A 45,560-nucleotide genomic window follows, 5' to 3' on the forward strand; every position below is an offset into this window, starting at 1 on the left:
GGCCGCCTGGAACACCTACGCGGCATCGCTCAAGGCTTCCGCAACCTCGACCACTACATCTTGCGATCACTACTGCACTCCGGCCAACTCGCCGCACGCATCAACGCACTCTAAGAGCTGAAGAGCCCCGAAACCCTCATAGGCACACCTGTACATGATGCGAGGCCGGGAACACAATCCGCGCGGCGCTAAAAGTAGCCTCGCCAGCACTGCACAGGGAACCATCTGTGACACTGCCGACCGACACCATCACAACGGGCGAACGGCTGCGATGCCACTTGCCCGTCGCCGCATCCACACGACGATGCTGCCGGCCCCGCCGGCGAGCAGCAGACCATTCTCCACTGCGGTAAACGACGTTTCCCACGACCCGGCGCCACGCCGGAAAAGATCTGCCGCCACCGCTAACGCCAGCACCAGCATCAGGACTGGACGGTGTCGTGACGCCCACCCGAGTGCGCCGCCAACAATTCCGGCCGCGATCGCGATGAGGTACCAGCTCGGATCGGCGAACACATCCGCCACGCCCACGGTCCCGTCGTGGCCGGGCGGTGCGCCGCGCAATGCTCCGAACGTGAAGTACGACATCAACGCTGCGGCCATGAACACGGCCCCGGCGCACGGGGCGGCCAGCCGGGACGGGGCGGCCCGGCGGCCGAGTAAAAACGGTGCCGCGAACCAGACGGTGACTGAGTTGACCACTCCGGTGACAACCAGGCGGACAAATTCGCCACCAGAGACAGCCGCTCCGCGCATGGGAGCCGAGTCCGTCAATGATGAGGCGAAGCCAGCCCCGCACCCCAACAGCACCGCGAGTACGAGCACTCCCACCCACATCGCCCATCGAGACGAGACGCCGGCAACGGTGTCCCGCTGGCGGGAAGAGGTACTGACCACAACCGCAAACTATAGGGCCCGCCCCCGCTAGCCTCGATCTTTCTTCCGACAGGTGGCCTGGCCTGATCCGGTTCGGATAGCGGGTTTTCGCGCCGATCGACGCCCGAGGGTATGCGGTATCGCCCGCATGCCTGCGGTGGGGCCGGGTTCCACGGGCACCCGGTGATGGTTCGCTCCTTCCTGATCGTGCGGACAACGACCGGGCCGTCAAAGCGGGGCGAGGGTCGCTAAGCGCGCCAAGCCGGCGGTCAACAGCCCGGTCCACTGGGGGTTGCCGCCGATGTGCAGCCGTATGAACCGTCCTGGGTCTGGTGGAGACCGTGAACGCACCAGGAGAATGCGATCATGGGAGCACCACGCAAGTTCGATCAGGAGACCCGTGAGCGGGCCGTCCGGATGTATCACGACCGGCTGAAGGAGAACGACGGCGAGTCCAAGCTCGGCGCCCGCCGGCACGTCGGCGCTCTCCGGGGCATCAACCCCGCCACACTCCGCAACTGGATCGACGCCGACGAAGCGACCGGCTCGTCGACCGGTGCAGAACCTGGCTCGTCGGTGTCGGCTGAACTGAAGGCCCTCCGAAGGGAGAATGCTGAATTGCGAAGGGCCAACGAGATTTTGAAGACTGCGTCAGCGTTTTTCGCAGCGGCGGAGGTCGACCGCCGACTGCGGTGATCGTCGATTACATCGATGCTCACCGGCACTTGTTCGGGGTCGACCCGATCTGCCGCGTGCTCTCCGAGCACGGCATGGCGATCGCCCCGTCCACGTACTACGCACGCAAGAAGGCCGGCGCGGTCTCCGAGGCCGTCCTGGTCGAGGCGTACGCCGCCAACGCTGTTTTCGACGTCTACGACCGCAATCGCCGCGTCTACGGGGTCCGGAAGCTCTGGCGCGCGATGTGGCACGCCGGCCACGCGATGGGCCGCGATCAAGTGGCCCGGTTGATGACGGTTTGTGGGATCTCCGGGGCCGTCCGCGGCGCGCATCGCACCGTCACCACCCGACGTGATGATCGGGCACCGAGGTTCCCCGATCATGTTGAGCGGCAATGGGGCCGACCCACTACACCCGATCAGCTGTGGGTGGCCGATTTCACCTACGTGTGGACGCTCGCCGGCTTCGTCTACGTTGCGTTCCTGGTCGACGTCTTTTCTCGCCGGATCCTGGGATGGCGGGTCATGTCGAGCAAGCACACCCCGTTGGTGACCAGCGTCGTAGAGCAAGCCCTGTTCACACGTCGGCGAAGCGGATTCACCTTTACCCCAACAGTTTTGGTGCATCACGGCGATGCCGGTAGCCAGTACACGTCGATCACGTTCTCCAGGGAGCTCCGCGAGGCCGGGATCACCGGGTCGATCGGTTCAGTCGGGGATGCTCTCGACAACGCATTGATGGAGTCGACTATCGGCCTGTACAAGACCGAGCTGATCGACGTCGAACGGTCACGGTCGTGGACCGGTCGAGCTGAAGTTGAGCGCGAGACCGCGGCCTGGGTGCACTGGTACAACACCGAGCGTCTGCACTCGGCGATCGGTTACACCCCGCCAATCCAGCACGAGGAGCGCTACCGTCAGAACGTCCCCTCGACACCCGAGGTGGCCTAAATCCAGGTCTCCGACCGGACCAGGACGGTTCACGGCGGGGCCAGACCCATGGGACCGGCTACTGGTCGCGGCTCGACAACAGCTCAGTCGGGAGCGTGGATGCGGCGCAGGTAGGCGCCGCGCTGGGCTGGGTCGACCTTCCGCAGGGGTGCGTCGTCACCGATGATGCGACGGAACGGCCGGGCCAGCGACTCGGGCATGACCGCGCTGCTCCGGGCCAGTGCCCCGAGGTAGCCGGGGACGCCGATCTCTGCCTTGCGGGTCCGGACCGTCCCCACGACCGCGTCGGCGATCCGCTCGGGGGCGACCTGCGGCAGCCATCCGAAGTCGATGCCCGAGGCGAGTTCGGTTCTCACAGCGCTGGGCAAGAGGGCGCTGACACTGACGCCGGTGCCGGCCAGTTCCATGCGCACGGACTCGCTTAGCGCAAGGGCCGCCGCCTTGCTGGCGTTATAGCCGGCCAGACCTTGTAGAGGAAAGCGGCCCACCAGCGAGCAGACGTTGACCACGTGCCCGACACCACGCTCGACCATGCCGGGCAGCACGACGCGCATGCCGGTCGCCATCCCGAAATAGTTGATCTCCATCGTGGTGCGGTCGACGTTGCTGTCCTGGTCAAGGAACGCGGCGTTGGGCATGATGCCGGCATTGTTGACCAACACGGCCAGCGACCTCGCATGTACCGCCTCGGCCTGCTCGATGAACGACACGAACGATGCGTGGTCGGTGACATCCAACGCGTGACCAGATACTCGGGCTCCCAAGGCGGTGGCAGACTCGCCAGCGAGGTCGGCGTCCAGATCGCCGATCGCGACGTGCGCGCCGGCGGCGTGGAAGGCGCGGGCGGTCGCGAGACCGATGCCCCGCGCGCCGCCGGTGACGGCCACCAGGGTTCTGTCAAGCTCGATCGGGGGATAGCGCTTCATGAGACTCTCCTTCTGCGGGTCCGTATAGGTTTCGAGCTGCGGCCTGTCGACCAGGGTCAGGCGCGGACGGCGTGGGCCAGCACTGCGGCCAGACGCGCCGGCGTGGGCCGGGTGGCGTACCGGGTGAAAGCTCGGGCCGTCTGCCGGGCGGTGCGCGCGGTGGCGAACCAGGGCGGGACGGGCAGCAAACTCAGCTCGCCACCGACCAGGGAACGAGGGAACGGCCGGAAGGGCCCGGTGGCCACCACGCGTTCGACATCGGGCACGAAGCCGCTGTTGTGGACCCGGCCGATCCCCGATCCGACGTCCTTCAGCGTGCCCCCCGGGAAGGCGCCCCAGGATAGGCGCGGGTCGAGAAAAGCGATGCCGCTCCAGATGTTGATGCCGATAGCGCCGTATCGCAGGTCTTCGACCGCCTCGTCAAAGGAGGAACCCAGGCGACGTCGCTGCTGTGGGGCGACGATGATCGTGGCGCCGAGAGTCCCGGCCAGGCGCGTGTTGGCGAACGCGACCGCGCTGCGCAGGTAGTCTGCCGGCTTCCCTGGCAAGGAGGTGAGGCCGAGGACACGACCGAAGTACTCGGTGGTCAGCAGGTCTTGGGAGGTCTCCGGGGTGACCTCGGCGAGAAATGTCGCGCCCGCGGTGGTCCCGTCGGGGTACGCGGTGCGAGCCCGGTCCTCCGAGGCGGAGGACCCGGGGTACCAGTTATCCCGGGGCGGGATTCGCTCGAACGCTGCGTGCAGCTCCGCAACGAAGTCGTCGCGCTGGTCCCAGTCGGCCGGCATGATGACGATCTGGGCGGCGACGCAGTTGTGGCCGGCGTTGTGGACCTTGAGGCTCGCGACGTGTTCGGCCTGGAAGCGCAGGTCGCGAGCGCTCCATCGCCCCGGGACGATGATGATCGGTGAAACGCCGCCGAGCTCGCTGGTGACAGGTTTGTCGAGACGGGGCCGTGCCGGTGTGTCCGGCTTGCCGGGCTTGCTTCTCCGGCCCGTATCGTCTGAGGTGCGCGGTTCGGGTCCCCACACGATCGCGTCGTGTGTGGCGGCCGACCCGGTAACGTGCACGTGACTGATGCCGGGATGGGCGACCAGGTCCGCGCCGACCTCGGCGCCACCGTTGACGACGGCCACAAGGTCCGCGGCGATGAGCGGCGCGAGCGCGGCGGCATACGCCTCGAGAAGGCCGCTGAAGGTCGGGTTCAGCTTCAGAATCGCCGGGCGCCCATGTACGACCAGCGAATCGAGGACGTCCATCGGGCCGATCGCCGTCACATTGCCCGCGCCGAGGACCACACCGACACCGGCCGGCGATGCGCCCGGCTCGCAAGCAGGGCGTGCCCTCCGCTCCGCGTCATCGCGGCGCACGCCCGGCCTCAGCCACAGGTCGGCGGTAATGCCGCTGTAGAGCAGGCGGTCCGTCGCAGTTCGCGGCAGCATCCGCACGGCGGCCCGACCCCCCGGAGCCGATCGAGGCGCGACGCCGCGCAACGGGGACTCTCCCCGGGCCAGAGCGAGGAGCGAAGCGGAGTACTGGTCTACCGCGTTGATGGTCGGAAACGGGCCGGACAGCCACTCCTCCGCCTCGGCTGTGGCGCTCGAGATCCCCTTGGCGGTTAGAGCCGCTTGAACCCACGCCTCGCTCGCAGCAGCGACCGACTCGCGGGTCCTCCCGATAAGTGCTGCCCGGTCGCTGTACGACATCCCCGCCCAGGAGACGGCGCCCGCCGTCAGCCGATCAACGAGGCCGTCCATCTGCGCGCTGACCGTCGTAGGCATCCCCTGCTCCTCTATCTCGGACTAATAGTCCGAGATAGTATGCATGTACAGGTCCGTCGAGTCCATAGAGCGGACGTACTTCGCATGGATCGGGACGGTAGGTTTGTTGCTCATGAAGACGCGTCGGGACGGTCGCAGCGCGCGATGGGACCAGCACCGAGCCGAACGACGAGCCGAGGTCATCACCACGGCCGTCCGACTCATCGCGGAGGGGCGGGACGGCGCCAACGTCGCCATGCTCAGCGCCGCCACGCCGATCCCTCGCTCGACCATCTACCGGCTGTTCAACAGCACTGCCGAACTCGAGGAGGCGATCCGGCAGGGCATCGTCGCACGTCTGCTCGACGACATCGACCTGCACGTAGACCATGACGACTCCATCGCCACCTTCGCGCGACGCAGCGTCGGGGCTTACACATCCTGGGTGGCGACCAACCCCCGGTTGCAGATCTATATGACCGGCCGGACCGGCAGCCCCAGCCCCGGGTCACCGGCAGTTTCAAACGGCCGCCGGCAGTTCGTCGCCGTCGTTGCCGACGCCTTGCGCGAACTGCTTCGCAGGAGTGCACCTGACTCGACGATCGACTGGATCGCCGCCCGGAGCGCCTCGGGCATAGTCGCCCTCGTCGAATCCGTCGTCGTGGACGCGTACGTGGAACGGAGCGAGATCGCCGATGGCGCACCCCACCTCGTCGAGTTCCTCAGTGGCGCGCTGCGCGGCGTGGTGATCGCGGCCGGCCGGGCCCGAGGCGTAGACCTCGACGTCGACGCGTCGCGCGGCGTGCCGGCCGGTTGACCAGTGTGCACGTAGCTCTCGGTTTCGAGGCTCCGCCGATAGTTTCGGTCAGGTTGGGCTCAGCGACAGGTGGAGGGACTTGGGGGAGCGCGCCAGGGCGGGACCGTAAACGGGTTCGGCGGTCAAGCCTGCGAGCAGGAGTGAATTTAAGCAAGGCTGGCCCAATGTCGACAATCTCAGACTGACCATCTTGTTATGTCTCAAACGTTGCGAAGCCCCTGGTGTCTGTCTCAATATTCGGCGACGACGGACGGGCGCGCCGGGTCCGGACGCCGGTGACCTGATCGTGATCGTCAGGCCGCGGCCCGCGACGGCTCGCTGCGGTACCGGGAGGGACGCCCGTCGGTTCCGGTCCGCCTCCACCACCACAGGGTGAACCGGGTGCGCATGCCGTTGGCGTCGGCGAGGGCCCGGACGTCCGCGCAGGCGTCGGAGAGGAGACGCCGGAAATCAGGGTTGCGCATGGAATAGGTTTCGCGCAGAACGTCGCGGGGAATGCCCATCGCCTTCGCGTCCTGCCTGCTCGGCACGACGATGCCCCAGAACCCGATACGCATGATCAACGGGGTCGTGACGCCGAGCGCGAACCGGTTGACGCGGCTCATGCGTGGAGCGTGACGGCGCAGCCACGCGTGGGCGAACCCGATGTGCCGAGCCTCCTCGGCCAGGTGGATCTCCATGATGCGGTCGGTGAGCGGGTGGATGCCGCCGCCGCGCATGATGCTCTTCTGGATGTGGTCGATCGGCTCCTCGCCGGCGAGGATGATCTGGAAGAACAAGCTGGGCCACAGCGAGCCCAGCATGCCGACGAGCGGGAACGACTTGATGAACAACGTCGGCCCGCCGTGCACCTCGGGAGCCACCCTGTTGGTGAACTCCTGGAACATCTGGATGTGGTGGGTCTCTTCGGTGAGTTCGTGCATGAAGTAGCGGAACTCGGGGTTCTCGTTGGCCAGGCCCATGAGGAACTGGGTGCCGCCGAGCAGCAGCAGTTGCTCGAATTGGCTGCCGGTCTTCGTGATCGACGCGATCCGGAGGCGGGCGACGCGCCGTTGCTCGGTGGCCGGCAGGCACCGGAACCAGTCGGTGCGGCTCAAGGGGTCGACGTCGGGCAGCGTCCAGCGTGGGTCGTCCGCGGGGGCGGCGAACGCGGGTGAATCCCACGCGATGTCCTTGAACGCCTCGAAGTGAGGACCCGTGGAAGACGCCTCGGACAGCGTGCGCAGGGTGTCTACGTACTCGCGACCTGCACTATCGGCGTTGCGCAGCGTGGTCACGCGGCCGGCAGCGGCACGGCGCCGTGAGCGACGGATTGCGGGGGCCTGCATCTCGGACTCCTTACGGCCGACTATCCGGGACAATGTGTCCACAGTAGATCTATGTGTGACGCAATGTCCATAGTTAATGGAATCGTCGCTGATGATCGCTGGCGCGGCGGACGCGCCGGTGCATTCACAGCCAGGGTGACGGCGTGCCCCGGCCGCCGAGGCGACGCGGCTGGACCCCGCCGATCTGCCGGGATACGCGGGGCGGGTGCACGACTACTTCGTCGCCAACCCCGACAACCGCAGGCTGATGCAGTGGGGCGCGCTCGAGGGGCCGGCCGACGACGACACCGTCGTGGAGACGGCGCGGCGTAAGACCGCGATACTGCGCCGCGCCCAGGAGGACGGGCTGCTCGACCCGTCGTGGGATCCGCTCGACATCCTCGTCTTCGTCAACCAGTTGGCGACTGCCTGGGCCGACGGGCCGCGCTCGGTGGCGTTGGATGACGCTGCGAGGGAGGCGTTCCTGGTGGACCGGCGTGCGGCCATCGTCGCCGCCGTGGGGCGGCTCTTCCCGGCGGGCGGGTAGTGGACGGGCCGCGGTCATCGGATCAGCACAGCGTGCTGGAGTGGGATGCGCCGACGATGTCGGTACTCCGGGTGCAGCATCCGAAATGCGCGGAGGCGGCCGGTGGGAGAAGCCGGTGACAAGGCAGCCCATGCGACCCCAGACTGATCACATGGGCGATGACGATGCGGTGCGGCGAAATGAGCGACCCGACTTCACGGTGATCGCCGAGGACCTGCGATTCCCGGAATGCCCGCGCTGGCATGACGGTGCGCTGTGGTTCTCCGACGTGTACGACGGTCGGGTGCTCCGGCTGGACCCGGCCAGGTGGTTCGAGCCGGAGGTGATGGCAGAGCTCGACACCGCCCCGGCGGGCCTGGGGTTCCTGCCCGACGGCCGGCTGCTCGTCGCGTCCGGTACGGACCGCATCGTCTACAGGCGCGAGCCTGACGGGCGCCTCGCGGTGCACGCGGACCTTTCGGACCTCGCGGCGTGGCAGCTCAACGACATGTGTGTCGACGCGATCGGGCGCGCGTACGTGGGCGACTACGGCGACGGTTCGGCCCCGCCCGACCCGCCCTGCCCGGCCGACCTGATCCGTGTGGACCCCGATGGCGCGGCGTCGGCCGCGGCCGACGGATTGATGTTCGCCAACGGGATCGTCACCACCGCCGACGGCGCCACGCTGATCGTCGCGGAGACACGCTCGGCGCCGGGACGGCTGACGGCGTTCTCGATCGGCGACGACGGGACGCTGGCGGACCGTCGCACGCTGTGCGCCTTCGACGGCGACGTGATGCCGGACGGCATCGCGATCGACGGTGCCGACGACGTCTGGGTGGCATCGCCGTTCACCCAGGAGATCCTGCGCGTCGACGCGGGCGGCGCCATGGACCGTCGGCTCGCCGTCCCCCACCCGTACGCAGTGGCGCTGCGCCGCCCGGAACACGGCGGAGCGGGCGGCGGTGAGCTGTTCGTGTGCTCGTCGCCGGATTGGCGCCCCGAGGTGACCGCGACGGAACGCGGGGGGCGGATACTGCGCATCACCCTGGGCTGACAGCGTCGGCCGCATCGGGATAATCACTTCCATGCGGCGGGGTGCGGAGTGGGCGGAGCGGCACCAGGTGCTCCTGTACCTCGCGGCGCTCGCCGTGGGGGCGGCGGTCGGTCTCGCGGCCCCGGCCGTCGCGGGCCCCGCCGATTCCGCGATCATGCCGGTGCTGGGCCTCTTGCTCTACGCGACGTTCCTCGGCGTGCCGTTCACTCAGATCGGTGCGGCGCTGCGCGACCGGCGGTTCCTGCCGGCGGTGCTCGCGGTGAACTTCCTCGCGGTCCCGGTGGTGGTCTGGGGCGTGTCGCGGATCGTCGCGCACGACGACGCGCTTCTGGTGGGGGTCCTGTTCGTACTGCTCACGCCGTGCGTGGACTACGTCATCGTCTTCACAGGGATCGCCGGCGGATCCGCAGGCAGGTTGTTGGCGGCGGCCCCGCTGCTGATGCTCGCGCAGATGGTGCTGCTGCCCGTGTACCTGCGGCTGTTCCTGGGCGTCGGATTCGTCGACGAGGTGGACGTCGGCCCGTTCGTGGAGTCGTTCCTCCTGCTCATCGTCGTGCCGCTGACAGCGGCGGGAGTCACGCAGGTGGCGGCGCGCCGGAGCCGCGCGGGCGCCGCGGTGCAGGCGGCCCTGTCGGCTGCGATGGTGCCGTTGATGGTGCTCACCCTGGCGTTGGTCGTCGCATCGCAGATCGACGGGGTGCGTGAACGTCTTGGCTCGCTGCTGCTCGCGGTCCCGGTGTACCTCCTGTTCGCCGCGGTGATGGTGACCGTCGGGCTGGCCGCGGCCCGGGTGGCGCGGCTCGACGTCCCGGCCTCCCGCGCGGTGGTGTTCAGCGGAGTCACCCGTAACTCGCTCGTCGTCCTTCCGCTGGTGCTCGCCCTGCCCACGGCCTACGGCCTGGTCCCGCTCGTCGTGGTGACGCAGACTCTGGTAGAGCTCATCGTCATGGTGGTGCTGGTCAAGCTGGTGCCGCGGCTGTTGCCGGCGCGAGCCGACCCGGTCGATCCTGTCGGAGGCCGCGCCTAGTCTGGCGCCATGACTGATCGCGCAGTGACCCTGGCCTCGGTATCCATCGACTGTCCCGACCCGGACGTGCTCGCCCGGTTCTACTTGCGCCTGCTCGGGCTCGAGGAGGCTTTTGCGACGGAGGATCGAGGGGTGGTCGGCCTGTCCGGGGCCGGGCCGATGCTGACGCTCATGCGGGTGGACGAGTACACCCCGCCGTCGTGGCCGGGAGGGGCGCAGCACCAGCAGATGCACCTGGATCTGGCCTCGCAGGACCTGGATGCCGATGTGGCGGCCGCCGTCGCGCTCGGCGCCCGCGAGGCCGATGTGCAACCGTCCCCCCACCGGTGGCGGGTGCTGCTGGACCCTGCCGGGCATCCCTTCTGCCTGAGTACAGTGCTGCCGGACTGAGGCCGGTCCCGGTGCGATGCGCCCCCGGTCGCATACCTCACCGCGGTTCCGGGTACGCGGCCGGGACCGGGTGCCACGAGCGCGCCGAAGTCTACGGTGGTGGTGGAACGGCGCATGGTCGCTCTGTCGTGGCGGGAATGGAGGAATCCGATGGGTCAGATCCGCTTGGTCCGCGTCTACGAGGCCACCGAGGGGCATTCGCGCCACGACGAGGTCGCGGCCATCGCCTCGGGTTCCGACAGTCCCAGCGTGTTCCTCGTGGACAGGGTGTGGCCGCGGGGGGTGTCGAAGGGGTCGCTGCCGTTCGACGAGTGGGTGAAGGACGTCGCTCCCACCACCGACTTGCGCAAATGGTTCGGCCACGACCCTGACAAGTTCGGCGAGTTCTCCGAGCGCTACCGGGCGGAGCTGGACGACGACGGCAGCGAGGCGGCGCACAGCATCGTCGCGGCCGCGAAGGACCGGGACATCGTGCTGCTCTACTCGGCCAAGGACGAGGAGCACAACCAGGCCGTCGTCCTGCGCCAGTGGGTCAACGGCAAGCGCTGACCAGAGCCGTGCACGGACCAGAGTTGTGCACTGACCCGGGAGAGGACTCCCCGATGGCCCGTCCGGCGCAACGAACTGCTGCACAGTTCACCCCCGCCCGGGACCGGTTGATGCCGGAGTTCGGCCTGCGCGAGGAGATCGTGCTGCTGAGGCGCACACACGCGATTGGTGGAGGTGAGCGCGATCACCTGGGCGGAGTTGATGCCGCGGACGTGCTGCGCATCGACCTCGATGGCACCCCGCTCGGCTGGCAGGAATGACGATGGACTCCGCTCGACCCGAATCCGGGCGCTCCCGGCCGGGGGCAAAATCGATCGAAGTTTCGTTTCGACCGTTTGGATGACATTTATTCAAAGGGATGATGTCGATCCGCTAGGGTGTATCGACTCTTTCGGGTAGCGTCGGTATAGAACGCGCAGGAAGGGTTTCCATCTTTGCTCGCTGGGGTCGAACGCGGCGATTTTCGAGCGGAAGCGTTTTCAGGAGTGCAGTTCTATCTTTGGTAAGCCCTCGAATTCCCCGGGAGTGTGGATTATGCACGTCAAAGCACCTATACGCGTATCGATCAGCGCAGCAGTCGCGGCATTCGCCGCCACTGCCCTGGCACTTCCGGCCGCAGCTGCGAGTTTCGAACTCGCGCCAGAGCCCGCGCCGTACGACGACAGCTATGTGTGCGACGCCGGCTACTTCTCGAGCACCCAGAAGTGGGAAGTCTCGTGGGGGAATCAGTATGATTATGCAGGCTCGCCCGAGTACAGCAGCACCGATTTCGGCGGTCTCACCTACATTGACCCGCAGTACACGGGGAAGACGGCGAGCGACGAACTGCAGAAAATCGAGAATTATAACTCTGATAAAACTTCGAGGAATGCAGCCTATCATTGGTGGTATCCGTCGCGGGAAATGGTGAAGGATGGGTCGAAACTGGTTCTAGGGTTCGAAGACGGCACGGTGATATCCGGCGAAGCGACGGTCGGAAATGGTCACTGCCCGTCGATTCGTTGGATTCAGTACAACGCCGACGGCACTGTCGCAGCAGAGCGCACGCCGAGTACATACCCGGTGGCTCCACTTCCGCCGAAGCCGGAGATTCCGACGGATTCGGGCGGCGAGCCTCCTTCGCTGCCGTTCGGGTCCCTGGGGTCTCTGGGCTCGCTTTTCCCGCAGTGAACAGTCTTTAGTTGAAGAACGACGTCCACTGACACGAGGCAGGCCAGGCTGCAGGAGAAGCACTCTGAAGCCCGGCCCGCCCACGTGTGCTTGCGGCGTATACCCGGCCACGTCGGTCCCGATTTCTAGGCTTGGTCCTCAGGGCGCAACCTTCATTTGCGCCGACTGATGGACTGCGTCGCGCATTCAGAGCGGCGGCGCGCCGGTCGCGTCGGCCGGCCCGCCCCGGCGCCGCACCTCGGCTCGCGCGCGGTCGATTCCGCCGTGTTCCAAGGCGGCAAGGAGTGTCTCGCCACGCCAGTGCACCCGCCCGCGGCGGCGCACCTCCACCGTCAGCCGCCCCGCAAGGTGCTCGATGGCCCCGGGCACGTTACGGCGTTCGGATGGCATAGGGACGGGCAGCACATGGGCGGCGTCCAGTGGCGACTCCGCTTCCACGCCGACGTTCCATTGCCTGTTCCTGCCGTGCAGCGACCAGGTCTCGTCCGTCACGGCGGCGCGCACCGGCGACGTCACGGGGTTGCCGAGCCGGATCACGGGGCCGCCGGGGAGCGCCACCACCAGGGCCGTGACCTCGGTGCGCAACGGCCCCGCCGTCACCACTCCCCCGGCGAAGGCCACGCACGCATCCGGGTCGTCGAACCCGTGCGCTTGCCCCCACCACCACGAGTCGGGGAAACCGCCGCGCCCCCAGTTCTTCTCGGCGTACGCGTACGCGCCGGTGAGGTCGATCTCCTCGTCGCCCAGCACCGCCGTTCCGTGGACACGGCCGCCGAGCAGCCACGGGTGCCAGTACTGGTTGAGCGCGGGGACGCACTGGAACGCGCTCGAACCCCCGAATCGCCGGCGCGGCCAGCGGGCGTGACTCGAGACAGTGACGTCGAGCCGGGCGCGATCGCCGAGGTTCACGCACACGCGGCCGTCGTCGCCGAAGAAGCTCCCGGCCCGGGAGGTGCTGTCCGCCCCGCCCGCGCATGCCCCGAGACGGTCCGGTGCCGCCGACCCACCCGGCACCGCGGCGGTGCGCAGGAATCCGCCCGGATGCCCAGCCAGCCCCACAGTCGCCCACCGGTCGCCGGTTCCGCTCTCATTCACCCCGCACAGGGCGATCACCACGTCGCCCGTGTCCGGCCGGGTGAACCGCCAGAAATAGCCCTCCATCGCGACGCCGTGCGCCCGGAGCGGGTCGCCGAAGGGCAGGTCGGCGCCGGTGCGGCGGTACGCGTCGTACAGCTGTCCCATCGGTTCACGCTACCCCCATCCGCTGCCTGTTTGAGGGCTGTGCGGTCACCGATCTGTGTACCGTCGACGCATGAGCTCGCCGTATCCCCGCCCGTTGGCGGTGGCATTCAACGCCGCGAATCGCCTCGTCGTCCCGCTGCTGCGTTCGCCGGTGCACAGGGTGGTCAGCGGGCGGCTGATGGTCGTGTCGTATACGGGCGCCAAGTCCGGGCGGAGCTTCGCGATCCCCGTCGCGTATTACGCGTTCAGCCCGGACGAGGTCTGGGCGTTCGGCGCGCGCACCGGGTGGATGAGCAACTTCCGGCTGTCCCGGCCGGTGTCGCTGCGGCTGCGCGGGCGCGATTACCGTGCGGAGGGCCTGCTCGTGGACAACCGGACCGAGGTGTCGGACCTGGTGATCGAGCTCGTGGAGCGTGGCGTCACCAGCGCCTCGCAGGACCCGTTCCTGGGGCTGCCGAAGGGGCGGATCCCGACGCGGGCGGAGGCGGACGCCGCCGCGGACCGCGCCCGCATCGTGCGCTTCGCCTTGGACGAGCAGCTGTAGTCCCCCGCCGGGCCTCCCGCTGGCTGAGAGGGACCCGTTGGTCTGCTGTGACTCGGATTACGTTCGCGGGAAAGCGCGAAGGGAGTGGGGATGGCAGCGGGAGAGGCAGCAGGCGGATACGACGTGGTGGTCGTCGGAGGGGGCGCTGCCGGTGCGGCCGCCGCGCTGAGTGCGCACCGGGCGGGCGCCCGCGTGCTGGTGCTGGAGAAGGGCGACGCCGCCACTGCGGGCGGGAACACGCGGGTGTCCGGCGGCGGCTGGTTCACCCACGACGACCCCGAGCGTGCCGCAGTGTTCCTCCGCGCCCTTTGCGGGCCGTACGCGCTTGACGAGGAGGTCGTCCGCGCGTGGGCCGCGGAGACCGCTGTGAACTCGCAGTGGATGCGGTTGCTCGGCGCGCCGGTCGCGCGCAGCGGCGAGTACCACACAAGTCCGGAGTATCTCGGCGTGGACGGTGCCGACTGCTACACGGGCATGGACACGGTGGACGGCCGGATGGGCAACGGCGCACTGCACGACTTCTTCCGGGGTGCCCTGGCGGAGAACGGCATCGAGGTGCGGGAGGGCGCAGCTGCTCGAGAACTGCTCCGCGACGCGACCGGCCGGATCGCGGGCGTCACGCTTGAGGGCGGGACGACGATCGGGGCCCGGGGCGTGGTGCTGGCGACCGGCGGATTCGCGGCGGACCCGCAGATGGTGCGGGACTACCTGCGCGTGCCGGACCACGTGCTGTGGGGGTCGCCCTACTCGACCGGCGACGGCCACCGGATGGCGCAGCAGGCGGGCGCCGACCTGTGGCACATGGACAACATGATGACGATCACCGGGGTGGAGACGGGCCGGCGGACGGGGATGTACCTGGCGCTGTGGGGTTCGCCGCACCACCTGTTCGTCTCGGCGGCCGGGCGTCGATTCGCCGACGAGACCGCTGAGGCGCGGCACGGGCACGTCGAACACGACGGCCGGTACGAGCACTTCCCCACCCACCGGTTCCACGTGGTGTTCGACGGACGCCTGCTTTCGGCCGGGCCGCTGAGCCCCGACCGCGGCGTGCTGCCGGTCGGGTGGGAGCTGCTGGAGAACGGCACGCGGTGGAGCGCGGACAACTCCGCGGAACTCGCCGACGGCCGGATCGCCTCGGCCGACACGCCGCAGGCCCTCGCCGAGGCGATCGGGGTGGAACCGGAGGCGCTGGAGACGACGCTGCGGCACTACAACGCCGCGTGCGCTGCGGGCCGTGACGACTGGTTCGGGCGCGATCCGGCGACGCTGGGTGCGGTGGACAGGCCGCCGTATTACGCGCTCGAGGTGGTGCCGATGATCGGCTGGAGCAGCGGCGGGCCCCGGCGCGACGGGCGTTCCCGGGTGCTTGACGTGCGCGGCGAGCCGATTCCGGGGCTCTTCGCCGCCGGAGAGGTGAGTTCCACCTACAGCTGGCGCAAGGACGGCGGATTCCACATCGCCGATGCGCTCGCATTCGGGCGCATCGCGGGGCGGGAGGCGGCGGCACTCGCATAGGCGGCTCGCCGTGCGGGCGATTAGTGCGAAGGACCGACCGCGTTCGGTCGCCTCTCGGCGAAAGGCGCAACGCGGCTCCAGCCGGACGGTATTCCGCGAAGGCGATGGTGTGAGCCCGGGGGACACGAACGCGGCCGATCCACCCTGTGCAACCGGACCGGCCGGGAACCTATTCCCATGCCGCCGCGGTGCTGCGGGAATCGGTCGCAGGGCAGGTCAGGGCACCATCACGATGTGGTATCCCGCGTTCCAGCCGGCCGGCGCGAGGCTGTCCACGTTGACCATGGCGAAGCCGTAGCCGATGTCGAAGGTCGTGCTGGTGGGGCCGCCGTCGACGCGTACGAGCCGGTTCTGCGGTCCGGCGCCGCTGATGGTGGAGACCTCCACGTCCGCAGGGCAGCCGGGGGTGCCCCACGTTCCGGCCGGCGTGAGCGTGACGGTGAGGTTGCCGCTGTGCGGGGTCTGGTCGAGTCCGACGAGGATGTTTCCCCAGCATGCGCCGTCCGGAGCGAGGGTGAGTTGTGTCCCGGCCAGCGCGAGCCCGGGCGGCGGTGCAGCGGTGGCGGTGCCTGCCGCGGCGGCCAGGACTATCGCGGTTATGGTGGCCGTCGCTACGGCGGTCAGCGCGTGGATGGCATGGCGGGCGCGGGGCATTGGGGTCCTTTCGGCTGCAAGTTGCTGAGGGCGATCCCACGGTAGAGGGCGCGCGGTGACGCGTGACGCTCGGCCGCTGAGACGGCTCTGGCCGATGCTGTGTCGCACTGTGGGATCCGCCGGTGTCGGCAGCTCGCTGGGCGCGTGGTTGTGCCCCCGCGCCGTGGTTGGTGGCGCGGGGGTGGCGGTCGGGGGTGTTCAGTGTGGTGGTGGGAGGTCTCCCGGCCCCGTGGCGGACGGCCCGGACGCGGGCCCGGTGGCCGGTCCGGTGGTGGCGGGAGTGCCGCCGGCCAGGCCGTGGGTATCGACCCACCGCCGGTACGGATCGATATCGGCCGGCGGCCGGAACACCGGAACACGACGCTCCGACATAGCGATGTCCCAACCGTCGTTGTGCACGGCCGGGTGATGCGCCGCTCACAACGACACCAGGTTGTTCAGATCGGTCCGGCCACCCGCGGACCACTCGACGATGTGATGGGCCTCGGTCCGCGTGGTCGGCCGCGTACACGCCGGAAACGCGCACCCCTGATCATGCACCGCCAACGCCCGCCGCTGTCCCACGGTGGCCCGGCGCCCCGTGCGCCCGAGCACCAAAGGCACCCCGCATCATCGGCGACCACCGGGATGACCGTGGCATCACAGGCGATACGGCGGACCTCCCCGACGCCCAGGGCACCGGTGTAGTCGCCGCGGCCCGCGCCGGGCGCGGTGAACATCTCACTGATCCGGGCTGCCTCGAGCAGCGCCCGCTCGCACACGGCGACCGTCTGCCCCCGGCCCGGCGCATCGGGCACAGTGTCGACGAGCATGATGATCTTGCCGGCCTGCCCACGCGACACCGCCCCGTCGGCGACGCCGTCGAGCGTGTCGGGCAGCCCGTCGAGGCCCACGGCGAACCCGGCCCGGGCCCGGGCCTGATCTGTCGACAGCGACGCGGCCAGTGCCAACGCATCTCCGACCCGGTTGACCGCCGCATGCACGGCCATGCCGGAGGCCGCGGTGCGGCGGCGCACCTGCTCGGCGAGCACCCGCGCCTCGGCGACCTCCAGGCAGCGGCGCCGGCCGCCGATCGCGGAGACGACCCCGTCGAGCATCCCGTCGGCGCACTGCCACAGCCCCTCGGACATCGGCGCCATCAACAGATCCGCCATCACCGCCACACTGTCGTCACCACGGGCGGCATCCGGCCCGATCGTGCCCGCCCCGGCCACGACCCGGTCGCCTTGAACCCCGTGGCCCGTGCTCCATCACCGGCCGCGCCCCCGGCCGCAACGTCCCCCATGACATGCCCCGATCCCCTCGCATATCACCGTAGGGGCACACGCATTCGGCCGTAAGCATGTTCTGTCGACCGTGTCGCACCGGACAAGCGACCCGACGGAGAGAATCAGCGCTCGGGGCGGCTCGTAACCTCCTCGGTCGTCGACTCGGGCGGTGCCGATTCCGCCGGCGCCGAGCCCGCAGAGGTCGTCACGTCGCCGTCGGGGCGATCCATCCCGATCGTGAGTCGCAGCGGCGTCTCCCGCACCGCGATCACCGCGAGCACGGTGACCACCGCGATGGCGGCGGCGATCATGAACAGAGGCCCGAACCCGTCGGCGTACGCGTCGTGGAACACCCCGCGGACCTCCGGCGGCAGCCCGCCGACGTCGAGCTGCGTGTCGCCGGACGAGCCGAGTCGATCCGCGGGGATCCCCATCTGGCCGAGGCCCTCCCGGACGTTGCCCGCCACAAGGTTGGTCAGCACCGCGCCCAGGACGGCAACGCCCACCGCGCCGCCGAGGGAACGGAAGAAGGCGATCGCTGCGGATGCTGCGCCGACCTCGGCGACGTCCACGGTGTTCTGCACGGCGAGCACGATGTTCTGCACCAGCGTCCCCACACCGAGCCCCAGCAGCACCATGTACAGCGCGACGAGCGGGTAGGACGTGGTGTGCGAGATCGTGCCCAGGCCCACCAGGCCTGCGAGCATCGTGATACTGCCGACCACCATGATGGGCTTCCACCTGCCGGTGCGGCTGACGATCTGGCCGCCGATGGTTGCCGAGAGCATCTGGGAGATGATCATGGGGATCGTCATCATCCCGGCCTTGGTGGGCGTGTACCCGGCGCCGAGCTGGAAGTACTGGGTGAGGAAAACGCCGGCGCCGAACATGGCCACGCCCACCGCCAGACTGGCGACGATCATGAGCACCGCGGTGGAGTTGTGGAGCACCCGCAGCGGCAGCATCGGCTCGGGCGCGCGGAGCTCGACCAGAACGGTGAGGGCCGCTGTCACTGCGAATCCGGCCAGGAACGCGCCCGACTGCCAGGAGATCCAGGCGTAGTCGCTGCCGGCGAACGTCACCCACAGCATCGGCAGGGCCGCGGCGATGGACAGCAGGATGCCACCGAGGTAGTCGATGCGCACGCGGCCGTCGCGGGGATGGGCGGGAAGGTCCAGCTTCCACTGGATGATGGCGAGTGCGACTACCGCGAGCGGTACGCACACGAAGAATGTCCAGCGCCAGCCGATCCCGTCGGTGATGACCCCGCCCAGCAGCGGCCCGGACACAGTGGCCACCGTCATCACGGCGCCCATGTAGCCGGCGTACCGGCCGCGGTCGCGGGGCGAGACTATCGACCCCATCACCGACTGCACCAGTGCGATCAGCCCGCCCATCGCCATGCCCTGCACGGCGCGCGCCACCATCATCAGCGCGATGGAGTGCGAGAAACCGGCCGCCAGCGACCCCGCGACGAACAGCAGAATCGCCAGCTGGGTGAGCAGTTTCTTGCTGAACAGGTCCGAGAGTTTGCCCCAGATCGGCGTGCTGATGGTCATCATCAGCAGGCTGGCGGTGATCACCCACGTGTACTGACGCTGGGTGCCGTGCAGGTCGGCCATGATCGTGGGCAGCGCGGTGGCGACGACGGTGGTGGAGAGCATCGCCGTGAAAAGTGCCGCGAGCAGGCCGGCCATGACGCCGAGGACCTCGGCGTGCGAGTACTCGCGCGGAGTTCGGCCCGCGGTGTCGGTCGTGCTCATGCGCGTGCCCCTGCCTCGTCGACGGCATGTGCGCCGGAGCCGTCCAGGTCGTCGAACGCGCGGGCGAGCCTGTCCCGCAGTGTTCGCAGGGTCTCGATGGTGCGGGCGGCCTCGGAGGGCGACCAGTCACCCAGGTGGGCTGCGAATGCGCTGACGGCAGCATTCTCCCGCGCGGTGAGGTACGCCAGGCCGGCGTCGGTGATGGAGACCCGGACGGCGCGTGCGTCATCAGGGTCAGGATTGCGTTCGACCAGGCTCTCCGACTCCAGTGTCTGGACCGCGCGCGATGTGACGGAGGTGGATAGCTCCAGTCGTACAGCAAGGTCCGTGAGTCTGGTGCTCGAGGCGCGCAATTGCTGGAGCACGCTGAACTTGGTGCCGGTGAGGCCCCGTTCCCTGCTCCGCCGGCCGGCTGCGCGGAATGTGCGGTCGATCTCCACCATCTCGCCGAGGATGACCCCCGCCTGAGCTTCCTCGATCACGTGCACTCCTTGTTGCTTACTGAAAGCAACAATGTAACAGGGTGGGCCGGGCACCGTGGGGCCGGTAGCGAGGCGTCCCTCCGTGACACGGGGCCGCCGGCAGCGAGACCGCAGTTGGCGCCCTCAGCCGCAGTAGCGCTCCTGATGCACTGCGTCCTCCAGCGGACGCCGGCCCCGCCAGCCGAACCGCTCCAGGTCCGGCACCTGCTGGAAACCGGTCACCGGGCCGACGCACAGCCAGGCGATTGGCCGCACCGGGGCCGGTATCCCCGCCAGGCGGGTGAGGAAGTCCTCGTCGTAGAAGGACACCCAGCCCACGCCGATCCCCTCGGACACTGCCGCGAGCCACAGGTTCTGGATGGCCAGCACCGCCGAGAACAGTCCGGTGTCCTCGATGGTGTGCCGGCCCAGGATGTTCGGGCCCCCACGCGATCCGTCGTAGGTGACGACGATGCCGGTGCGGCTCTCGCGGATGCCCTCGATCTTGATCGGGTTGAACGTCTCCGTGCGCTCCGGCGGCAGCGATTCGGCGAACGCACGTCGCTTGTCGGCGACGTGCCCGGCGAACTCGTCCAGCGTGTCCGGGTCGCGGATCACGACGAAATCCCAGGGCTGGGTGTTGCCGACGGACGGCGCCCGGTGCGCCGAGCCGAGGATGCGCATGAGCGTGGCGTCGTCGATGGGGGCGCCGCTGAACTCGGCACGCACGTCGCGGCGCAGGGCGATGGCCTCGTGGACGCTCATCGGCTCGGCAGGGGCGGAGGGGCGGTCGGGACGGGAGCGGTCGGGCTGGGTCACGGCCACCACGGTATCCGGGGCCCGGCTACCCGAAGAACGGCGGCACGAACCCTACGGGCACGGGCGTCTGGTCGATGTCGTCGAGGGCGTTGAGCACGATGGTGGCGGCGCGCCGCGATCCGCAGATGCCCAGGTGGTCGCTGTGGTCGGCGGGGCAACCTTCCTGGACGACGATATTGGTGACGTCCATGTCGGGGCCGCCGGGGACTTGCCCGCTCGTGTAGGGCACTACGAATTCGTCGTGCCGGGTGGAGATGTTGGTGTACTCGATCCCCGCCACGTACGGGGTGCCGCCGGACCACAATTCGGTGAGGAAGTCGGATCCGGTGATCATCTGCGGTATGGACAGGCTGGCGGCCACATCGAGGCCGGCGACGCCGAACCGCATGCCGACTGTGGCGAGGGTGCCGCGCAGGGCGGCGAACGCCCGGGTGCCCTGCCACAGCGGCGCCAGCGAGACGTACCGGCGGATGCGGTCGGCCCCGCCGAGGTGCTTGGCCCAGTAGCCGGGCACCAGGGTGCCCTGGGAATGGCCGACGACGTCCACCCGCGGCGCCCCGGTGGCGTCCAGCACGCGTTCGACGAACGCGCCGAACTCGGCCGCGCTGTCCTCGATGCGCCGCATCCCGCCCATCGCCGACACCGGCCAAGCCGAGCCGGGGATGGCGCCGTAGGTCAGCGTGAACACCGAAAAGCCGTGGTTGGTGAGTAGCGGGACGTAAGGGCCCCAGTTGGTCTGTCCGCCGCCCGCCGTGCCGTGGACGAGGACGACGGGCACGGGGCGCTCGGCGCTGGGGGGCGAATCCCACAGGTTGGCCCCGCGCAGGGTGCCGCCCGGGTTGCGGATCTCGGGGGCGATGCCGGAGAAGAAGTCGTAGTCCACCCGGCGGTGCTTGTGCGGGACGAGTTCGGGCGCGGAGTAGGAGACGATGCGGTCGGCCGCGCCGGCCGAGCTGGCCGAGCTGGCCCCGTCGGACTCGTCGGCGGGGCCGTGCGGTCCCGTCCGCACGTGCACCGCCGGCGCGTCGGGGCCGGCCGGTTCTGCGTCGGGGCCTGGCAGAGTGACGGCCACAGTGGTGCTGGCGTCGTCGGGGGTTTCAGCGCGGGAGGGGGCAGCGCTTGCACCCGCCGCGACGGCGGCCGAGCGTTCGGTGGCGGCCAGCGTGAGAGTCGCGGCATCGCGGACGGCGTCGCCGGTCACCTCATCGAGCGCGGCGATCGACCGCTGCAGCACCGTGGCCAGGCGGATGGGGGCGGCGATCGCGTCGCCGAGAGCGTGGGCCAGGGGGGAATTCGGCACATGTGGAATGTACCCGGGGGCGCCCGAGGCCAGGGGGTGATCGGGCGGATCGGATCCGGATGCTGCGCTGATCCCGGCTCCGTCTCCCGGCACGCCTCTGGGCTACCCCGACCCGTCCATACTTCGACGGGCGGCTTGGAACAATCCCGTGCACGCTCGCGACAGGACTGCGGGATCGATGCGCCGGCCTTCCATGAGCCAGTCGACGAGCAGGTGGTTGACCCCGCCGACCAGCGCGGTCGCTGCGAGGCGGGTCCCCTCGGGTGGCGCCGTGGCGCCGTGGGTCCACACCGACATCGTCAGATCCGCGAACTCACGTAGGACGCGGTGACGTCGGCGTTCCATGGCCTCGGAGACGCCGACCACCTCGATGAGCACCACGCGGGCGCGCCGCGGGTCGCCGGTGAGGTTGCGGACGAACGCTTCGATGCCGGCGGCCGCTGCGGTATCCGCCGGTGTCGAAGCGCCGCTCTCGGCCGTGTTGTCCTCGACCCGGCCGTCCCCGGCCAGACTGCCCTCCACCGCCGCGGCGGTGGCGTCGCGCAGTTCTGCGATGAGTTCGTCGTAGAGGGCGCCGAGGCAGTCCTCGCGGTCGGCGAACGACTCGTAGAAGTAGCGTTCGGTGAGTTTCGCGGTGCGGCAGACCTGCTTGACGGAACCGGCACGGTAGCCCTCGGTGCCGAACCGGTCGAGCGCGGCGGCGAGGATCGCGGCGCGGCGGCGTGCGGTGCGTTCCTGTGCGGTGAGCCCGCCGTATCGTCGCCCGGAACTGTCTGACATGACGCCATTCCCCTTTGCTCGATCGCGTGGCATACTCCTGAACAGGATATGTGACATGACGACGTGTCACAGATTGGCCCGGCGGCGCGCGCCGGGAAAAGCGACTCCGCGGCAGTAGAACCAGCTCCGTGGAAGGGAAGGTGGAACGGCATGGCCGTACGCAAAGCGGGTGGGTTCGCCACGGGCAAGGTAGTGGGCGTCACGGGCGGCGCGCAGGGCATCGGGCGTGAGATCGCGCGTGTGCTGGTCGATTCCGGCGCCCAGGTGGTCATCGGAGATCGGGACGTCGAGGCTGCGCGGGCTACGGCGGCCGAGCTCGGCCGCCGCACCCTCGCGCTGGAGCTGGACGTGACGTCCACCGCATCGTTCCGCGGGTTCCTCGCGGCCGCAGAGGAGGCGGTGGGGCCTCTGGATGTGCTGGTCAACAACGCCGGCGTCATGTGGGTGGGCCCGTTCGACGCGGAACCGGACTCCGCGACCGACGCGATGCTCGCGGTCAACCTGCGCGGGGTGATCCGCGGGGTGCGGCTCGCGGCTCCGGCGATGCGCGAGCGCGGCGGCGGGCACATCGTCACCGTCGCATCGGCCGCCGCCCGGCTGGCGCCGCCCGGGGAGGCCACGTATGCGGCCACCAAGCACGGGGTGCTGGGGTATCTCACCGCGGTGCGGGAGGAGTTGCGGGGCAGCGGCGTCGCGGTCACGGCGGTCATGCCGGTGGTGGTGGACACGAGGCTCGCCGAGGGCACGGATGCCGGCGGGGCGGCGCTGCTGCAGCCGGTGGACGTGGCCGAGGCAGTCGCGTCGGCGATCCGCCGGCCCCGGTTCGAGGTGACGGTGCCCGGCTATGTGGGCCCGCTGGCGCGCGCCGTCGCCTTGCTGCCGCAGCGCGTGCGGGACGCGGTGCACCGGCGGCTCGTACCCGATCAGGTCGAGGCCGTGCGCGGGTCGAGCGCGCGCGCCGATTACGAATCGCGGGCGCTCGGCGGCGCCGCGGGTGAGGAGCGCAATGGGCACTGAAAGAAGCGGCACTGAAAGAAGCGACCCTGAAGGAAGCGGCACTGAAAGAGGCGGCACTGAAAGAGGCGACACTGAAAGAGGCGGCACTGAAAGCACCGCCACAGACAGCACTTCCGGCATGGCGGCTCCGCGTCCGATCCTGGAGTTCGACGGCGTGCATGCGATCTGGCCGCGAGGGGACCGGCTCGCCGCGGTGCGCGCCGCGTCGCAGCGGTTCCACGAAAGGTTCGCGGCGCAGGGCCAGGTGCGGGCGGTGAAGACGGTCGAGATCGCCGAGGCGCCCTATCCGTCGCGTTTCGCGTTCCAGGGGTACTCGCTGCACGCCAACCCGTTCATCTCGATCATCAACCGCATGATGGTCATCCAGTTCACCGGGTTCGACGGCGACCTGAAGACCCTGGTGTGGGAGCCGACGGTGGCGCAGGGTTCGGCCGAGGCGCCGTTCTACAACGCCATCCAGCGCCTGGGCAACAAGCTGCACGTGGAGCGCTTCTTCGCGCAGTACCTCAACGACCCCGACGCCGTGTTGCCCTCGATGGGGCTGCGCAACGAGGACGTCGACTACGTCAGCTTCGATCACCTGCACGTGCAGGACGTGCGCATGATCATGGGTTCCACGGAGCCGATCGAGGGAGAGCCTGCCCCGCGGGCACCGCTGTTCCCGGGCGCGAAGCTGCTGGTGCACCGCAAGGAACTGGGCACGTTCGAGTCGATGCACCCGATGCAGTGGGCCTGGTACGTCGAGCGCGGCATGAAGGGCGTTCCGGAGGACCGTCTGGAGGTGTTCGACGGTGACGTGGAACTGGGCGAGGGCGTGGCGCTGCTGTGGACGCCGGGGCACACCGACGGCAACCATTCGCTGTGCATCAACACCCCGGACGGCGTGTGGGTGCAGTCGGAGAACGGTATGGCGCCGGACAACTGGCATCCGGAACACTCGGCGATCCCGGGCGTGAAGCAGCAGGCGGCGTTCTACGGGCGCGAGGTGGTGCTCAACGCCAACACGCTCGAGGACACGCTGGACCAGTACGACTCGATGGTCAAGGAGAAGACGGTGGCCTCGCGCTCGTCGGTGGATCCGCGGTTCTCGCAGGTGATCCCGTCGTCGGAGTGCTCCACGCGCAAGCGCCAGTGGCCGCTGCGCCCCACTCTCCGGCACCGGCCGCTGGACTATGGGACGATCACCGTCCCCGGTCGCGGCTGATCGGGGCCGGTCTCCCCACTCTCACCCGGAATCGCCAGGCGCCGCATGGTCCCCGTACCCGGCGGGGGCCTCGAGATGCTCCGTGCCGCCGAGGTCCTCGGGTGCGCCCTGACAGGACCCGCCGCCGGACCATCGCCATACGACGGAAGGCCGGCCGGTGGCTTGGATGCGCATGCGCTCGTCGGTGCGCTCGAGCCCGGGCAGCATCTTGAGCGTGCGGTTGAGGTTGCCGGCGTCGGGGCGCGAGCCCATCAGCTCGGCGGTGATCTCCACGGCGAACGTGGCCGGGAACTTGGGCCCGGTGATGGCACGGGTGAACCTGTCGTGCCGCCACAGGATGCCGCCGAGCATGCGCCGGCCGTGGTAGACGATGCGGTCGTGGTCGAATGCCAGCGCGGTCGCCTCGTCGAACCCGAGCCAGTGCACGTCGATGTCGTCGGTGGGGGCGTAGTCGTCGGCGCCCACCACCGCCCACATCGCCACCGACAGTGTGGGGCCGCGGGGGTCTCGGCTGGGCTCGTCGAACACGGCGAGCTGGCCGACGTCGACGATCGCGTCCGCGGGTATCCCCAGCTTCACCTGCGCGGCACGCCGGGCGCCGTCCTGCAGCCGCTCGCCCGAGCGCAGCAGCACGCCGGGCAGCGCCAGGCGGCCGGTGTAGGGCTCGCGACGCCGCGGGGATACGGCCAGGCGCAGGCTGCCCGGATAGGGGTTGCCGAAGCGCAGGACCACCACGTCGACCGACACCGAGGACTGTTCCATGACGCGATCATGCTAAAGCACGGGTGGCGTCAGCCCGGCAACATCCGTCCCAGAACAGCGCCGTCGCCCCCGCGGTGCGCCGCGGCGGCCCAATGGAAGAGCCCGGGGTTGAGCATCCGTGCGGGATCCAGCGCCCCGCGGACGGCGTCCATGACCGCCAGGTCCACCGGTTCCCGGCCCAGTGCGATCCACGGCAGTTTCGCCCGCCCCACCCCGTGCTCGGCGCTGATGCTGCCGCCGTGTCGTGCGACGAGGCGCAGGACATGATCCGTGATGGCCTCCTGCTGTGCGGGCTCGACGTCCATGAGGTTGACGTGGATGTTGCCGTCCGCGAAGTGGCCGAAGCATACCGGCCGCACGCCGGGGAAGTGCTCGGACAGTCCCGGGCCCAACTCTCCGAGGAAGGCTTCGATCCGGCTGAGCGGCGTCGAGACGTCCAGCTTGACCGGCGGCGTCGACGACGCCACGCCTACGGACTCGGTGTGCGCCTCGCGGTACTGCCACAGGCGTCGTGCCGGGCCGTGTTCGACGGCCGCGTCCAGCACCGCGTCGGCCCGCCCCGCCAGGACCGACAGCAGTGCGTCCTGCTGGACGGCGGGCCCCGATACTTCGACGAGGACCGCGTACGGCGCATCCACGTCGAGCGGAGCCCGCAGCCGCAGGTGGTCCCCCACCAGGCGCATCCCGTCTCGGGTCATCAGTTCTGCGGCCTCGATGATCAGGCCGGCGTGTTCCAGCGCGCGCACGAGCGCGAGGCCCTCGCCGACGTCCGGAATGCCGGCGAGGGCGACGGCGGTCTCGCCGGCCGGCTCGGAGAGTTTCATCAGCACCCGCGTGACGACGCCGAGGGTGCCCTCGGCCCCGGCGAGCAGGCCGGGAAGGTCGTAGCCGACGTTGTCCTTGGTGAGAGCCTTCCATCGGGTGAGCACGCGCCCGTCGGCGAGCACGGCCTCGACGCCGAGCAGCCGCGAGCGGGTGTCGCCGTAGCGGATCATGCGCAGGCCGCCGGCGTTGGTCGACACGATCCCGCCGAGCGTCGCCGAGTCCCGTGACGCCAGGTCGATGCCGAGGGTCAGGCCGTGCCGCCGCGCCTTTTCCTCCGCCGCGGCGACGGTGACGCCCGCGCCGGCGGACAGCGTGCGCCCCACCGGATCCACATTGTCGATCGCGGTGAGCCGTGACGTGCTCACCACCACCTCGCCGTGCAGGGGGACCGAGCCGCCGACCAGACCGGTGTTCCCGCCCTGGGGTACCACGGCCGCGCCGGCGTCGTGGCAGCAGGCGAGCACGGCGGACACTTCGGCCGTGTCCGCGGGGCGCACGACGGCCGCGGTCGTTCCGCGCCACCGCCCGGTCCGATCGGCGACGTACCCCTCGAGCATCGCCGGGTCGGTGATCACGTGCGCCGGGCCGACGATCCGTTGCAGCGCGTCGGTGAGCGCCGGATCACCTGCCGCGGATCGTGCCGGTGCGGCCTGGTCGGGCATTGCCTGGTGGATCATGATGCGGGTTCCCTTTCGATGAGGACGCCGCCGCGTGCACCGGTGACGGTGCCGCCGGCGAGGGCGTGGACGCCGCCGACGAACACGTCGGACACGCCGCGGGCCAGGGCCCACGGCGAGGCGTAGGTGGACAGGTCGAGCACGGAGGCCGGGTCGAACACGACGAGGTCGGCCTTGTTCCCCGGGGCGACGACACCGCGGTCGGACGCGCGGATGCGGGTCGCGGGAAGGGAGGTCATCTTGCGGACGGCCTCCGGAAGATCGAGGCGCGCACCCGGTTCCGGCTCGGCGCCGCCGGCGGTGTACCGCCCGAGGACCCGGGCGAACGTGCCGAAGCTGCGGGGGTGCGGGACGCCGTCGCCGGCTGGGGCGAGCACCCAGCCGTCGCTGGCCACCGACACCTGCGGGTGCGCGAGGACGGTGCGGACGTCGTCGGCGCTCATTGCATGGTTGACGATGTTCACGCCGCCCCCGCCGGCGACGAGCAGGGTGATGGCGGCCTCGGCGGGATCGGTCCCGCGGTCCTCGCCGATGGCTGTGAGCGAACGCCCCACGTATCGCGCATCGTCGCCATCGGGCATTGCGGCGACGATGACGCCGCCCGGGTCGACGTCGCGGCCGAACCGCGATCGGAGCCCATCGGCGATGCGCGCACGGAGGGCAGGGTCCGCCAACCTTTGCAGCAGCGTTTCCCGGCCGCCGTCGACCGCCCATCCGGGCAGTCGCGACGACAGGTCGGTGCTCGACGCGGTGTAGGGGTAGACGTCTGCGGCGACGTCGACGCCCCGGGCGCGGGCGACGTCGATCCGCTCGAGCGCGCCGCGCACGAGCCCGTGGTTCGCGGGGCCCATCGCCTTGAGGTGCGAGATCTCCAGGCGGGCACCGGCGTTCTCTGCGGTGTTGATGGCCTCGTCGACCGACGCGAGCAGGTCGGCGGACTCGTTGCGCATGTGCGTGGAGTAGAGCAGGCCGGCGGCCGCCGCTGCGGCGGCGAGGGCTTCGATCTCCGGCTGTTGCGCGAACAGTCCGGGCATGTAGATGAGCCCGGTGGAGAATCCTACGACGCCGGGGGCGCCGGCGGTCTCGGCGACCGTCGCGCACATCCGGTCCAGCTCGGCGGGGGTGGCCGGCCGGTCGTCCTGGCCCATGACGGTCGCGCGGATGGCATTGTGTGCGGCTTGCAGCCCCACGTTCACGGCGGGGCGGGCCGCGGTGATGGTGTCGCCGAAGCCGCGGGCGTCGGTCCAGGGGGCGTCCGCCGCAGCGGTGAGAGGGAACGGCGCCTGTCCGCAGTTTCCGGTGATGACGGTGGTGACCCCCTGCGCCAGTTGGGTTTCCGCGGACGGGCGGCCGAGCAGCGTAAAGTCGGCGTGCGTGTGCAGGTCGATGAATCCGGGCGCGACAATGGCCGCATCGGCGTCGACGATGCGGGCGCCCGCGGCGCGGGCGTCGCCCGTGAGCCGGGGGCCGACGGCGGCGATCGTGTCGCCCGCGACGGCCACATCGTCGCTGCGACCCGGGGCTCCGGTGCCGTCGATCAGCGTGCCGCCGCGAATGACGGTGTCCCACGGTGCAGCTGCCGGATGGGCGGGGCGGGTCGAGGTCATGGCAAGGCTCCTAGCGGCTTTCGAGGAACATGATCAGCAGGTACATGCACGCGGAGGGGACGAGTAGCAGCCAGCCGGTGAGCAGCATGTATTTGAGGTTCAGTGACCGTGCCAGGCCCATCGCCGACATCATGTTGGGGTTGGGGAACGGGCCGTAGGTGTCGGCTTTCGACGCGAACAGCAGCACGATCACCCAGGTTCCCGTCCCGACGCCGATCGCGGCGCCGATGCTGCCGAAGAACTGGTCGAGCAGCACCACTTGTGCGGCGGTGGCCCCGGGCACGCCTACCCAGCCGATGAGGGCGATGGCGACGGCGAAGGCGAATGGGCTCAGTTCTCCGATGCCGCCGCCGTAGGAATCGAGCACCACCGAGAACGGGTCGATCAGGGTGATGACCTCGAACAGGACTGCGAGGAGGAGGAACAGCGCGAACAGTCCGATGAGCGATCGCCCGCCACGGAGCACACTCGCCGCGAACCGGCGCGGGCCCAGCCGCCCCGCGACGGCGGTGACCACGGTGAGTACCGGCAGCGCCACCAGCGGGAACAGGAATCCGGCCGAGGTGAGCACGGCGATGACCACGCTCACCGCCAGTGCCGCCGCGAAGACGACGGCGGCTCGGGCGGAGTGGGGGTGGTGCGCATTGTCCGGCCCGCCACCCGGGGCGTCGGAGTCGTAGATCTCGTCCCCGTAGAAGTCGTCGCCGGATTCGGTCCGCCGCTGGATCCAGGGGGCGACGAGCATCCCGATGACGATCGACAGGATCGCCAGCGGGCCTGCGCCGTACAGCACGTACTGCAGGTAGCCGACGTCCGCCGCGGTCATGATCGCCACGTTGGATCCGGCGAATGGGGCCAGTGCGAGGCCTGCGCATCCGCCGATGAAGATCGTCGACGCGGTGGCGGTGCGCGTGAGGCCCACCCTCGCCGCGACGGGAAGCAGCAGCGGTACGGCGACGGCAAGCGCGCCGGCAAGGGTCCCCAACGCCGCCACCAGCAGCAGGCACGAGAGCATCATGCCGAATATCACCGAGGTCCTGCCGCGCCCGCCGACCAGCCGCATCATCGTGTGGACGATCTGCCCGGCCACGCCGGTATCGCGGAGCACCTCGGCGAGCGCGCCGCCGAGCACGATGATCACGCCGATCACCGTTACGGCATTGGTCAGGGACCCGATCGCCACGTCGGCGGCCACGGCCGGCGAGGGCAGCAGCATCAGCAGTGATGCCACCACCGCCACCGTCGTCGACGCGGCGATGCTCAGGCCGCCGAAGGCCAGCATCGCGTACATGGCGATGGGGAACAGTCCCCACATGGTGGGGCCGTCGACGGCGATGCCGATGGCGAGCGACCAGGCCAGTCCCAGGGCGGATACGCCGATGAGCGCGCGCCGGCGCAGTGTGCCCGGCCCGCGATCGCCCGGGGCCCGATCCGGAGAGGATGAGCCAGGGGAGGATTCCACGGCGCGCCGGGGAGCGCCGCGCGGGGGCGAAGTCGTCGAAGTCGTCGAAGTCGTCGAAGTCGCAGGGGGTGTCGAGGTCAGGGCCCCGCCGTGGTGGGGTTCGCTCATCAGTGGTGGTCCTTCGTCGGTGGTGGTTCGTCGCATCGGTGATGGATCTTCGCTCCAGAGGGAGAGTCCGGCGGGTCGTGTTCCACAGGCCGTGTCGCTGTGATCTGCATCGCCATGCCGCTGTCATCGAGCATCCCCTGCGAATGGGTCGGCCGTCCAAGTCGGAAATCCAATGCGTCGATCTCATTTGGTTATAATTCCTGGATGGACCTGCGGAGGGCCCGGTATTTCGTGGCGGTCGCGGCCCGCGGCAGCTTCACGCGGGCGGCGGCCGACGTGCATGTGGCGCAGTCGGCGCTGAGTCAGCAGGTGCGGACGCTGGAACGCGAGCTCGGTGTCACCCTCTTCGACCGCAGCGGTCCCAGCATCCGTCTCACCGATGCCGGCGAGGTGGCGCTGCATGAGGCGCGGCACCTCATCGCGGTCGCGGACCGGGCGGTCGACAGGATCCGTACTGCAGCCCGCGGCGGTGCGGGCGAGCTGAGCATCGCGCACACCCGATCGTGGAGCGGCGGGGCGGTGGCGGGCGCCGTCGAGGAGTTCCGCACGCGGCACCCGGGAATCGGGCTGTCCGAATCCCGGGGATTCACCGCCCGCAACGTCGAGCTTGTCGCCGACGGCCGCATCGACGTCGCAGTGGTGCGGCCGCCAGTCGATCGCCCGGACCTGACGGTGCAGACGGTCGACTCCGAGCCGTTGCTGCTCGCGGTGCCCGTGGACCACCGGTTCGCCGGCGCCGGCGAGGTGACCCCGAGGCAGCTGGTCGACGAGCCCGTGGTGTTCTGGCCGCGGGAGAACGGCCCGGGCATGCACGACGAGATCGAGCGTCTGCTGTGGCCGGACGGAGCGCCGAACGTGGTGCGCAACGAGGCGGATGACGAGCAGGTGCTGCGCGCCGTGGCCGCCGGTGTGGGGGTGGCGCCCATGCCGGCCGGTCGTGCACGCGCCTTCCGGGTTGCCGGTGTGCAGCTGTGCACGATCGAGGGGCGTGGCATGCGGTTGCCGGTGGGATTCGCCTCGCGTCCGGACAATCCCAATCCCGCGCTGCGACTGTTCACCGACGTGATCGACGCCGCAGGGCCGCGCCTCCGCTCGACAGGGCAGGTCGGTCCTGGTCCGATGGTGGGATGAGACGCTTCGGGAGCAAGCAGTCACGCGGATGTGCGGGCCGGCCGACGGTGCGCGCAGGGGTCGCCTTGGCGGTGAGCGGGGCGCTGCTCCTCTCGGGCTGCGGGGTGTTCGGCTCCGACGACGGCCCGATGGACAAGTTCGCGGCGGCGTTCAACGAGGGCGACGTGGCGGCCGCCGCGGAGCAGACGACGGATCCGGCGGCCGCCCGGGAGACCCTGCAGGCGGTGTTCGACGGCATCGGTGACACAGAGGCGCACATGGACGCCCCGGACGGCGACGGGGCCGCGCTGCCCACCGAGTTCGACTGGACCGTCCCTGCGGGCGACACGGTGCACACCGAGGGCACCATCACGCTGAGCCCGGACGAATCCCGTGTGCAGTGGTCGCCGCAGATCATCGACGCGCGTCTGCAGCCCGGCGGGGGAATCGTGTACTCGGACGTGCGCAGGTTCACCGCCCCGGTCGTCGACCGGACCGGAGTGGACTTGATGCACTGGGCGCCCGTGACGCAGGTTGTCGTCGACGCCGGCAATCTCGCGGCCGCCGGGCCGGTGGCCGACGCGGTAGCTGCCGTCGAGCCGTCGATCACGGCGCAGCAGATCCAGGACGCGGTGGCCGCCGACCCGGCCGCGCCCTACACGGTAATCACCCTGCGCGCCGAGGACCTGGACCCGATTCGCGGTGCACTGGAGGCCGTCGATGGCGTGCAGCTGATCGAGCAGGGCAAGCTCATCACGGCCGGCAGAAACCTCGATTCTCCGGTGTTCGGGGATCTGCGCGAGTACTGGCGCGGCGAGCTCGACAAGGGCGCGGGATGGTCTTTGACCGTGTCGAACCCGGAGGGCGACGCGCAGATCGGCGGAAAGGCGCCGGCGCCGCTCGACGCGGTACGCACCACGATGGACCTGACGATGCAGGCTGCGGCGCAGCGCGCGGTGGACGCGCGCACGGAGCCGGCCGCGATCGTGGCGATGAGCCCGGAGACCGGGGGCGTGCTGGCGGTGGCGCAGAACGAGGCCGCTCGCCAGCAGGGGCCCATCGCGCTGACGGGACTGTTCCCGCCGGGGTCCACCTTCAAGACCGTCACCACCTCAGCGGCGCTGCAGGCGGGCGTCGCCGAGCCGGACTCGGTGCTGCCCTGCCCGGCGCGCGTCACGGTGGACGGCCGCTCGATCCCCAACGACGACGATTTCGACCTGGGGAAGGTGCCGCTGCACACGGCGTTCGCGCAGTCGTGCAACACCACCCAGGCGATCATGTCGGCAGACCTGGGACCGTCCGCCATGCGCGATACTGCTGCGTCGCTGGGATTCGGCGTCGACTTCGTCACCCCGGCATTGACGACGGTGACCGGCACGGTGCCGGTCACCGAGCCCGGCCCGGCGCGCGTGGAGGCGGCGATAGGGCAGGGCACCGTCACGGCCAGCCCGTTCGGGATCACGGAGATGGTGGCTTCGCTGGCCAACGGCGGGCACATGGTGTTGCCGATGCTCGTGGAAGGTGAGCCCGCGACCGCGGATCAGCAGCCCCCGCCGCTCGAGCCCGGGACAGTGGACGCCGTGCGGGCGATGATGCGCGAGGCGGTGCAGTCGGGGACCGCGCGCAGCCTGTCGGACATCGACAGGCTCGGTGGAAAGACGGGCACCGCGGAGGTGTCGGGAGGCCCGGCGCACGGCTGGTTTGCGGGCATCCGGGGCGACGTGGCGTTCACGGCGTTCATTCAGGGTGCAGACTCGTCGGGGCCGGCCGTCGCCATGGCCGGGGACTTCCTGCGCGGCACTCAGAACGGGTAGAAGCAGATCGGGTGGCCGCAGATCAGGCAGGCGCCCCGCGTCCTGCTACCCCGCAGCTGCCTGCCCCGCGGTCGGCTTACCCCGCAGCCACGAGCGGTCGCAGCGGGGTCCGGGTGAGCCCGCGCACCGCCGGCCGCAGGAGCCGGGCGACGACGAGCGCCACCACCAGACCGACGATCGCCCCGCCGACCAGGCCCGCAAGTACATCGTGCGGGTAGTGCGCGCCGACGTACACCCGGGAGAAGCCGAGGACCAGGGCGACGACGGCGGCGACGATCCCCCACCGTTTCTCCACGAGGAACAGCCCCACCGCGGCGGCGGCCACGATGACCGAGTGGTTGCTGGGGAAGGCGTAGTCGTTCACCGGGTCGCAGCCGTCGAGTACGAGCGCCCGCGGGTAGACGTGGCAGGGGCGGGTCTCGTCGAAGACGGCCTTGACCAGGTCGCTGACGATGTAAGCGGCGACGGTGGCGACCGGCACGGCGAGTGCGGCCGCCATCGCCGCGGGGCCGCGGCGCCGGGCCCGCCACCAGGCGACGACCATGAGCAACGCGAAAATACCCAGGCCGATGTCGGTGAACGCGGTCATGAACCCGTGCAGCCAGCCGGTGTCGCGTGCGAAGTCGTTGACGTCCAGGTACAGCGAGCCGTCGATGGAGGCGCCGTCGAGGGCGGCGAGTACGGCGGTCATGCTGTGGGCTCCTGGTTCACGCGGGGATCCTTCGTCGGTCGGTCTGCGGGAGGGGCGTCGGCGCTCGTGCGGCCCGGGCCCGACCGCGTCGAGGGTACCGGCAGCGCGGGTGCGCGGCCCGCTCCGTGGCCGTAGTGAAGAGCGGGTCCTGGACGATTGCGCAACCGATGGTGACGCGGCTCACTTGCGCGGGGGTGCGGGTCTGGTGATACGTTTTTCAGGCAATCGGCAAAGGTGAGCCTTGCCTGGTACGGCCTGCTCCTGCGTGGGGCGACCGATGAAACACGAAGGTCAACCCATGCATGTTCTCGCCTCGGGCGCGGTCTTGGCAGCGGATTCCGCGGCCCCCGGCGTCTGGACACAATTGTTCGGCAGCGGCCTGATCGGCGTCCGGGAGGGCCTCGAGACCGGCATCATCGTGATGATCCTGGTCGCGTTCCTCGTGAAATCCGATCGCCGCGACGCGCTCAAGTGGGTGTGGCTGGGCGTGTCGGTCGCCGTTCTGCTGGTGTTGGGCCTGTTCGCGGGCATCCACTTCGGCACGTCCACCGTCACCGGCACCGCGGCCGAGCTGATCAGCGGCATCGCCTCGCTGGTGGCCGTCGCCATCGTCACGGCGATGGTGCTGTGGATGCGCACCGCCGCCGCGTCGATCTCCGGGCACCTGCGCGCCGGCCTGAGCCGCGCCCTGGACGTGGGCCCGCTGGCGGTGACGGCGCTGGCGTTCTTCGCGGTGGGCCGCGAGGGCGTGGAGACCGCGCTGCTGCTGGTGGGATATGCCGAGAACGCCGGCGGCAGCGCGTGGCCGCTGGTGGGACTGGTGGCCGGCGTCGCGGTGGCGGCCGCGCTCACGGTGGCGCTGTACTTCGGGGCGGTACGCATCAACTTCGCGCGGTTCTTCAAATACACCGGCGCCTTCCTCGTGCTGGTGGCCGCGGGAATCCTCGGTTACGGGGTGCGGGCGCTGCAGATCGGCGGGGTACTGCCGGGCGGTTCGACGATGGCGTTCGACTGGTCGGATTCGTTCGACGCATCCAGCTGGTACGGCACCGTCCTGCAGGGCATCTTCAACTTCCGGCCCGACCCGACGGTGGCGCAGCTCGTCGTGTGGGTGGTCTACATCGTCATCGTGATGCCGCTGTTCCTGCGTCCGGTCAAGCCCAAGGCGTCTGCCCCTGCCCCGCAGGCAAAATCCGGACAAGCCCCGCAGGCGGAATCCGGACAAGCCCCGCAGGCGGCGGACGAGCCGCAGACCGCCTGACGGCCCCGGCCCCGCGTCTCTGCACCAGCAACCCAGCCCCGGCATCCCAACACCGGCCGCCACCCGACCGTCCTGCCCGTTCAAGCAGAAGGATTCCGCATGACCCGCAACGCCTCCGCCCGCCCGCCCGGCCGCAGGCCGCGGCGCCTGGCCGTCCCCGTCGTGGCGGGGCTCGTCGCGCTGAGCCCGCTGGCGCTGGCCGCGTGCACCGCCAAGTCCAGCGCGGACGCGGATGCGATCACGGTGAACGCCACCGATACCTCCTGCGAGCTGTCGGCCGACTCCGCACAGACCGGGCAGAGTACCTTCGAGATCACCAACAACGGGTCGAAGACCACCGAGTTCTACGTCTACGACGACGGCGACCGGGTGATGGGCGAGGTGGAGAACATCGGGCCGGGACTCACCCGTACCCTCATCGTCAACCTGCCGCAGCCGGGCGACTACGAGACCGCCTGCAAGCCGGGGATGGTCGGCGACGGCATTCGCGGCGCGTTCACCGTGTCCGGCGAGGCACAGCAGCCCACCGGCAAGTCCGCCAAGCTCGTCGCGGCCGCCGAAGGCTACAAGCGGTACGTGCTCAGCCAGATCGAGGCGCTGCAGGAGACCGGGCAGCAGTTCGTCGACGCGATCAAGGCCGGCGACGTGGAATCGGCCAAGGCCCAGTATCCGCTGGTGCGCACCTACTACGAGCGCATCGAGCCCATCGCCGAGTCGTTCCCCGACAACCTCGACCCGCGCATCGACCTGCGCGAGGCCGACCTGGCGGAAGGCCAGCAGTGGACGGGCTTCCACCGCCTGGAGAAGGACCTGTGGGTGACCGGCCTGCAGCCGGACAGCGCCGCGATGGCCGATCAGCTCATGGCGGACCTCGACGAGCTCGCGGCAGGGGTCTCCGCATCGGACTTCACGGTGGACCCGCTGCAGGTCGCGGGCGGCGCACAAGGGTTGCTGGACGAGGTGGCGGCCACGAAGATCACCGGCGAGGAGGACGTCTTCAGCCACACCGACCTGTACGACTTCCAGGCGAACGTGGACGGTTCGCAGGCGGCGGTGGCGTCGCTGCGGCCCATCATCGACGAGCAGGACCCGCAGCTGGGTACGCAGATCGACCAGCGGTTCGACGACCTCGACGCGACGTTGGCGCAGTACCGCCAGGGCGACGGCTTCGTGTCGTATGAGCAGGTCACCGAGGAGCAGCGGCGAGATCTGTCGCACAAGATCGACGCGCTGTCCGCGGTGGTGAGTCAGGTGCAGGGAGTGGTTGCCAGTGCGTGAGCAGGATGCCGACGGTACGGGTCCACGGGGCGGTACCGGCCCGGAGGGGGGCTCCGCCCCCGAGGACGCGCCGCGCCGCGGGTTCTCCCGGCGGTCGCTGTTCGGGCTCGCCGGCGCGGGCGTCGTCGTGGGTGCTGCGGCCGGCGGGGCCGTCGGCCGGGCGACCGCGCCGGACAACAGCGCGATGGCGGGCACCGTCCCGTTTCGCGGCGCCCACCAGGCGGGCATCGTCACCGCCGCGCAGGACCGGATGCATTTCGTCGCGTTCGACGTGATCACGGACTCGCGCGAGAAGTTGGTGTCGCTGCTCAAGACCTGGACGTCGATGGCCGAGCGCATGTCGCAGGGGTTGCAGGCGACACAGGACGGGGCCACGGGCTCCGGGGAGTACTCGCCGCCGGACGACACCGGCGAGGCGCTCGGCCTGGACCCGTCGCAGCTGACGATCACGATCGGCTTCGGGCCGGGACTGTTCGCCGGTGCGCCGGTCACGCCCGCCGAGGGAGAGGGCCGGTTCGGCATCGCGGCGCGCAAGCCGGCGGCGCTCGAGCAGATGCCGCGGTTCATGCTCGACGCCCTCGACCCCGCACGCAGCGAGGGCGACCTATGCATCCAGGCCTGCGCCAACGACCCGCAGGTGGCGGTGCACGCGGTGCGCAACCTGGCCCGCGTGGGGTTCGGCGTGGTGGCCGTGCGCTGGTCGCAGCTGGGCTTCGGCCGCACCTCGTCGACCTCCACGGGGCAAGAGACGCCGCGCAACCTGTTCGGATTCAAAGACGGCACCCGCAACATCAAGGCCGAGGACACCGACGCCGTCGACCGGTTCATCTGGGTGGACGGCGCCGACGACCAGCCGTGGATGGCGGGCGGGTCCTACCTTGTGGCCCGGCGCATCCGCATGCGCATCGAGCCGTGGGACCGCACCACGCTGCACGAGCAGGAGCGGGTGTTCGGGCGGGATAAGGGCTCGGGCGCGCCGCTGGGCCAGGACGACGAGTTCGACCCGTTGGACCTGCAGTCGAAGGGGCCGAACGGGCTGTTGATCGACGAGGACGCGCATGTGCGGCTGGCCTCGGCCGAGCAGAACGGCGGCATCCGGATCCTGCGCCGCGGCTACAATTTCACCGACGGATCGGACGGACTGGGGCATCTGGACGCGGGGTTGTTCTTCATCGCCTACTGCCGCGACCCGCAGAAGCAGTTCGTGCCATTGCAGGACGCGCTGTCGCGCAACGACCTGCTCAACGAGTACATCTCCCACGTCGGCTCGGCCGTGTTCGCCGTGCCGCCGGGGGTCTCGTCCGGCGACGACTACTGGGGTTCGGGGCTGTTCGCCTAGTTGCACTGCTGTGTGGTCCCGCCTCCCGGGCCGAGGTTCCGCATGGAATGCGGTCGGCGGACGGAGAATGGCCGTGTCGTCATCGCCGAACCCGATGCCCTAAGGTGAGGCTTACCTCAACGGTTTGGGAGAGTTCCTGTGCCCGGCACGTCGGGACGGCCGCGGCGGTGCATCGTGCCGGCAGTGATGACACCGGCAGCATCCGTGTTCGCGGCGTGTGCCTCCGGTTCCGGTACGCCGGTTCCGGAACCGGCGATGACATTGAAGGAGTGAGACCCATGTACGGAGAAGTCACCAGCATTGAGACGCTGACGCCGCACCTGATGCGGGTGGTGCTCGGGGGCGAGGGGCTCGCCGGGTTCGACGCGTCCGAACACGCCGACGCTTACGTCAACTGCTTCTTCCTCCCGGCCTCGGCGCCGTACGGCGTCCCGTTCGACGACGCGGAGGTGCGCGCGCTGCCGCGGGAGCAACGGCCGTTCCCGCGCAGGATCACGGTCCGCAGGTGGGATGAGGCGCGGCGCGAGCTCACGCTCGACATCGCGGTCCACGGCGACGAGGGTTATGCGGGCCGCTGGGCCGTCGCCGCCCGGCCCGGCGACAGGCTGCAGATGCGCGGTCCGGCCGGCGGGTACCGGCCCGACGCGGACGCGGACGCCTACCTGTTCGTCGGCGACGAGAGTGCGCTTCCCGCGATCGCGGCCTGCGCGGAGGCCGTGCCGGCGGGCCGCCCGGTCCGGGTGGTCGCCGAAGTCCACGACGCCGGCGACGAGATCACGCTGTACTCCCCGGGCGAGCTGCGGGTGACCTGGGTGCACCGTGCCGGGGCGGCCGACCCGGAGCGCCTGCTGGCCGACGCAGTCGACGCCCTGCCGCCGGCCACGGGAGTGGTGAGCGCCTTCGCGCACGGCGAGGCGGCCTCCGCGCGCGCCGTGCGGCGGGTGCTGTTGTCCGGCGGGCACGTCGATCCCGACCGGCTGTCGTGCTCGCCCTACTGGCGGCGCGGCCACGACGATGAGCAGTGGCGCGCCGTCAAAGGCGCCTGGGTGCGCGACGTCGCGGCGGAGACTTTTCCGGCCCACGCGTCCTGACCCGGGCGCCGGATCACGGCCGGGCCCGCCACCACTGTGTCGCGTCCTGGTAGGCGCGCGCCGCGGTGAGAACCAGGCGGTCGCCGTGGCGCGGGCCGACGATCTGCATGCCGACGGGCAGCCGATCCGCTGTGAATCCGCACGGCACCGAGGCGGCCGGCTGTTGGGTCATGTTGAACGGATAGGAGTACTGGCACCAGGTCGGCCAGTGTTCGCCCTGCCAGCCGGGCGGCACCTCCAGGCCGGCCTCGAATGGAGGTATCGGCATCGACGGGGTGATGAGCAGGTCGTAGGTCTCGTGGAACGCCCCCATGCGTACGCCCATGTTCATGCGAACTTCCATTGCGTCGAGGTAGTTCTGCGCGCTGTAGTCGAGGCCCTGCTCGCACACCTTCCGCAGCGCGGGTTCCATCAGGTCGCGCTGCCGGTCGGTGAGGTGGGCGGTGGCCTTGGCGGCGCCCGAGTACCAGAGGCATTCGAAGTGCCGCAGCGGGTCCTCGAAGCCGGGGTCGGTGCGCTCGACGCGGGCCCCGAGCGATTCGAGCACATCGACGGCCTTGTCCACTACGCTGCCCACCTCGTCGTCGAGCGGAGCGAAGCCGAGGGTGCGGCTGAAGGCGACGCGCAACCCGTCGAGCGCACGCAGGCCGGTCGCCGTTTCCTGCTGGTCGTGGCTGTACGGCCGGGTGGGGGTGGCCAGCGCGGACCAGTCGCGCGAGTCGAAGCCGGTGATCACGTCCATGAGCAGTGCCGCGTCCTCGACGGTGCGGGTGATCGGCCCGACGTGGGCGAGGGTGCCGAACGGGCTCGGCGGATACATGGGGACCGTGCCGTAGGTGGGTTTGAATCCGACGACGCCGCAGAAGCTTCCGGGGATGCGCACCGATCCCCCGCCGTCGGTGCCGATGGCGAGCGGGCCCATCCCGGCGGAGACGGCGGCCGCGGCACCGCCGCTGGACCCGCCGCTGGTGCGGGACGTGTCCCAAGGCGTGCGGGTGGCGCCGTGCAGTGGGCTGTCGGTGACGCCCTTCCATGCGAGCTCGGGCGTGGTGGTCTTGCCCGGGCACACCGCGCCCGCCGCCCGCAATCGTGCGACGGCGGGGGCGTCCTCGGTCCAGGGGCCCGCCGGGTCGATGGTGCGCGAGCCGCGCAGCGTGGGCCAGCCGTCGGTGAGGAAGATGTCCTTGATGGAGGTGGGGACGCCGTCGATGCCGCTGAGTGGCCTGCCCGACATCCACCGCCGCTCGGAGTCGGCCGCCGCCGCCAGTGCGTGCTCCTCGTCGATCAGGCAGTAGGCGTTGAGCGCCTCGTCCTTGTCGGCGATGCGCCGCAGCACGGCCCGGATTGCGTCGACGGGCGAGACGTCGCGGCACCGGAACGCGCCGACCAGCTCGGCGGCGGTCCAGTCGGCCAGGTCGGCCGGACGTGCGCCCGGTGAGTTCGGATCCATGGTTTCCTCCTGTGTTGCCGCCTGCGACTGGTGCGGTGTCTACCGGCGCACGTATCCGCGGTGCTTGTCGACGATGTTGTGCAGTTCGGCGGGACCTGACGCGTGGACGTACCGCTCGAAGTTGTCGACGAAGATCTCGGCGAGCCGGTCTCGCCAGCCGGTCGCGTCTCCACTCATGTGCGCGGTGAGAAGGGCCGTATCGATAGACCACAGGGGATGGTCGGCGGGCAGGGGCTCGGTTTCGAACACGTCGAGGGCGGCCCCGGCGATGCCCAGGCCGGCATCGTCCCCGGTGGAGCCGCTTTGCCCGCCATCGCCCTGCATGCCTTTGCGCAGCGCGGCCACAAGGTCGTCGGTGACGACGAGCTCGCCGCGCGCGATGTTGACCAGCCGCGCCCGCGGCGGCAATGCGCGAAGGACGTTCGCGTCGACGAGCCCGCGGGTCTGCTCGGTCAGCGGCGCGGCAAGCACCAGGTAGTCGACGTCGCCGACCACCGCGGCGAGGTCGCCGCTGGCGTGGACGGTACCGAAGTCGTCGTCGCCGTCGCGGGCGGTGCGTCCCACCCCCGTGACGCGCATGCCGACGGCTCGCAGCAGCCGGGCGACCTCGCGACCGATGGCCCCGGTGCCGACGACCATCGCGTGGGCGCCGTCGATGCGCTCGGTTTCGCGGTGCTGCCACCGCGAACGGGATTGGAGTTCCAGCGACCGGGGCAGATCTTTGGCGAAGGCGAGGATCGCGCCGAGGACGAACTCGGCGATGGGCCGGTCGAAGACGCCCTGCGAGTTGGTCACCGTCACGTCGGAGGCGGCCAGGTCGTCGAACAGCAGCGTGTCGACCCCGGCCGCGGCGATATGCACCCAGCGCAGTGCGTCGGCATGCGGCCAGGCGTCCTGCAGGGCGCCGGAGAAGAAGTCCCACATGAGGAGCACATCGGCGCCCGCCAGGTCGCGGCCCAGATTCGCCGCAGTGGTGTAGCGGACGTCGGCGGCCGCCTCGACGCGGGGGAACCGGCGGGGGGAGTCGTCGGATTCGAGGACGACGACGGTGGGCTGGGCGGGGCTCATGGGGTGTGCTCACTCCTTGAAGTGTCGGGTCGTGCTGCGCTGGGCCGTGCCGCATCAGTGTCGTCCGGCCGGGCGGCGCGGTCGCGCATCAGCCGTTGCAGGTCGTCGACGGCGGTGGACAGGTGCGCGCGGATGGCGGTCTGCAACGCCGCAGCCTCGCCGGCCTCGAGTAGATCCGTCAGGCGGTGGTGCTCTTGGGGCAGGTCCTGCGGGCGCAGGTAGGCGCGCTCGAGGTCGAGCATGCAGATGCGGGTCTCCGCGGCGAGGGTCGCGTAGGTGCGGGTCAGGCGGCTGTTGCCGGTGCGCGCCACCAGGGTGGAATGGAACTGGAGGTCGGCTCGGGCGACGGAGGGCCAGTCGCCGGAACGGACGTGCCCGGGCATCCGTCCGATGATCGCGCGGAGCCGGGCGGCGACGGCCGCGCGTTCCGGGTCGGGCCGGCCGGCCAGGTCGTCGGCGGCGGCGAGCTCCACTGCCGCACGTGCCGAATAGATTTCGGCGACATCGCGGGGGGTGAGCTCGACGACGAACATGCCGCGGTTGCGGCGGCTCACGACGAGTCCTTCCTGGGCGAGCCGCTGGAGGGCCTCGCGCACCGGCCCGCGTGACACTTGAAGCCCGCCCGCCAGGGACGCCTCCCCCACCTGCTCGCCGGGCCGGAAGGCGCCCTCGACGATGAGCTCGCGCAGCTGGTCGGCGATGAGTGCGGCGGTCTGCGGCCCGGTGAGCGGGGTGAGTCCCGCGGGGACGCGACCGGCCGCGGTCGCCACCGTCACTCCTCCCCCTGGAGTGCCGCCTCGATAGCGGCGGACAGGCGCGCGGCGCCGTCGGCAATCTGTTCTTCCGTGACGACCAGAGGCGGGATGATCCGCACGACGTTGCCGAGTCCGCAATTGAGCAGCAGGAGGCCCTGGTCGACGGCGGCGTGCTGCACGGCATGCCCGGTAGCGACGTCGGGTGAGCCGTCGGGTGCCGTGAACTCGATGGCCTGCATGAGTCCCAGGCCGCGGACGTCCCCGATCCGGGGGTGCGCCGACGCCAGCCCGCGCAGCGCCGTATGGAGGGACGCGCCGCGGTCGCGGGCGTTGTCGACCAGCGCCTCGTCGCGGATGACGTCGAGGGTGGCGACCGCTGCAGCCGCCGCCACCGCGTTGCCCCCGTAGGTGCCGCCCTGCGATCCCGGCCAGGCAGTGGACATCAGCTCGGTGGGGGCGGCGATTGCGGAAATGGGGAAGCCGCTGGCCACCCCCTTGGCGATGGTCATGATGTCAGGGACGGCGGCGGAGTGCTGGTGGCCCCAGAACTTGCCCGTGCGGCCCACCCCCGACTGGATCTCGTCGGCGATCAGGAGGATCTCGTGCCTGTCGGCGCGTTCACGGAGGCCCTCGAGGAACCGTGGCGGAGTGGGGATGTAGCCGCCCTCGCCCAGGACGGGTTCGATGATCAGCGCGGCGGTGTCCTGCGGGCTGGAGACGGTCTGGAACAGGAAGTCGAGCTCGCGCAGGCAGAAGTCGACGGCCGCGTCGACGTCCCATCCGTAGCGGTAGGCGGTGGGATACGGGGCGAAGTGCACGCCGGCCATCAGCGGGGCGTAGCCGGAGCGGAACTTGGTGCCCGAACTGGTCATCGAGGCGGTGGCGACGGTGCGCCCGTGGAATCCGCCGTGGAAGGCGATGATGTTGGGCCGGCCGGTGGCCATGCGGGCCAGACGCATAGCGGCCTCGACCGCCTCCGAGCCGGAGTTGGCGTAGAAGAGCGAGTCGAGGGCCGGCGGGAGGACCTCGCCCAGCTTGTCCGTCAACTCCAGCAGCGGCTTGTGCATGACGGTGGTGTATTGCGCATGGATCACCGTGCCCACCTGGGCGCGGGCCGCCTCGACCACTCGGGGATGGCAGTGGCCGGTGCTGGTGACGCCGATGCCGGCGGTGAAGTCGAGGTAGCGGCGGCCGTCGGCGCCGTGGATCCAGCAGCCTTCGGCATGGTCGACCACGACGGGGGTGGCCTGCTTGAGGAGGGGGCTTAGCGCCGTCATGCGATCACTGTCACTCTCGGGTTGTAGATTGTCAACAATCGTGCGCGTGTCGGTCGGAGCGGGCCGATGCCTGTCCGCCGGCACGCGGGGGGATCAGCCGCGCATGGCCAGCGACAAGGCGGTCTGGCGCGGCATGGTGCCGTCGAGCAGCCACGGGGCGAGAACTTTCTTGACCAACGTGAACATCTCGTTGCGCAGGCGGCCGTACACGTCGTCGTCCTCGCCCAGCAAGATCCACCAGGCCCATGCCACGGCGCCGGCGTTGGCGATGAAGTCGGGCACCACGGGGATGTCGCGCACCGCCAGCTCCAGCTCCGCCTCGTGGGTGGCCGCCGCGTTGGCGCCCTCGACGACGATGCGCGCATTGACCTGGTCGTGGTTGTGCGCGGTGAGTGCGTAGGAGACGGCGGCGGGGACGAGTACGTCGACGGTGAGGCCGAGAAGGGCGTCGCGCGGAAGCTCCTCCGTGCCGGCGGTGAGGGCGGAGCGGTCGAACTCTCCCCACTCGTTGCGCGTCGCGAGCATCGCCGGGATGTCGAGGCCGTCGGGGTTGTAGACGGTGCCGAGGGCGTCGGAGACGGCGATGACGGTGATGCCAAGGTGCTGTGCGTAGAGGGCCGTGGATCCGCCGATCGTGCCGAAGCCCTGCACCGCCATCGTCGTCGACTCCGGCTTGTCGCCGAGCTCGCTGAGAGTGGCGGCGGCGGCCTGCGCGACCCCATAGCCGCCGATCAAGTCGCACACCAGGCCGTCCGGGGTGGATGCGCCCATGGCTTCTTCGACGCGGCGCAGGGTCGCGTCCCGATCCGGGGAGCGTGAGATCTGCGCGTGGTAGGAGGACGGGCCCAGGTCCGCCGTCTCGAACTGCGCGTCGAGCACGTGCTGGGAGACGCCGAGGTCCTCCGCGGTGACCCAGGTGCGTTCGAGGAACGGCCGCATGGCGTCGATGAACCGGAGGAGGACGCCGTCGCTGCGGTCGTCCTTGGGGTCGAAGTCGATGCCGCCCTTGGCCCCGCCCACCGGAAGGTCGAATGCGGCCGTTTTCGTGGACATCGCGTAGGCCAGGTCCTCCACTTCGCGGAGCGTGCAGCCGGGGCGCATCCGGCAGCCGCCTGTCGCGATGCCGTCGACAAGGTTGTGCACCGCGAGGTAGCCGACGGCCGGGGATTGGTTGTCATGCCAGGTGACGGTGAGATGTGGTTTGGTCTGCAGGACCGGCTTCGGTTGCATTGGTGCCTCCTGGAGATGACGTGCCCCGTTGGGACGTTCACTGTGTTGCTGGTGGGATGACTTTCTGTCGGGGACGGGCGGGCTGTGGTGCAGGCCGGGCAACGGCCTGAGCGCTCGGCGCAGTCGGGTGGTGCGGAGGGTTCGCACCCGGCTCACGCGGGCGACCGGGGGACGCCTGCGGCCGTACTCGCAGGGTACGTCCGAACGGTGCGCGGGGGTCGGAATCAACAGGAAGCGTCGCGACAATCGAACGGGCGCGCCGCCCGGGTCCACGCCGCAGACGCGGTTCTCGCGGCCGTGTCGGTTCAGAACGGTGCATCGCTGCAGTTCTCCGACGACGAGGGCTGCCACGGGTCGACGGCCTCGGCCGGTCCGGAATCGACGCCGCCGGTGCGCTTCGCCCGGCACGCCCGGCACGCCCGGCACGCCCGGCGCTCGCGGCGGACGGCGGCCGCGCGATTCTCGGCGCGGGTGCGCCGGCGACGGGGTTTCCGTCCGTCGGCCCCGGGGGTCTCGGCGGTGCCGGCGGCTTCATCGGTACCGACCCCCGCCGACGCAGGGACGCCGTCTGCGACCTCGTCCGCGTCGATGCCCAGCACGTCGAGTACTCCGAACGCGGCGGACTCGTACCGATGGCTGGTCGGCGCAATAAGACGTAGGGCCCGGTCCGCGTCGATCTCCTCTTGCCACAGGCCGGTGTGCTTCATGCGGTGGTGGAACCGGCAGTACGGCTTGAGCCCCTCGCTCGTCGTCATCCCGCCGTTCGTCGGGTCGGTGTGGTCGAACGGAACCGTATGGTCGAGGTCGCAATTCCATGCTGCGGCGTCGCATCCCGGCCACTGGCACCGGCCGCCGATGATGCGCACCCACGTATCGAGGACGCTGCCGGGCCGGTATCGCCAGGCCGAATCCGGTGGCGCCCCGGTGTCTCCGCCACGGTCATCCGGCCGGTGTGCCGATGCGGGGGCCGGGGAACCACTGCACGGTTGCCGAGCCGCCGGCGCGCTTTCAGGAGCGGACCGGAAAGCGGCTCTTCAGCTCTTAGAGTGCGTTGATGCGTGCGGCGAGTTGGCCGGAGTGCAGTAGTGATCGCAAGATGTAGTGGTCGAGGTTGCGGAAGCCTTGAGCGATGCCGCGTAGGTGTTCCAGGCGGCC

Annotated in this window: 42 protein-coding genes and 1 other annotated feature; of the genes, 19 read left to right on the forward strand and 23 right to left on the reverse strand. The window is 70.2% G+C overall.

All coding sequences use genetic code 11. The features are described from left to right. Positions 1 to 249: 249 nt before the first annotated feature. Positions 250 to 603 (reverse strand): hypothetical protein, encoded by a 354-nt coding sequence (locus JJ683_RS12740; protein ID WP_200174626.1) that lies wholly within the window; start codon positions 601 to 603, stop codon positions 250 to 252. 639 nt (positions 604 to 1,242) lie between these two features. Here JJ683_RS12740 and JJ683_RS12745 point away from each other — a divergent pair. After that, positions 1,243 to 2,504, forward strand: a protein-coding gene (locus JJ683_RS12745) for an IS3 family transposase (protein ID WP_200174627.1) whose coding sequence is annotated in 2 segments (ribosomal slippage) — positions 1,243 to 1,540 and positions 1,540 to 2,504 — 1,263 coding nt in all. Because the reading frame shifts where the segments join, the coding sequence is not laid out codon by codon here. Next, positions 1,530 to 1,661: a sequence feature (AL1L pseudoknot), on the forward strand. (Overlaps the previous gene by 132 nt.) 83 nt (positions 2,505 to 2,587) lie before the next feature. On the opposite strand, the gene JJ683_RS12750 is transcribed toward JJ683_RS12745, so the two are convergent. Together JJ683_RS12750 and JJ683_RS12755 are read right to left on the reverse strand one after the other, a co-directional pair. After that, positions 2,588 to 3,430 (reverse strand): SDR family oxidoreductase, encoded by an 843-nt coding sequence (locus JJ683_RS12750; protein ID WP_200174629.1) that lies wholly within the window; start codon positions 3,428 to 3,430, stop codon positions 2,588 to 2,590. 56 nt (positions 3,431 to 3,486) lie between these two features. After that, positions 3,487 to 5,208, reverse strand: a complete 1,722-nt coding sequence (locus JJ683_RS12755) for an aldehyde dehydrogenase family protein (protein WP_200174631.1) — start codon at positions 5,206 to 5,208, stop codon at positions 3,487 to 3,489. 112 nt (positions 5,209 to 5,320) lie between these two features. Here JJ683_RS12755 and JJ683_RS12760 point away from each other — a divergent pair, with 112 nt between their 5' ends. Then, positions 5,321 to 6,004, forward strand: a complete 684-nt coding sequence (locus JJ683_RS12760) for a TetR/AcrR family transcriptional regulator (protein WP_200174633.1) — start codon at positions 5,321 to 5,323, stop codon at positions 6,002 to 6,004. A 293-nt stretch (positions 6,005 to 6,297) separates the two neighbouring features. Here JJ683_RS12760 and JJ683_RS12765 read toward each other — a convergent pair whose 3' ends face one another. Beyond that, positions 6,298 to 7,332, reverse strand: a complete 1,035-nt coding sequence (locus JJ683_RS12765; RefSeq protein WP_200174635.1) for an AurF N-oxygenase family protein — start codon at positions 7,330 to 7,332, stop codon at positions 6,298 to 6,300. A gap of 184 nt (positions 7,333 to 7,516) precedes the next feature. Between JJ683_RS12765 and JJ683_RS12770 the strand changes: the two genes are divergently transcribed. The 7 genes from JJ683_RS12770 to JJ683_RS12800 all read left to right on the forward strand — a co-directional run bounded on the left by JJ683_RS12770 (position 7,517) and on the right by JJ683_RS12800 (position 12,030). After that, positions 7,517 to 7,858, forward strand: a complete 342-nt coding sequence (locus JJ683_RS12770; RefSeq protein ID WP_242474682.1) for a hypothetical protein — start codon at positions 7,517 to 7,519, stop codon at positions 7,856 to 7,858. 151 nt (positions 7,859 to 8,009) lie between these two features. Beyond that, positions 8,010 to 8,894: an SMP-30/gluconolactonase/LRE family protein gene (locus JJ683_RS12775; RefSeq protein ID WP_200174637.1), complete on the forward strand. Its 885-nt coding sequence runs from the start codon at positions 8,010 to 8,012 to the stop codon at positions 8,892 to 8,894. 31 nt (positions 8,895 to 8,925) lie between these two features. Further along, positions 8,926 to 9,921 carry an arsenic resistance protein gene (locus tag JJ683_RS12780; protein WP_200174639.1) on the forward strand — a complete coding sequence of 332 codons (996 nt, stop codon included), beginning with the start codon at positions 8,926 to 8,928 and terminating at the stop codon, positions 9,919 to 9,921. Between the two features lie 9 nt (positions 9,922 to 9,930). Beyond that, positions 9,931 to 10,311: a VOC family protein gene (locus JJ683_RS12785; protein WP_200174641.1), complete on the forward strand. Its 381-nt coding sequence runs from the start codon at positions 9,931 to 9,933 to the stop codon at positions 10,309 to 10,311. Positions 10,312 to 10,461: 150 nt separating this feature from the next. Next, positions 10,462 to 10,860, forward strand: coding sequence for a DUF488 domain-containing protein (locus JJ683_RS12790; protein ID WP_200174642.1), 399 nt, complete (start codon positions 10,462 to 10,464; stop codon positions 10,858 to 10,860). Between the two features lie 53 nt (positions 10,861 to 10,913). Beyond that, a complete protein-coding gene (locus tag JJ683_RS12795) occupies positions 10,914 to 11,120 on the forward strand; it encodes a hypothetical protein (protein WP_200174643.1) in 207 nt (68 codons plus the stop codon). A gap of 274 nt (positions 11,121 to 11,394) precedes the next feature. After that, positions 11,395 to 12,030, forward strand: coding sequence for a hypothetical protein (locus JJ683_RS12800; RefSeq protein ID WP_200174644.1), 636 nt, complete (start codon positions 11,395 to 11,397; stop codon positions 12,028 to 12,030). A gap of 186 nt (positions 12,031 to 12,216) precedes the next feature. Here the strand turns inward: JJ683_RS12800 and JJ683_RS12805 are convergent, their stop codons facing one another. Then, on the reverse strand, positions 12,217 to 13,272 hold the full coding sequence (locus JJ683_RS12805) for a tocopherol cyclase family protein (RefSeq protein ID WP_200174645.1): 1,056 nt from the start codon (positions 13,270 to 13,272) through the stop codon (positions 12,217 to 12,219). 70 nt (positions 13,273 to 13,342) lie between these two features. Between JJ683_RS12805 and JJ683_RS12810 the strand changes: the two genes are divergently transcribed. Both JJ683_RS12810 and JJ683_RS12815 read left to right on the forward strand, forming a co-directional pair. Next, entirely contained in the window at positions 13,343 to 13,816 is a 474-nt protein-coding gene (locus tag JJ683_RS12810) for a hypothetical protein (protein ID WP_200174647.1), read from the forward strand. Positions 13,817 to 13,906: 90 nt separating this feature from the next. Continuing rightward, positions 13,907 to 15,334 (forward strand): FAD-dependent oxidoreductase, encoded by a 1,428-nt coding sequence (locus JJ683_RS12815; RefSeq protein ID WP_200174649.1) that lies wholly within the window; start codon positions 13,907 to 13,909, stop codon positions 15,332 to 15,334. Positions 15,335 to 15,550: 216 nt separating this feature from the next. Here the strand turns inward: JJ683_RS12815 and JJ683_RS12820 are convergent, their stop codons facing one another. The 7 genes from JJ683_RS12820 to JJ683_RS12850 form a co-directional block, all read right to left on the reverse strand. After that, a complete protein-coding gene (locus JJ683_RS12820; protein WP_200174650.1) occupies positions 15,551 to 15,988 on the reverse strand; it encodes a hypothetical protein in 438 nt (145 codons plus the stop codon). Between the two features lie 417 nt (positions 15,989 to 16,405). Next, positions 16,406 to 16,591, reverse strand: coding sequence for an HNH endonuclease signature motif containing protein (locus JJ683_RS19770; RefSeq protein ID WP_200174651.1), 186 nt, complete (start codon positions 16,589 to 16,591; stop codon positions 16,406 to 16,408). A 787-nt stretch (positions 16,592 to 17,378) separates the two neighbouring features. After that, positions 17,379 to 19,019: an MDR family MFS transporter gene (locus JJ683_RS12830; protein WP_200174652.1), complete on the reverse strand. Its 1,641-nt coding sequence runs from the start codon at positions 19,017 to 19,019 to the stop codon at positions 17,379 to 17,381. Further along, positions 19,016 to 19,501 (reverse strand): MarR family winged helix-turn-helix transcriptional regulator, encoded by a 486-nt coding sequence (locus tag JJ683_RS12835; protein WP_200174653.1) that lies wholly within the window; start codon positions 19,499 to 19,501, stop codon positions 19,016 to 19,018. Before JJ683_RS12835 ends, JJ683_RS12830 begins: the two co-directional genes overlap by 4 nt. A 123-nt stretch (positions 19,502 to 19,624) precedes the next feature. Beyond that, positions 19,625 to 20,245 (reverse strand): 5,6-dimethylbenzimidazole synthase, encoded by a 621-nt coding sequence (bluB, locus tag JJ683_RS12840; RefSeq protein ID WP_200174688.1) that lies wholly within the window; start codon positions 20,243 to 20,245, stop codon positions 19,625 to 19,627. A gap of 79 nt (positions 20,246 to 20,324) precedes the next feature. Next, positions 20,325 to 21,599, reverse strand: coding sequence for an esterase/lipase family protein (locus JJ683_RS12845; RefSeq protein WP_307810910.1), 1,275 nt, complete (start codon positions 21,597 to 21,599; stop codon positions 20,325 to 20,327). Positions 21,600 to 21,701: 102 nt separating this feature from the next. After that, positions 21,702 to 22,379 (reverse strand): TetR/AcrR family transcriptional regulator, encoded by a 678-nt coding sequence (locus JJ683_RS12850; RefSeq protein WP_200174654.1) that lies wholly within the window; start codon positions 22,377 to 22,379, stop codon positions 21,702 to 21,704. 150 nt (positions 22,380 to 22,529) lie between these two features. Between JJ683_RS12850 and JJ683_RS12855 the strand changes: the two genes are divergently transcribed. Both JJ683_RS12855 and JJ683_RS12860 read left to right on the forward strand, forming a co-directional pair. After that, positions 22,530 to 23,396, forward strand: coding sequence for an SDR family oxidoreductase (locus JJ683_RS12855; RefSeq protein ID WP_200174656.1), 867 nt, complete (start codon positions 22,530 to 22,532; stop codon positions 23,394 to 23,396). 118 nt (positions 23,397 to 23,514) lie between these two features. Then, positions 23,515 to 24,600 (forward strand): MBL fold metallo-hydrolase, encoded by a 1,086-nt coding sequence (locus JJ683_RS12860; protein WP_200174658.1) that lies wholly within the window; start codon positions 23,515 to 23,517, stop codon positions 24,598 to 24,600. Between the two features lie 21 nt (positions 24,601 to 24,621). On the opposite strand, the gene JJ683_RS12865 is transcribed toward JJ683_RS12860, so the two are convergent. From JJ683_RS12865 to JJ683_RS12880, 4 genes are read right to left on the reverse strand one after another with little or no spacing between them, the layout of a single operon-like run. Then, the gene (locus tag JJ683_RS12865; protein ID WP_242474681.1) at positions 24,622 to 25,362 is read right to left on the reverse strand and encodes an NUDIX hydrolase; all 741 of its coding nucleotides are present in this window, start codon (positions 25,360 to 25,362) and stop codon (positions 24,622 to 24,624) included. A 29-nt stretch (positions 25,363 to 25,391) separates the two neighbouring features. Further along, positions 25,392 to 26,849: an FAD-binding oxidoreductase gene (locus tag JJ683_RS12870; RefSeq protein WP_200174691.1), complete on the reverse strand. Its 1,458-nt coding sequence runs from the start codon at positions 26,847 to 26,849 to the stop codon at positions 25,392 to 25,394. Positions 26,850 to 26,860: 11 nt separating this feature from the next. Further along, positions 26,861 to 28,471 carry an N-acyl-D-amino-acid deacylase family protein gene (locus tag JJ683_RS12875; RefSeq protein WP_200174660.1) on the reverse strand — a complete coding sequence of 537 codons (1,611 nt, stop codon included), beginning with the start codon at positions 28,469 to 28,471 and terminating at the stop codon, positions 26,861 to 26,863. Positions 28,472 to 28,481: 10 nt separating this feature from the next. Then, complete coding sequence (locus JJ683_RS12880; protein WP_200174661.1) at positions 28,482 to 30,041, reverse strand: Na+/H+ antiporter NhaC family protein; 1,560 nt, start codon at positions 30,039 to 30,041, stop codon at positions 28,482 to 28,484. 204 nt (positions 30,042 to 30,245) lie between these two features. Here JJ683_RS12880 and JJ683_RS12885 point away from each other — a divergent pair, with 204 nt between their 5' ends. Both JJ683_RS12885 and JJ683_RS12890 read left to right on the forward strand, forming a co-directional pair. Beyond that, positions 30,246 to 31,172 (forward strand): LysR family transcriptional regulator, encoded by a 927-nt coding sequence (locus JJ683_RS12885; protein WP_200174662.1) that lies wholly within the window; start codon positions 30,246 to 30,248, stop codon positions 31,170 to 31,172. Beyond that, positions 31,169 to 32,965, forward strand: a complete 1,797-nt coding sequence (locus tag JJ683_RS12890; protein ID WP_200174663.1) for a penicillin-binding transpeptidase domain-containing protein — start codon at positions 31,169 to 31,171, stop codon at positions 32,963 to 32,965. The genes JJ683_RS12885 and JJ683_RS12890 overlap by 4 nt, the downstream gene beginning before the upstream one ends. 76 nt (positions 32,966 to 33,041) lie before the next feature. On the opposite strand, the gene JJ683_RS12895 is transcribed toward JJ683_RS12890, so the two are convergent. Then, positions 33,042 to 33,656: a phosphatase PAP2 family protein gene (locus tag JJ683_RS12895; RefSeq protein WP_200174664.1), complete on the reverse strand. Its 615-nt coding sequence runs from the start codon at positions 33,654 to 33,656 to the stop codon at positions 33,042 to 33,044. A 298-nt stretch (positions 33,657 to 33,954) separates the two neighbouring features. Here JJ683_RS12895 and efeU point away from each other — a divergent pair, with 298 nt between their 5' ends. From efeU to JJ683_RS12915, 4 genes are all read left to right on the forward strand, one after another. Further along, positions 33,955 to 34,917, forward strand: a complete 963-nt coding sequence (efeU, locus tag JJ683_RS12900) for an iron uptake transporter permease EfeU (protein WP_200174665.1) — start codon at positions 33,955 to 33,957, stop codon at positions 34,915 to 34,917. 99 nt (positions 34,918 to 35,016) lie between these two features. Next, positions 35,017 to 36,195, forward strand: a complete 1,179-nt coding sequence (efeO, locus tag JJ683_RS12905) for an iron uptake system protein EfeO (RefSeq protein ID WP_200174666.1) — start codon at positions 35,017 to 35,019, stop codon at positions 36,193 to 36,195. After that, positions 36,188 to 37,534 carry an iron uptake transporter deferrochelatase/peroxidase subunit gene (gene efeB / locus JJ683_RS12910; RefSeq protein ID WP_200174668.1) on the forward strand — a complete coding sequence of 449 codons (1,347 nt, stop codon included), beginning with the start codon at positions 36,188 to 36,190 and terminating at the stop codon, positions 37,532 to 37,534. Before efeO ends, efeB begins: the two co-directional genes overlap by 8 nt. A gap of 278 nt (positions 37,535 to 37,812) precedes the next feature. Continuing rightward, the gene (locus JJ683_RS12915; RefSeq protein WP_200174670.1) at positions 37,813 to 38,625 is read left to right on the forward strand and encodes a siderophore-interacting protein; all 813 of its coding nucleotides are present in this window, start codon (positions 37,813 to 37,815) and stop codon (positions 38,623 to 38,625) included. 13 nt (positions 38,626 to 38,638) lie between these two features. Here JJ683_RS12915 and JJ683_RS12920 read toward each other — a convergent pair whose 3' ends face one another. The 6 genes from JJ683_RS12920 to JJ683_RS12945 form a co-directional block, all read right to left on the reverse strand. Beyond that, the gene (locus tag JJ683_RS12920; protein ID WP_200174672.1) at positions 38,639 to 40,075 is read right to left on the reverse strand and encodes an amidase; all 1,437 of its coding nucleotides are present in this window, start codon (positions 40,073 to 40,075) and stop codon (positions 38,639 to 38,641) included. A 39-nt stretch (positions 40,076 to 40,114) separates the two neighbouring features. Further along, a complete protein-coding gene (locus tag JJ683_RS12925) occupies positions 40,115 to 41,143 on the reverse strand; it encodes a D-2-hydroxyacid dehydrogenase (RefSeq protein ID WP_200174674.1) in 1,029 nt (342 codons plus the stop codon). Further along, positions 41,140 to 41,913, reverse strand: coding sequence for a GntR family transcriptional regulator (locus JJ683_RS12930; protein WP_200174676.1), 774 nt, complete (start codon positions 41,911 to 41,913; stop codon positions 41,140 to 41,142). The genes JJ683_RS12925 and JJ683_RS12930 overlap by 4 nt, the downstream gene beginning before the upstream one ends. 2 nt (positions 41,914 to 41,915) lie before the next feature. Further along, on the reverse strand, positions 41,916 to 43,175 hold the full coding sequence (locus JJ683_RS12935; protein ID WP_200174678.1) for an aspartate aminotransferase family protein: 1,260 nt from the start codon (positions 43,173 to 43,175) through the stop codon (positions 41,916 to 41,918). Between the two features lie 93 nt (positions 43,176 to 43,268). Then, complete coding sequence (locus JJ683_RS12940) at positions 43,269 to 44,405, reverse strand: Glu/Leu/Phe/Val family dehydrogenase (protein ID WP_200174680.1); 1,137 nt, start codon at positions 44,403 to 44,405, stop codon at positions 43,269 to 43,271. Between the two features lie 305 nt (positions 44,406 to 44,710). Beyond that, on the reverse strand, positions 44,711 to 45,160 hold the full coding sequence (locus tag JJ683_RS12945) for a hypothetical protein (protein ID WP_200174682.1): 450 nt from the start codon (positions 45,158 to 45,160) through the stop codon (positions 44,711 to 44,713). Positions 45,161 to 45,560: the final 400 nt, after the last annotated feature.

This window comes from Tomitella cavernea (assembly GCF_016599145.1).
Classification (GTDB): Bacteria; Actinomycetota; Actinomycetes; order Mycobacteriales; family Mycobacteriaceae; genus Tomitella; species Tomitella cavernae.

Coding starts and splice junctions, on each gene's coding strand:
- JJ683_RS12740 (WP_200174626.1), bottom strand. CDS start 603: ATGGCCGCAGCGTTGATGTCGTACTTCACGTTCGGAGCATTGCGCGGC.
- JJ683_RS12750 (WP_200174629.1), bottom strand. CDS start 3,430: ATGAAGCGCTATCCCCCGATCGAGCTTGACAGAACCCTGGTGGCCGTC.
- JJ683_RS12755 (WP_200174631.1), bottom strand. CDS start 5,208: ATGCCTACGACGGTCAGCGCGCAGATGGACGGCCTCGTTGATCGGCTG.
- JJ683_RS12760 (WP_200174633.1), top strand. CDS start 5,321: ATGAAGACGCGTCGGGACGGTCGCAGCGCGCGATGGGACCAGCACCGA.
- JJ683_RS12765 (WP_200174635.1), bottom strand. CDS start 7,332: ATGCAGGCCCCCGCAATCCGTCGCTCACGGCGCCGTGCCGCTGCCGGC.
- JJ683_RS12775 (WP_200174637.1), top strand. CDS start 8,010: ATGGGCGATGACGATGCGGTGCGGCGAAATGAGCGACCCGACTTCACG.
- JJ683_RS12780 (WP_200174639.1), top strand. CDS start 8,926: ATGCGGCGGGGTGCGGAGTGGGCGGAGCGGCACCAGGTGCTCCTGTAC.
- JJ683_RS12785 (WP_200174641.1), top strand. CDS start 9,931: ATGACTGATCGCGCAGTGACCCTGGCCTCGGTATCCATCGACTGTCCC.
- JJ683_RS12790 (WP_200174642.1), top strand. CDS start 10,462: ATGGGTCAGATCCGCTTGGTCCGCGTCTACGAGGCCACCGAGGGGCAT.
- JJ683_RS12795 (WP_200174643.1), top strand. CDS start 10,914: ATGGCCCGTCCGGCGCAACGAACTGCTGCACAGTTCACCCCCGCCCGG.
- JJ683_RS12800 (WP_200174644.1), top strand. CDS start 11,395: ATGCACGTCAAAGCACCTATACGCGTATCGATCAGCGCAGCAGTCGCG.
- JJ683_RS12805 (WP_200174645.1), bottom strand. CDS start 13,272: ATGGGACAGCTGTACGACGCGTACCGCCGCACCGGCGCCGACCTGCCC.
- JJ683_RS12810 (WP_200174647.1), top strand. CDS start 13,343: ATGAGCTCGCCGTATCCCCGCCCGTTGGCGGTGGCATTCAACGCCGCG.
- JJ683_RS12815 (WP_200174649.1), top strand. CDS start 13,907: ATGGCAGCGGGAGAGGCAGCAGGCGGATACGACGTGGTGGTCGTCGGA.
- JJ683_RS12820 (WP_200174650.1), bottom strand. CDS start 15,988: ATGCCCCGCGCCCGCCATGCCATCCACGCGCTGACCGCCGTAGCGACG.
- JJ683_RS12830 (WP_200174652.1), bottom strand. CDS start 19,019: ATGAGCACGACCGACACCGCGGGCCGAACTCCGCGCGAGTACTCGCAC.
- bluB (WP_200174688.1), bottom strand. CDS start 20,245: ATGAGCGTCCACGAGGCCATCGCCCTGCGCCGCGACGTGCGTGCCGAG.
- JJ683_RS12850 (WP_200174654.1), bottom strand. CDS start 22,379: ATGTCAGACAGTTCCGGGCGACGATACGGCGGGCTCACCGCACAGGAA.
- JJ683_RS12855 (WP_200174656.1), top strand. CDS start 22,530: ATGGCCGTACGCAAAGCGGGTGGGTTCGCCACGGGCAAGGTAGTGGGC.
- JJ683_RS12860 (WP_200174658.1), top strand. CDS start 23,515: ATGGCGGCTCCGCGTCCGATCCTGGAGTTCGACGGCGTGCATGCGATC.
- JJ683_RS12865 (WP_242474681.1), bottom strand. CDS start 25,362: ATGGAACAGTCCTCGGTGTCGGTCGACGTGGTGGTCCTGCGCTTCGGC.
- JJ683_RS12870 (WP_200174691.1), bottom strand. CDS start 26,849: ATGCCCGACCAGGCCGCACCGGCACGATCCGCGGCAGGTGATCCGGCG.
- JJ683_RS12875 (WP_200174660.1), bottom strand. CDS start 28,471: ATGACCTCGACCCGCCCCGCCCATCCGGCAGCTGCACCGTGGGACACC.
- JJ683_RS12880 (WP_200174661.1), bottom strand. CDS start 30,041: ATGAGCGAACCCCACCACGGCGGGGCCCTGACCTCGACACCCCCTGCG.
- JJ683_RS12885 (WP_200174662.1), top strand. CDS start 30,246: ATGGACCTGCGGAGGGCCCGGTATTTCGTGGCGGTCGCGGCCCGCGGC.
- JJ683_RS12890 (WP_200174663.1), top strand. CDS start 31,169: ATGAGACGCTTCGGGAGCAAGCAGTCACGCGGATGTGCGGGCCGGCCG.
- JJ683_RS12895 (WP_200174664.1), bottom strand. CDS start 33,656: ATGACCGCCGTACTCGCCGCCCTCGACGGCGCCTCCATCGACGGCTCG.
- efeU (WP_200174665.1), top strand. CDS start 33,955: ATGCATGTTCTCGCCTCGGGCGCGGTCTTGGCAGCGGATTCCGCGGCC.
- efeO (WP_200174666.1), top strand. CDS start 35,017: ATGACCCGCAACGCCTCCGCCCGCCCGCCCGGCCGCAGGCCGCGGCGC.
- JJ683_RS12915 (WP_200174670.1), top strand. CDS start 37,813: ATGTACGGAGAAGTCACCAGCATTGAGACGCTGACGCCGCACCTGATG.
- JJ683_RS12920 (WP_200174672.1), bottom strand. CDS start 40,075: ATGGATCCGAACTCACCGGGCGCACGTCCGGCCGACCTGGCCGACTGG.
- JJ683_RS12925 (WP_200174674.1), bottom strand. CDS start 41,143: ATGAGCCCCGCCCAGCCCACCGTCGTCGTCCTCGAATCCGACGACTCC.
- JJ683_RS12935 (WP_200174678.1), bottom strand. CDS start 43,175: ATGACGGCGCTAAGCCCCCTCCTCAAGCAGGCCACCCCCGTCGTGGTC.
- JJ683_RS12940 (WP_200174680.1), bottom strand. CDS start 44,405: ATGCAACCGAAGCCGGTCCTGCAGACCAAACCACATCTCACCGTCACC.
- JJ683_RS12945 (WP_200174682.1), bottom strand. CDS start 45,160: ATGACGACGAGCGAGGGGCTCAAGCCGTACTGCCGGTTCCACCACCGC.